This window comes from Cytobacillus oceanisediminis, from assembly GCF_007830235.1.
In the GTDB taxonomy this organism is placed as follows: Bacteria; Bacillota; Bacilli; order Bacillales; family Cytobacillaceae; genus Cytobacillus; species Cytobacillus oceanisediminis.
This window is the reverse complement of the sequence record NZ_VLKI01000009.1, coordinates 1-50,818: the sequence shown is the minus strand read 5'-3', so window position 1 is coordinate 50,818 and position 50,818 is coordinate 1. Positions and strand designations below refer to the sequence as shown.

Genomic DNA, 50,818 nt, shown 5'->3' with positions numbered 1-50,818 from the left:
ACGAATCCGGCTCTTTCGTTCCCTTTCTCTGCTCTTTTCTTAATCCAAGGGGACGAGCAAACCGGCTTCCGGCTCCCTGCACGCGTAATAGTTTGGCTGCACCCTCCAACCCTTACGCTCTCGGAACCCTAATCGTAAATTTAGTACCCTTTCCTTTTTCACTGCTCACTGTTATTTTTCCATCATGCAGCTGGACGAGCTGTTTAACAATGGAAAGCCCTATGCCGAATTCACCAAATGAATGATTGGTCCTGGACAAATCCGCTTTGTAAAACCGCAGCCAAATGGACTCGATTTCCTGCGGATCAATGCCTATGCCTGTATCTTCTATTTCAATGATTGTTTCATTGGGACTCTCGTTCCCCCTTAAAAATATGCGGCCATTCTCCGTAAATTGGATGCTGTTCTTGACGATGTTCATGAGAATTTGGATGAGGCGGTCATAATCCGCATAAACAGAAATATCTTCATCACCCTCTATATAAATCCTATTTCCTTTTTCCTCTGCCTGAATTTCAAGCTGCTCCTTTACAATTTCCAAGGCTTCCATCAGATTAATATCCATTTTATTTAACTGCAGCTGATTGGATCTGATTTTCTCATAATCAAGATTTTCATTTACAAGACGAATGAGCCTTTTTGCTTCCCGATCAATCAGTACCATCCCTTTTGCTTTTTCCTTCTCCGGGATCCATCCATCCTTAATCCCTTCAGCCAATCCGCTGATTGTAGTTAGGGGTGTCCGCAATTCATGCGACACGTCTGCAATAAATTTTCTCCTTCTATTTTCCAGCCGTTTAATTTCTTCATTTGATTCCTTTAGCTTGGCTGCCATTTCATTAAAATCCTTAGCCAGATCACCGATTTCATCCATATATGTATATGGGACATTCACATCATAATTCCCGGATGAGATCATGGAGGCAGCATTCCGGAGATCTGTAATCCTTTTGATCAGGTTTTTGGAAAGGACGAGGCTTAATAAAATAGTTGCTGTTAAGGAAATAATGATGGTATATAATAAAAATCTGTTTAGCTGGCTCACCACTTCCATGGCGCCGGTGATTGGCGATAGCAGCAGCACCCCGCCAATGAGCCTGCCTCCCTGCATATAGGGAAGGGCAACCAATGTTACTTCCTGATCAAAACGTTTTATATCATGCTTGACAGATACTCTATTCCCTTTTGAAATTTCCTCCCATTCAGCCTTTGTCAGCTGAATCATCGGATCTGACTTTAGCTCCGGGTACAAGACCCTGCCTTTATTGTCAAAGAGAATATATTTGATATTCCTTGCGTCCAGCAGCTGGCTGTATTCGGTTAAAAATTCCTCGTTTCCTTCTATCCGGACAGTTAAATCTGTTAAAATCCGTTCTCCATAGGAATTTAATTCATCCACTTTATTTTCGAAAATATAATTCTCAACAAACTGGGAGAAAAGCAGGCTTAATAATAGGAACGCCAAAATTAGAATGCTGACGTGGCTGATCAGCAGCTGATAAAAATATTTAATTTTCATTACCCGCTGCCGTTTCATCAAATTTATAGCCAACTCCCCAAACCGTATGGATAAAAGGCTGTTCTGCCGTGCCTATCTTTTTCCTGAGCCGTTTTATATGCACATCAACAGTCCGCTCATCTCCGTAAAACTGATATCCCCAGACACTATCAAGCAGCTGTTCCCGTGTAAAAACCTGCTTCGGATGTTTAACCAAATAAAAGAGTAAGTCAAACTCTTTAGGAGTCAGATTGTTAAGAACCTGACCATTAAAATAGGCCTCCCTTGATTCTTTGCTGATTTTAAAAAATTCGCTGGAAATATAATGGCTCTCTTCACCAGAAGCCGTTTCAGCCTGAAACCGTCTTGTGACAGCTTTAATTCTTGCCATTAGCGTAAGTGGGCTAAAGGGCTTTGTTACATAATCATCAGCTCCCATTTCCAGCCCTAACACCTGGTCGGATTCACTGTCCTTGGCCGTGAGCATAATAATTGGCACCTTGCTTAGTTCCCTTATTTTTCGGCAAAGAGTCACTCCATCCATGATGGGAAGCATCCAGTCAACAATTATGAGATCCCATTTTTCTTTATTGAACCGCTCGAAGCCTTCCTGGCCATCATGGACAAAAACTCCCTGATAACCTTCTTTCATAAAAAACATCTCAAGCATTGAACAGACACTTACGTTATCTTCCACAACAAGAATTCTCATTTTCCCACACCATCCCCGAACATCTTCTTTCCTTAAATTAAATCGAAATTATCGTTTTTTTTCAATGAATATCTCTGTACCTTATAGATTTCTTCATAAATTTTTTTATGGTTTCACTATATCTTGGGACATGCTATAAACGAAGCAATATTTAGAAAAGGAGTGTTTGACACCATGAAAAAAAGATTATTAACAGTATTGGCTTTTTGTTTCCTTTTAATAGGATCGGCCCTTTCAGTGAACGCAGAAGTTATGCCAAAAGCCAAAACACCAAATCAAGAGCAAAAACACGAATATCATCACCGCATTATTGATGAATCCCTTTTAAATAGCCTGCAGGAGAAAGGGTATACAAAAAAAGAAATTTTCATAGCAGCCCATATTGCCAAATTCTCAAAGCAAAAGGTTGAAGAGGTTTTGGCTTTTTATAAAAAGAATGATTCTTCCTGGGAGAAAACAGCCCAGCATTATGGAGTCGATTTAGATAAAATTAGGAATCACCATCATCACATGGATAAGTTCCTTGAAAAAAATAAAGTCATTGTCCTTAAAACCGTCTCAGAGTATTCGGGGAAAACAGACCAAGAATTGCAGGGATATCTTGATAAAGGAATACCTTTGCGTTTCCTCGTTTCCGGTTCAGCCATGGCTAAGGCGGCCAACAAGGATTTAGGCGATATTATTAAAATGAAGGAACAGGGAAAATCTTTTCATGAAATAAAAAAAGAACTCAATCTTGAAAAAGAACAAATCCATACTGAAATGAAAAAGCTTGTAGATAAAATCCATGAGGATATTAAAACAGGAGAGTAACTATTTTACAGCAAAAAACCGCAGAGGCCCTACTCTGCGGTTTCGTTTTTTTTTATTCAGGATTATAATTTAATTGGAGGTGTTTACCATGATGGATGAAAGCCCGCTGCCATCCCCTGACGACATGGATGAAGAAACCTTATTTATGGTTTCCCAAACTTTCAAAGCCTTATCTGATCCAACCAGGCTGCGTATTTTGCATTTATTGTTTCACGGGGAGTACTCGGTTAATGACATAGCTGAAAATCTTTCACTTTTGCAATCAACTGTATCCCACCAGCTCCGATTTTTGAAGAACCTCAGACTGGTCAAATTCCGGCGTGAAGGAACCACTCTTTTTTACAGCCATGACGATGAACATGTCATTAGTTTATTGAAGCAGGCTATCGAACACGCCCAGCATTCCTGATGAAGCTGTCCTCTGGTCACCCATAGCCTTAATTGCAGTTCTCACTATGGCCGGGACAGCCTTCTTTCTCCCCCTCCACCTGTATTGTACTATGCTCAATGCCGTATTCGTCATGCAGCACCGATTGTGCTTCATGAAGGACAGCATCATGGCCTCCAGCATGCTCAATAACGAGGTGGCAGCTCAGGGAAGGAAAACCGGATGTAATCGTCCAAATATGAAGATCATGTACATCCCTGACATGGTTAACTTTGAGAAGCTCCTTTTTTATATCTTCAGGATTCAAATGGGAAGGAGTCCCCTCCATTAAAATATGGAAAGATTCCTTTACGACTCTCCAGCCACTAATTAAAATCAGTATAGCCACAATCACACTGGCAATCGGATCTGCTATGCCCCAGCCAAAGAAGTAAATCAGAAGTGCAGCTGCAATAGCTCCAACAGAACCAAGCAAATCCCCTAATACATGCAAAAATGCGCTCCTGACATTCAAGTTATCGTCCTTATCTCCTCTCATTAAAATAAAGGCTGCAGCAATGTTCACAAGCAGGCCGATAGATGAGATAACGAGCATTCCCAAGCTTTGAACCGCTGGCGGCTCAAGAATACGATGATACGCTTCATAGAAAATATAGAAAGAAATCAGGAGAAGTGTAATTCCGTTTATTGATGCAGCAATGATTTCAAACCTTTTATACCCGAATGTTTTCGAATTTGTAGCCTTCTTTTCCCCCATTTTAATGGCCAGAAAGCTTAATCCTAGTGCGGCTGCGTCACTCAGCATATGCCCCGCATCCGATAGCAGTGCCAGACTGTTAGTGAGAATACCGCCTATTACCTCTACGACCATAAAGGAAGCGATCAGAAAAAATGCCCCCATTAAAGCTTTTTTATTGCCTGTATGATGGTGATCATGCGAATGTGAATGACCATGCCCGTGTCCGTGTCCCATGCTCTGCACCTCTTTTTATATGAATATATGCTCATATATATTATGTATGACATAGCTTTATTGTTCAATGTTTTTTTATGTCTCCCTTTATATTTAGACTAATTACAAAAAATAAAACACAAAAACTGCCTGAATGAACAGGCAGTCCTTTTGTTCGATAGTTAATAAAAAAAGAGCACATGTTAATTTTTTTGTATAAAGGGTAAACACTAAAAAAAGCAGCATGGGGAGGTGGATCACTTTGTACATTGTTTATGCAAGCCTGATTCTTATTGCCGCGTCCTTGATATTTCTTGGCATATACGCATTTAAAACTTACAAGGATGCCAAGCCGGCAATTGAAAAGCTGAACGCAATAAGCACTGTCATGCAGCTGAAGGCAGATCAGTTAAAAAGCGGAGTTGATGAGCTGACATCAACACAACAAGAGATCCAGAAGGATATAGATTATAAGAAACAAACGTTTAATAATACTATTTCAGCAGTAAAAGAAACACCGAAAAAAATAAAAAAATGGTGGAACATTAAAATACCATTCATCCACCAAATCAAATAAAAACGAGGGGCTAACCCCTCGTTTTTATTTGTGTTACTTAATTGAAAGAGTGCGATATGCATCTGCATCCGACTTCCCATCGCTATTGTCATTATCTTTATCCTTCATTTTATGGTCAGGCTTTTTCGTTTTATGCCTATGGTAAATCGCACTTATTTCACCGCCAATAACAAGAGCAAGCCCTGTCAAAAAGAACCATAGCATCATGACAATTACTCCGCCCAAGCTTCCATATGTAGCGGAATAATTTCCAAAATTGCTTACATAATAAGATAAACCCAGTGATATAAGCAGCCACATTACAGTTGCGGCCAGTGCACCAGGGATAACCTGTTTAAAAGGATAGTGCTTATTTGGGGCAACCTTATAAAGGATTGCCAAAACAGATACCATAATGGCAAATGCAATTACCCATCTTAAAACTGTAATAAGAACTTGCATGCCGTTTGGTATATGAATAAAGTTTTCTACAAAGTTCATAATCACTTTTCCGAAAACCGGCAAAACCATTGCGATGATAACTGCTACAATCAATCCTAGAGTCAAACCGATAGATATGAGCCTTGATTTAATAAACGGCCTTGATTCCTTAACGTCAAAAGCATCATTCATAGCTCTTATAAATGCCTGCATCCCGTTGGAAGCCGACCATAATGTACCGATAATACCAAAAGTCAGCAGTCCGCCATTTGGCTTCGTTATAATATTTACAACATTGTCCTCAATTACACTATATGAATCTGCCGGCATCACTGTCTGCAAATAAGTTAATGCTTTTTGGGGATCCAAAGAAAGGTATGGAACAATGGAAATAAGCAGGATTAACAAAGGAAAAATGGAGAGCATATAGTAATAGGCTTGCTCAGCTGCAAGCCCGGTTGCCCGATCATTTTTAAATTCCTTTCCGAGCTTCTTGCCAAATTTTATAACCTTATTCATTTTTACTTATCCTCCCTTGTCCATCTTAAGAAGCTTTGTAAGAATTCTTTTCCCCATGGATAGAGGTTATAATCATTTTTCATCAGAAAAAATATTTATCAATTTTTTTGATTTTTAAGTTGCGTTTTGGAAGTAATGGAATTATAATACAAGTATCAAAACATTTTGATTTAACAAAACATCGATAGAGTTTCATACTACTTCTATTTTTCACACTAAAAAAATCAATTTTTTTTGATTAATAAAACAAATTTTATTGATTAAGGAGTTGGATTTATGTTTCGCTTTGAAGAATTTATGGTCATAGAGCTTAAACAAAAAGAAATTGAAAAGGAAGCTCGGAATGCCTGGAAGTTCTCTCCTCCTCTAAAAAAAACACCTGCCCGCAAGACACCTGCCAGACAGGAATTTGCAGGCTGCAGGTGCATCCCATGTGAAACCTGTTAATTTCAGTTTTTACTGGAAAGGAGGTGAGATTATGTTGAATTTCTTTAAATCCTTATCCGTTACAAAAGATGGCAAGGAATGCTGCCAAATTGAAATCAAGGAGGCAGAAAATAAAGCAGATACTGATTGCTGCCAGCCATCCAAACCTTGCTGCTAGTCCCCTGAAAAAGAAAGGTGCCGCCAGACTAAACTGGGACACCTTTTCTATTTTTGATATAAATTATTAAACATTCTTTTCATAAAATAATCATCTTCACACTTTTCACGTTTAAAAGGTATTCTCTTCCCTCTTTTCACGACCTTTTCCTGTGCTTCCCAAGCATTTGGCTCCTTCTTCAAATGAAGCATATTATTCCGGTTTTTAAGGTCCTTGTAAAAGATATATGCCTCATCTGGATGGCCATGAAAAAAATAAAGCCTCTTTTCTCCTGTTGATTCGCCGCTCATATACTTTTTTAAACTCTCCAAATGGGGATCTTCTCCGGCAGAAAGAACTGTATATTTCATCAGATCAATCATATTCATATGCATGCTCTGATCAATAATTTCATCATATTTATGTCCAAAACTTGCAAAGACATCTCTTATTACCTGCTCGTTGAATTCCTTTGTCCGTATTTCCTGCTTCCTGACGCATTCAAGATCCTCTTTTTTAATATCCTTGGCAAAAACTGCGCCTGTAAAATTTAATGACAGCAGTATCATCATTAAAGTGAATAACCATCTTCGCATAGAATCACCTCGCAGGTATTTTTCCATTAAAAGAAAAAATTATCCTTTTAATTCGAATGGAGCTGTAGATGCTTAGATCAACAAATTATTTGGGAGGTACGTGGTGGTAACCATGTTAATCCAAGAAATGTTATAATCATTTTTATAAATGTACCTGCCAAAGTTCTTTTCAGGACATGGACTAATGTTTTAGAAAGGATAAAATGGCACAAGCTCTCATATTATTGTACAAAGCCTTAGGTGAATTGCCAGCAGAATAATCCTGGCTTTGCAGTCTTAACTCTCACCTATTCTAAACTTCTTTTGCCCATGCAATCATGTTTTTTATTTTTATAGCTCTTTTAATCCGCTCCAGGCACTCAGCGAACCGCGGGCGGTCCGACGCTCCTAGGCGTGAACGCCTGCGGGGTCTCCCTTTTACTCGCGTTTCCCGCTGGACATTGAATAAGATCCTTGAATTAACATCGGACAGGAAATGCGTAGGCATTTTCGAGGAGCTCTTGCCTTCCGCTCCAATCAAAAGGGTGCCAAAATCAACAATGAGCTAACATAGCCTATTTTATAAGTGCGGATTTAATCAGCTTTTTCTTAAAATAACTAAAATGGGGGTCATTTATGAATGTTCCGTTAGAATCCGCAGTTGAGCAAAACGTACATAAAGGGTTATCGAAAGCCAAACTTGCCAAGAGAATCTTCTTTATCATATTAGGAGCGGTTCTTATGGGAGTCGGGATTGAAGAATTTTTAGTCCCCAATAAGATACTGGATGGCGGAATTGTAGGCATCTCCATTATCCTTTCCCATCTATCTGGCTGGAAGCTCGGCTGGTTCATATTCGTTTTGAATATTCCATTCTTTTATATAGGCTACAAGCAAATAGGAAAAACCTTTGCGTTATCCACCATATTGGGCATCGCCGTATTATCCGCTACCACCCTCCTTTTGCATGACGTCCCTGTATTTACAGAAGACTTGCTATTGGCGACGGTATTTGGCGGAATTGTCCTTGGAATAGGGGTCGGCATGGTTATCCGGTACGGAGGATCATTGGATGGAACAGAAATTCTGGCCATTCTCGTAAACAAAAAACTCCCCTTCTCTGTAGGGGAAATCATCATGTTCTTCAATATCTTTATTTTTGGAACAGCTGGTTTTGTATTCGGATGGAATCGTGCCATGTATTCCATCCTTGCTTATTTCATTGCTTTTAAAACCATTGATGTTGTCATACGCGGACTTGATGAGTCCAAATCTGCTTGGATTATAAGTGAAAAGCACCAAGTGGTCGGCGAAGCAATCCTTGCACGGCTCGGAAGGGGAGTTACCTATTTAAATGGTGAAGGCGCCTATACTGGCGACGATAAAAAAGTAATATTCTGTGTAATTACCAGACTGGAAGAAGCAAAACTAAAAGCCATTGTCGAAGAAATCGACCCCAATGCGTTTTTAGCAGTTGCTGATATTGCTGAGGTAAGAGGAGGAAGATTTAAAAAGAAAGCCATCCACTAAGGATGGATTTTTTTATGGCTTTGAAGGGCTTTATAACTTGATTTATGACCCGGCTCGGGAATTATGCGTAGCCGGCACTTCTTATGCGCGGAGCTGGACCTTTACGAGCGGACACGTATCATTTACGCGAGGATTTTAATTGTTTACACGCGATTTTTAACCTTTTACGTGCTTATTCGGCTTTTATGCGCAGGATCCTCCTCTTTGCGCGCGGCTACACTCCATTTATTCGCGGACTTCCTTGATTTACGCGCGGGTTTGAACTGGTTATGCTCTCCAGTTCTTTTATGCGCGGAGTTGGACCTTTTACGAGCGGACACGTATCATTTACGCGCGGGTTTCAATTGTTTACGCGCGATTTTATACCTTTTACGCGCTTCTTTGGTTTTACGCCGGCTATTAAATCAAAATAACAAATAAATAGGTTAACAATAAAATAAATATCAAAAGGATGATGGTAGTTATTAAATAGATTAAAGACCGTGATGAAGTGTAGGTTTGCGTATTAATCCTTTTGCGAACCCGAAAATAATTCATGGTTGAATATAGCAGGATGGTAAGTCCGGTAACCAGCGAGAATAGACTTAATGCTACCGCAATCCTGTCAGCAAATTCATTTACCCTCTGTATGTTATTAAAATGCAGTGTAGATGCCAGAACTCCTATGCCGATTACAGCTATAGACGTACGAACCCATGCCAAAAAAGTACGTTCGTTGGCCAAGTGCTGCTGTATGTATTTTGACTCCTTTGTTTCTTCCATTTGAAACAACTCTCCCCGGATTAGAGTATAGCTTTATATTTTCCATTTAATCTCAAGTTAAACTCAAAAAAAGGGACAGCAAACGCTGACCCCATTTTTTTATTATAGAATATCCATCCAGATTTTAATGGATGTACCTAGGATAAGCACAGCCAAGATTACCTGCAGAACCTTGGTATTTACTTTCTTTCCGGCATTGGCACCTAGAGGAGAAGCTATTAAGCTGGCAACGACCATGATAGCTGCAGGAATATAGTCTACCTGGCCAGTCGCCACTTTTCCGACAGTTGATCCAATTGAAGAAATAAAGGTAATCGCCAGTGATGTTGCAATGGTCATCCTTGTAGGAATTTTTAACACAACGAGCATGATTGGAACAAGGAGGAATGCCCCTGCAGCACCAACGATACCAGCTCCTATTCCGACAACTAGAGCAAAGATGGCTGCAAGCCATTTATTGAACTTTACCTGATCCAATGGTATATCGTCCAACCCCTTTTTCGGTACGAACATCATGATTGCAGCGATTAAAGCCAATACTCCGTACACTAGGTTAATGCCGCCTTCAGACATGAAACGTGATCCGTAGCTTCCGATCAAACTACCGATTAATATAGCAGAACCCATATATATAATAAGTGTTTTATTTAAATAACCGCCTTTTCTGTACGCCCAGACGCCCCCAATTGTAGCAAAAAACACCTGTACAGCACTGATTCCCGATACTTCATGGGCGGAAAATGACGCTAAACCAAATAATGGTGGAATGTATAAAAGCATAGGATATTTAATAATTGAACCGCCGATTCCGACCATACCGGAAATATAAGAGCCGATGAAACCAATTAAAAAGATAACGATTAAAAAGGTAAAATCCATGTGGCTGTTCCCTCCTTTAAATCGACAAAAGGGAGTCAAAACTCCCTTTTATCATTTCATTATATTAGCCTTTTTTAACCCAGAACTTCAGAACTCCATTATCGTCCTCATGTTTTAAAAGTTCATGGCCAGTTGATTCTGTCCAGGCAGCTAAATCTTTAACTGCACCTTTGTCAGTTGTATGAATTTCAAGCACTTGGCCTGATTCGATTTCTCCGATTGCTTTCTTTGTTTTTACGATTGGCATTGGGCAAGCTAGACCTTTTGCATCTAATACTTTTGTTACGTTCATGATTTCATTCCCCCGATTTTTTATAGTTAATATTCAAGTTAAAGCAGAGTCTCATTCAAATAAGTTATCTTACCGCACAGCGGTTAGGCCCGATTTCCATTTCACGCTGTTTCTCTTCATCCGGGCTGATTTTACCCATATTTGTTTCACGGATTTCCTGATAAGCATTCGGCTGAGGAGGAAGGTTTTCAGAAACCAATTTTCTGAACTCACCATCGTCTTCAATGTTTAAGCCGTGGTTTTTAGCAAATAAGGTGCCAAGCTTTTCAGATACGCTGCCATCTTCATTTAACTCATCAATGATCATGAAGTGTGCAGGCATAACAATTAATTCGCTTGATAGCTCTTTGTAGCGCTTATAGAGTGTTTCTCTTAAATCTCCAGCCCAGTCACCGGCTTTACCCGCCAAGTCAGGACGTCCGATTGAATCGATGAATAGAATATCACCTGAAAGAAGGTATTGATCATCTACTACGAAAGATGTTGAACCAATTGTATGGCCTGGTGAATAAACAGCTTGAATGCTGATTTTAGTAGAACCAATCATTACTTCGTTTCCATCTTCAAGGCGGTTGTATTCAAATGTTAATTCTTCAGCATCCTTAGGAGGAAGCCAGTAAGAAGCACCCGTTTTTTCAGCAATCTTGCGTCCGCCTGAAATATGGTCGGCATGCAGGTGTGTATCAAAGACATGCTTGATTTCTGCATTCTTTTCAGCAGCAAAATCAGTAAATACATCAGTCATTCTTGTTGCATCAACGATTGCAGCTTCACCGTTTGAAATAACCATGTAAGATAGGCAGCCTTTACCGATGCGGACGAATTGGTACATTTCTCCGCCATCCTTCAAGTCACCTACTTTAACTGGTTCAAGTTGTTCACTCCACGCTTTCATTCCGCCTGTCAGGTAAGAAACTTCACGTCCTGCTTCTTCAAGCATTTCTGCAACCATGACGGAAGAACCTTCTTTTGCACATACTACTAAAAGTTCTTTATCGGCTGGGATCTTATCAAGAATAGGTTCAACCCCATCAAGAAGATCGAAGTAAGGAACATTCAAATATTCGAAGTTTTTGCCTTCGATTTTCCAATCGTTAAAGTCACTTTCATTGCGGACATCAAGAACGAAAAGTTCTTCGTTATTGAAAACTTTCTTCGTTACTTCCTTAGCAGTCATTGCTTTTGCCATCTTTATACCTCCTACTGTATCATTTCGTTTAAAATTTTTTAGTTCACTTTTGCTTCAGTTGGTCCATTCCACTGGGACATTCCAGGTACAACATTGATTACGTTTGAAAAGCCTTTTTCGGCCAATGTCTGTGATGCCATATCACTGCGGCTTCCCGTGCGGCATACCACATAGATTTTCTTATCCTTGTTCAATTCGCCGATGCGCTCTTCCAGTTCGCCGAAAGGAATTGAAACAGCGTTCGGAATATGGCCGAATGCAAATTCCGCAGGTTCCCTTACATCAATAACGACAATATCTGAATCTGAATCAAGCTCTTTTTGAAGCTCATCATTTGAAGCAACTGGCTCAAACTTTGTTGCTTCGCGCTCTTCATTTGCACTTGCTTTGCGGATATAGTGCTTAAGCACATCTCCCTCTTCAATCGTTCCAAGGTATTGATGTCCTGAACTTTTTGACCAAGCCTGGATATCTGCCTTTGAACCTTTATCCGTTGCAAGAACCTCAAGTACTTCACCAGGATTTAAATCATTGATCGCTTTTTTTGTTCTGACAATCGGCATTGGACAAGCAAGGCCTTTCGCGTCTACTGTAAAGTTTGTTTTTAATGCTTCCATTTAAAAATCCCCCTATCTTATTTACGAAATTTGATTATATGAATAAGTTGACATTGCCATCTTCAGCATCTGCTAAGTATGCAGCAACACCGGCAAATTCAACGCCATCAATAATTTCATCTTGTTTGAACCCAAGAAGGTCAACCGTCATTTGGCAGGCTACAAGCTTAACATCCTGTTCTTTTGCCATTTCAATAAGGTCGCTTACTGGCATTGTGTTGTGTTTTTTCATGATATCTTTAATCATTTTAGGACCCATTCCAGCCATATTCATTTTTGAAAGGCCCATTTTTTCAGGTCCTCTTGGCATCATTTTGCCAAACATTTTTTCTATAAACGATTTATTCACTTGAATTGGTTCATCTTTCCTTAAGGCATTTAACCCCCAGAATGTGTGAAAAATCGTTACCTCGTGATCGTAAGCAGCAGCACCATTCGCAATAATATAAGCCGCCATTACTTTGTCATAGTCCCCGCTGAAAAGAACAATCGTTGTTTTTTTCTTTTCCATTTGTTCTTCTTCCTCCCTTACCCTAATAGGTATATATTTAATCAAAAAAAATCTTTGTTTGTTTAAATTTGACTGTGATAATAGTGTTAATACCTCATATTGCATTAATACCTTACAGGGTATATAATATCTTGTATTTGATAATCTGTCAACAGGTTTTTTCTTTTTTAATTTATAAAGGGGAGAATCAATTTCTCCCCTTTTATTTAAAGTATCCTTGCTTCTTTTGAAACCAGTTTCAAGCATTTGCGTCTTTTAGTGCGTATGGTGAAGCGCACAGCGGTTAGGCCCAATCTCCAGTTCTTGTTGCTTTTCTGCTTCGGCCTTAATGACGCCGCGGTTAATCGCTACAATTTCCTCAAAGTTTGGAGGAGTTTCAGTATTTGCATTCGCAACAACCATATCTACGAATTCTTCCTTATTTTTATTCTGCATAAGTTCATTTCTTGAACGAATATTTCCTAACAGATCTCCAATAAAGCCTTCTTCGTTCATTTCATCATCCAAATCTGCATAATGTCCTGGAAGAACAATTACATCATCTGCAATTGAAGCAACTTTTTCATAGACTGTATTAAACAAGTCCTGTGCCCATTCTGCAACTTTTCCTCCCAGGTCTGGACGTCCAAGTCCCCCGACAAAGATTGTATCTCCAGAGAACAATAGTTTGTCGTTCACAAAGAAAGATACGCTGCCTGGTGTATGTCCAGGAGTTTTAACAGCAAGTACTTGCAGTTTTACCTCTTCAAATACGATTTCATCATGCTCTTCCAATGCGTTGAAGTCAAAAGTAGCGCCTTCACTTCTCATTAGGTAGTATTTACCCCCTGTACGCTCTGAAAGTTCTTTACCGCCTGAAATATGGTCAGCGTGTAAATGGGAATCTACAATATGAGTAATCTTAACCCCATCTTTCGCTGCTTCTTCTTCATAAATTCCAGTAAACCTGGAAGGATCAACTATTAAAGCTTCATTTTCGGAAACAACCATATAGGAAAGGCAACCTTTTCCGACACGGATGAATTGATATACCTTTACATTTTCATCGCGATATACTTCTGCTTTATATAAGTATTCGCTCCAGGATTTCATACCCCCTTGCAGATATGAAATATTGGCAACTCCAGCTTCCTCCAAAGACTCAGCTACAAATTTTGAAGATCCTTCTTTTGCACAAACAACAAGAATTTGTTTATCCTTTGGAAGTTTTTCAAGAGCTGGTCCTACCCCGTCAATTAAATCAAAGTATGGAATATTAACTGATTCAACTTTTTCTCCTTCAATTTTCCAGTCCCTATAATCACTTTCATTTCTTACATCCAGAATGAATAAGTCCTTTTTCTCAATTACAAACTCAGCAACTTGTTTTGCAGTCATCTCTTTCATGCGAATTACCCCCATCCGTATATTTTTATCTAAAAAAATATTGCAATATGATAGTCAATTACTGGGCCTGATTTATTCTGTTGGCCCTACCCAATTCATCATGCCGCCAAGCATATTAATTACGCTAAAACCCTTGCTTTCAAGAAAGCGAGCAGCTAATCCGCTTCTGTTGCCTGATCGGCAAACCATAACATATTCCTTATTTTTATCAAGCTTATGCATACGGAATTCAATTAATCCAAGCGGAATATGAATAGCTGAAGGTATCTTTCCTTCTTTTACCTCATCCACTTCACGTACGTCAATAATATTGAATTGCTCTCCGGCACCTAATTTTTGTTCTACTTCTTTAACAGTCATTGTTTTCATTTTTAAATCCTCCCCGTTATCTCCAGGCGCTTACTCCGCCTTTGATATTTGTAATGTTTTTAAAACCTGCATTTTTTAGCATTTTGCTTGCTTTGCTGCTTCTCATTCCGCTTTGGCAGATAACAACTACTTCTTTGTCCTTTGATAGCTGGCCCATTTTCTGGTGAAGCTGATGAAGTGGCATGTTAACAAACCCTGGAACATGGAAGCCTTTAAATTCTGCAAGAGTTCTTACATCAATGTATTGCTTGCTTTTGTCCTTTAATTCATTCTTCAGCTGAGCAGTTGTCATCTGCTTGATGCCCTTTACTGGGATCAGCTTCTGAGCTAGAAGAATAATAAGCAGGGCAATAATAATTCCATTTACAATAGTCATTTGTTTACCTCCGAATTTGTTTGATTTTAAGCATTAATATAGTGTTAATCGAGTATCCTATATACCTCATAGGGTATATTGTAACTTAATAAAAAAAGGAAGTCAACTACCTTTTATCTGCTTTTAACAAGTAAGTTGACGGCCTCTTCAATCATGCTGGAGTTCTCTATTCCTCTTTCAGCGCTTTCGAGAATACAATGTTCAAGATTTGAGCTGACGATAACAGCAATTGCTTTATCAATTGCAGACCGGGATGCTGTTAGTTGGGTAATGACAGATTTGCAATCTTTTTCTTCCTCCATCATTTTCAAAATGCCTCTAAGCTGCCCCTCAGCCCTTTTAATTCGATTTTGAGTTTTTGCATCGTATAACACAATCTTCACCCCATTTTATTTTACATAATGGCATTCAGGCATTGAAAAACCGACTATTTTAAAACCCTTTTTGCGGAGCATTCTTATTCCCACATTTTTTTCTAATGAATTGGATGCAACCAAATGGATCTGGTTATGAGGTATTTCTTTAATGTACCTTTTTATATATGGAATCGGAAGATTGATCGCCCCAGGTATTTCACAATGGCAGGAATCGTTATAATCCCTGACATCCAGCAGGACGGTATCTTCTTTCGGAATGCATTGCTCTAAACTATAACATGGTATGTTTTTCACAGGGTAATACCTTTTGAAAAACGGGATTATAAGTAACAACATAGTTAGTAAAATATACAGCATTATAATCTCCTCTGCATTTATGATTCACTTACAACATATATATTATACCCCTAAAGGTATGATGTCAATCTTTAAATCAAATTTTTTTTATAAACTAAACTTGCCTGTTGATTCCGCTCCACGGACTTACTTTCCGAAGGCGGTCCGGGAACCTCCTCCCGCTGGACTTTGAATAATAGCCTCGAATAAACACCGCTCGAAGGAAATGCGAATGTATTTTCTCGACCCTTCCATTCCAATCAACAGGGTGCCAAAATCAAAAATAAGCTTTACACAGCCAATAAAAAAAGACACCCCAAATGAGGTGTCTTTTGCTTACTGCTTAGCAGCAGTCACTTTCATTACCTAACAGGACAAGGCCTTCTCTTTGCTTATCATGCTCAAGAGTCATGCCTTCTGTGTAAGATTTGATCTCCGAATCAAAGGCAACCTGGATTTCATTGATTGTTTCTGTTATATCATCTGTTTCCGGCTCATCCAGAGCCAGTCCAATCTGTGGGCCTCCTCAGCCATAGCCTGCAAAATAAACTCTAATACCGCCCACATTTTTCTCCTGCAGCACTTGCTTCAGCAGGTCACGCGCTTCGTCTGTAATTTTCAAAACGTTCATCCTTTCTTCTCGTATATTTTCAGTAATTCGCTATAGCCAATTTGCTCGTCCTCTAACCATGGAATAACTGCAAGGTCCTTCGCCAGTTCATTCTTAACCTTAAGAATCCATTCTTTTTCATAAGCGGCCTTACCGCGCAAAATTGGGTCTTCGGTATCCAAAGCATAGAAACTTTGATTTATGACCCACCATTTAGGCGATATATCCGCCCTTTTCAAATCCTCCTGGAGCCTCACTGCTTCAAATACAGGGGTTGCTTCTGGAAGTGTAACAATTACAACCTCTGTTTCTTTATTGTTCCTCAATTTAGGCAGCAGCTCTTTTACACTTTCAGGAACTTCACCAGTGGATCTCTCCAACTCTTTATGATAAGAATGTGCTGCATCCAGCAGAAGCAGGGTATGTCCAGTTGGTGCCGTATCAATAACTACCACTTCTTCTTTAGCCCTTGCCACTACCTCTGCAAAAGCTCTGAACACGGCAATTTCTTCCGTGCATGGGGATTCAAGATCCTCTTTGATATATGCGATCGCTTCTTCATCAAGCTCTGCCGATACCCTGCTCAGTACCTCTTTACGGTATTTTTCCACTTCATACTTTGGATCGATGCTGCTAATTGTTAAATTGCCAAAGCTATGCTCATTGCCAAATATATGGGTTAAATGTGATGCTGGATCTGTTGTTGTCAAATGGACACGCTTGCCCTTCTCCGCAAGTCCGACAGCAATAGCCGAAGCTGCGGTTGTTTTTCCAACTCCGCCTTTCCCCATTGTAAAAATAACATTTTTATTGCTCTCGTGTAAATCATCCAGTACTGCCTGAAGAGAAGGAATTTCTATTCGATCCTTTTCCTGTGCGATTCCAGACTCAGACTGGTTTTTAGTAAAAAGTTTCCGCAATGATTGCGGACCGGTCAATGACCCGGCGATTAAAGGAACTGCGTATAGGGGTAGTTCTGCCAATTTAGCCGGTATGGCACAAAGTGCTTTTTGCTGCTTCCTATAAAACGCTTCGGAAATGGAATCGCCTTTTAATTCATTTTTAAGTACACCGTTAATTAACACAAGCTGCCTTTTGATTCCTGTATCGCACAACTCATTTGAGGCCCGATCTGCTTCAGCTAATGCGGACGCCTCCGGGCGCGATACGAGAATCAGAGTTGTCTTTTCCCTGTCTGATAACGCTCCCAGAGAATTTGCATAAAGATCTTTTTTTGCACTTAATCCAGAAAGCGGTCCCAGACAGCTTGCCCCATGTGTGCTCTCATTCAAAAAGTCCGTCCATGCTGCAGGAAGCTGAAGCAAACGAAGTGTGTGCCCTGTTGGAGCAGTGTCAAAAATAATATGATCATACTCTTCATGAATTTCGGGATTTGCCAATAAGTTTGTAAACTCATCGAAGGCAGCAATTTCAACTGTACAGGCACCCGAAAGCTGTTCCTCCATTGTTTGGACTACACTTTCAGGAAGCTTGCCCCGGTATGGTCCGATTGTCCTTTCTCTATAGGCTCTTGCTGCCTCTTCAGGATCAAGATTACAGGCAAATAGTCCATTAACATCTGGAATAGCGCTGATATTATTCGTCAATTCCGTTTTAAAAACATCCTGAAGATTGGAAGCAGGGTCAGTCGATACAATCAGCACCTTCTTGCCCTGATCAGCCAGTGTAATAGCCAGCGCACTTGCGGTGGATGTTTTGCCTACTCCTCCCTTCCCCGTAAAAAACATAAAAGGAGTCATTGTAATTTCTGCAGGATCGAATCGTTTTAACATTTTAAAACCTTCCCTCTTATAACAAGCTACTAGATGATTTTTTTGCCTCCAATATAGCTGCGTTAACGCCAAACCATGAAGCCAGCTCCTCATTTGTTGGATAAATGCCTTCCTTAATAGCTTTCCCGTTAAGAAGAATCAGCGGCAGCACATCCGGCCCCTTTTCATTTAAAAGCTTGCTGACAGTTGGATTATTAACATAGACGTCTGGCTCATTTCCCAGATTATATCTTTTTATAGAAAAGCCTTTGCCTTCAAGAAAAAATAATGCGGACGCCACTCTTGCCAGTTCCGGGTCCACACTTGGTCCACAAACGCCTGTCGCACAGCATAATGCCGGATCAAAGATTTCTAATTTTGCCATGTTATCCTCTCCTTTATGAAAATAGCCGGGAAAAGCCCCGGCTTGTATTAACTTTATTGCAGATTTACTCGCCTGTTTCTTTAAACTTCTGGATTCGTTCGCCAATTTCATCACGAACACGCTGGAAAAATGCCCATTTCTCTTCTTCAGTTCCTTCAGCTCTCGCAGGGTCATTGAATCCCCAGTGAACACGTTTAACATGCGGAGGCGTGACAGGGCAGTGATCTGCCGCATGTCCGCAAAGCGTAACAACCAAATCTGCATTATTTAAAATTTCAGGTTCAATTGTATCAGAAGTCTGATTTGAAATATCAATACCTGCTTCCTTCATAGCTTTTACAGCGTTTGGGTTAAGACCATGAGCTTCAAGACCTGCACTTTTTACTTCCCACTGGTCTCCCAAATGTTTTTTTGCCCATCCTTCCGCCATTTGGCTTCTGCATGAATTGCCTGTACATAAGAAATAGATAATTTTTTTGTTTTCCATCATAATCGCTCCTTGGACTCAATTTTAATTGTATTACTGTGGATTAATTAAATTTTGGCAGGTTAATCTCCCTCTTTTAATACCATTTATCAAGATAGAATTAACAGCCAGATATACAAGCCTGTTAAGGTAATGAATAAAGTAGGAATTGTTAAGATAATCCCCACTTTAAAATAATAACCCCAAGTAATTTTAACCCCCTTGGTATTAAGTACATGGAGCCATAAAAGAGTAGCAAGTGAACCAATTGGCGTAATTTTAGGACCCAGGTCAGACCCAATAACATTTGCATAAATTAGCGCTTCCCTTATAGTCCCGCTTGTATTTGTGTCAGCTATTGCTAAAGCATCAATCATAACAGTAGGCATATTGTTCATGAAGGATGATAAAATTGCTGCAATGAACCCCATGCCAATTGTTGCTGCAAATAAGCCCTGGTCAGCAACAGCCTGGATGACATCGGCAAGAACGGATGTTAAGCCAACATTACGGAGGCCATATACCACAACATACATGCCGATTGAGAAAAATACGATTGCCCATGGAGCCCCCTTTATAACGGCAGAGGTATGCACTGCAGGGCTTTTTCTTGCAATAAGTAAAAATAGTATCGAAATGGCACCGGCAATAAAGGAAACCGGTATTCCTAAAAACTCACTCGCAAAGTAGCCGATTAAAAGCACTGCCAGCACTAACCATGACAGTTTGAACATTCTAGCATCCTTAATAGCTTCAACAGGCTGTTTCAATTGGGCCATATCATACTTTTTGGGAATGCTTTTTCTGAAAAATAAATACAGTACAAGAATACTGGCACCTAAGCTGAAGAAGTTCGGCACAATCATTCTTGATGCATACTCGGCAAAGCCGATATTAAAATAGTCAGCGGAAACAATGTTCACAAGGTTGCTGACTACCAGTGGCAGGGAAGTTGTATCTGCAATAAATCCACTCGCCATAATAAATGGAAGAATCATTGCATCTTTAAACTTCAAAGCTCTGACCATCGCAAGGACAATCGGCGTTAAAATAAGAGCGGCACCATCATTCGCAAAGAATGCGGCCACAATTGCACCCAGCAGGGTAACAAGCAGGAACATGCGAAGTCCATTGCCACCTGCATAACGGGCCATATGTAAAGCCGACCACTCGAAAAATCCGATTTCGTCTAAGATAAGTGAAATAATTATTAATGCTACAAATGTTAATGTGGCGTTCCATACAATTCCTGTTACATCGATTACATCCTGAAAGGACACGACTCCGGCTATCAGGGCTACAATCGCTCCGCCGACAGCCGACCAGCCGATTCCAAGTCCTTTTGGCTGCCATATGACTAATGTCAAAGTAGCAAGGAATATAACGGATGCCAATATGACTGATGTCAAACTTTATCCTCCTCTATTCACAAGAAATTCGTTTTCCCTGTCTTTCTAACTCTTTAAGTTTCTCTTCCTGGCTTGGTAAAGTATTAAGGAGCATTTTCACAAATGGATAATACTCATGGCTCTCGTTCAGCGCATAAATGATCCACTGCCCTCTCCTGCTCTCTTTTACCAGGCCAACATCCCTGAGCTTTCTTAAATGCTGGCTAATAGCAGGCTGGCTCATCTGGAAAATTTCAGTGAACTCGCATACACAGCAATCATGCTCTGAAAGAATTCTCATCATCGACAAACGAGTCTTATCGCCAAGCAGCTTTAAAATGCCTGCAGCACGTTCAATGTCCAAAGTTTGATCAGCAATCAAAATAAAATCACCTCTTCTTTATTTTCTTCAATTTAATCATCAGTATTAAAAACATTAATCTCTCATCATTATATAAGTATATTCTTATATACGCAATTAAAAATTAGTAAATGTTTTTTAACTCCTCCTTTTATAAAAATAAATCAATTTTTTTTGATTTAACTAGTTGCACATTGTTACTATTGGAAGTATAATACAATGTATCAAAGGAATTTGATTTAAGGAGGATTCACCATGGACAATATAATTCCTTTAAAAGATACTTCACTGGATGAAACTTTTTCTAAATATGAAGCGAAATTTAAAGCACTTGCTGATCAAAAGCGCCTCCATATTTTGAATCTACTGTGCAAGCAGGAATCCACCTGTGTTTGCGATTTAAGTGAGCTTATCGAAATGCCACAGTCCAAACTGAGCTATCACTTAAAGATTCTTCTTGATGCAGGATTAATTCTAAAAGAGACAAAAGGAACATGGAGCTATTATCGAATCAATCAAGAGGAAATTAATCACCTGCTTTCTCCAGAGTTATGTTGCTTATTTAGACCTAGCTGCTGTTAGGTTCTAAATTTTAATCACTATATCAATTTTTTTTGATTTATAAATCAATATTTATTGATTAAAAAAGGAGAGGAAATTATGTTTATTCAAGAACACTTAGTAAATGCTCAGTTGAAACAAAAGGAAATTGAGAAAAAATCACATCATTTATGGAAATTTTCTAAGAAGCCGGTTGAAGGTTTAAGTTCTAACCTATTAAAAGAAAGGAAATGCTGCACAGTTATTTGTGAAGCATAATAAGGTGACTAAAACATGCTGGAATTTCTAAAAAGCTTTTTATGGATCGCATTGGAGCTTACTATATTATTTGTTGCTATTTCATTTGTCATTAGCCTGCTGCAAGGATATATCCCCTATGAAAAAATTGAGAAGAAGCTAACCGGCAGGAACAAGTTTCTGGCCAGTGCAGCCGCAATTGCTTTCGCATTTATAACACCTTTCTGTTCATGCTCTACTATTCCTGTCGTGGTCAATATGCTTAAGAACAAGATTCCCTTTTCAATTGTCATGATTTTTCTTTTTGCTTCACCTGTTTTGGATCCGACAATATTAACGATTATGGGAGTTGTCATGGGCTGGAAGGTTGCTATAATATACACTTTGGTTACTGCCGTAATTTCCATCGTTATTGGATTCTCTTTGGAAAGGCTTGGATATCAGCAGTATGTAAAAAATGTGATCATGTCAGGATTTCAGGAAAAAAAGCATAAATTTAACTGGTCTTTCGCATGGCAGGAAACTTTAGGACTTATGAAAAGTGTTTACCCATACCTCATCATTGGTGCCGCCATAGGAGCAGGTATACACGGGCTTGTACCGGATGATTTAATAGCAAAATGGTTTGGCCATGATACTTGGTGGCTTATACCTATTGCCGCAATTGCCGGAATTCCTTTATACATCCGTTTATCAAGCATGATTCCGATTTCCCAGATACTTATCTTAAAAGGAATGGCCCTTGGCCCGGTTATGGCGATGATGATCAGCTCTGCCGGTGCAAGCCTGCCAGAAGTCATTCTTTTAAAATCTATTTTCCATAAACAGCTGGTGATCGCCTTTATTGCTTCTGTGATTACCATGTCGACCATATCAGGGTTTATATTTTATCTAATCTAAACCAACTTTGTTAAATTACTTATCGATTCTTCTATCAACCATAATTCAAATTGAATATATATACAGTAACGACTTAAACATACTGGAGTGGATGAGAATGCTGAAAGACACCACCTCTAAAGAAAAAACTGGATATCAATATATTGAGCTGGAAGAGATGAAATCCACCCTTAAAGAACAGGCCGCAGTCGCTGTGTGGATGCAAACAATCGGTATTATTGCAGAAGCAATTATTATCTCCAGGCTTCTTGTAATAAGTGAGGAATCAGAAGGAGAAAATAAAATTGTAACGGGTATTTGGATTCAGGCTATTGGACAATTTCTTGAGGCAATTGGAGTAACCAGACAATTAACTTCAGAGGATCAGAAATTGCTTTTAATGGCCCAAAGAACAACTGTTAATGGTGATTGGCTTCAATCAATTGGTGCTGCAGTGGAAGCTCTTGGAGGAGAACAGGTAATTGCAGTAGAGATGGAGGAAAATGGAGTATCCCTTATTCCCTGATTTCTCCTGTAAACTTATGTATAAGATAACCAAAAAACTGTTCATTCCACCTGAACAGTTTTTTTCTGGCCACATTAATGTGATAAATGGTCAATAGCCTGTTTTAAGTTTGTGTAGATTGGTATTTCATCAAGCCTTACTCCACTTTCAACAAATGATTTGCTTAGCTCTGTCCTGATTCCCGTTACAAGCGGAGATACACCGAGCAATTTGAGGCTCTTTACCAACTTTTGAAGCGTTTCAATCACCAATGGAGTTGCCATGTATACACCTGAAACATCTAAAATGAGGTGTTCATACCTTTGCCTTACACTGACAGATAAGGCCACTTCAATTAAAATGCCCGACCGAACTTCATCAATTTCGCCAATAAGCGGCAAAATTGCAATATCATTGGAAATCGGGACAATCGGGACAGATATTTTCAGGTATTGGCTTTGTGATTCTTTTATTAGTTCTTCCGCATGTTTTATAAATGCGTTTGTAAACCCGTAAGTAGTGATTGTAATAATTCTATCCACTCTGGATACTACCTCAATCAATGAAGTGGCTGGCAGTTTCACTTCTTCTGCCATTGTTAAGATAAAGGTTGTTATCACATCTTTATAAAGCGTGGTACTTTTAATTGTACCGCCAAGATCTCCGCCTGTTTGAACGGATATATATCCAACTTCTTCTCCCCAGGTCTCTGCCTTGTCCCATACATTATCATCAATCAAGCCTTTGCCGACAATTGTCACTAAGTGGGAAAATGTCTGTAATGCATTTTCTCTGGCTTCCTCTTTAGAAAGCTCATTTTCAAATTGTACCATTAAGGAATCCAGCATCTCCTGTGCCAGCTCAGATGTATTTTGCAAAATAGAACTGCTGAATAACTCTAGTATTTTTCCCTGCTCCATGTTTTCATCTCCGTCCAGAATGAGGATTCTCTCTATATGATGTATACCTTATTATAATTTACCCCAACTTGGACAGAATGAAAATAAAATTATACTGTTGAGAGTATTTCTTCCAAACTTGTCTCCTTTTTTAATAGAAAGCTCTGTTAAACTTGTCTGTTGATTTCCGCTCCAATCAACATAGTGCCAAAATAAACAAGAGCCTAATAGAAAAAACGAATCACAAGAAGTGTGATTCGCCCTCTGATTCTTATAAATACTTCCTGTGAATACTTTTCCCATCATAGGTGAAAAGCATGTTTTTGCCTTCGACGATGGTTTCCATATGGACACTGCGGCCCCATAGCTGCTGGACGTAGGGGAGAACCTTTTCAAGATATTTCAGGTCAAGCTCAACACCCTCAAACCAATGCTTTAAGTATAGTTCTCCATTTTTCATATAATCCCCGTCATTGACTGTCAGATATGGGAAGCCTCCGTTTACGCGCATGCTGACAAGCTGATCGCGGACATGCTCCCATTGCTTGTCAACAACTTTATAATCCTTGCCCTGCTTTTGGAAAAGATACATATCTTCCCTCATAACAAGATCCTTTGTTAAGTAATTCCGCAAAAAGGAAATATCCGACTCAATTTCACGGACCTCGAACATCTTCTCACGGCCCGATCCCGGCTCTACACCGCGTCTTTTCATTTCTTCTGTTGGGTTGTCGTATCTTTCTTCAATATCCTCGAAAATTTTAAGGCCAAGATAATATGGATTAATTCCAGTTCTTGAAGGCTGTACAACCCCTGCGTTCAGTTTAGCAAATTCAAGCGCTTCTGCAGATGTCAAATCCATTTCTCGCAAAATCCGCTGATGCCAATACGAAGCCCAGCCTTCGTTCATGATTTTTGTTTCGAGCTGCGGCCAAAAATAGAGCATTTCCTCCCGCATCATAGTTAGGATGTCCCGCTGCCAATCGGTAAGCTCCCTGCTGTAGCTTTCAATGAACAAAAGCAAATCCTTTTCCGGTTTTGGCGGGAACTTTTTTTTCTTCTTTTTAGGCTCACGTTTATTATTTCGTTCATCGAGACCCCATAAATCATCATATGGACTTGGTGCTGCAGTATCGCCGCTGCTTTCATATTCATCTTCCATATTCCAGGCCAGCTTTGGCCTCATTAACGATGGGTCGATATGCTCTTCAATAGCAAGCACTGCATCCAGGAAGGTTTCAACCTCTTTCTTTCCAAACTCAATTTCATATTGCCTGATTCTCTCCGCAGTCGCTGCCATGCTTTCCACCATGTCACGCTTTGTATTTTGAAAGCGGACATTATTCTTAAAGAAATCACAATGAGCTAAAACATGGGCGACAATTAATTTGTTCTGGATGAGCGAGTTGGAATCAAGCAAAAAGGCGTAACAAGGGTTGGAATTGATCACCAGCTCGTAGATTTTTGAAAGTCCCAAATCATAATGCAGCTTCATTTTATGGAACTGTTTTCCAAAACTCCAATGTGAAAATCTTGTCGGCATTCCATAAGCGCCAAAAGTATAAATAATTTCTGCAGGGCATATCTCATATCGCATTGGGTAATAATCCAAGCCAAAACCATTAGCAATTTCAGTAATTTCCTGAATGGCATATTCCAGTGATTTATTATCGTCTTCCCTCATTGCCACTCCCCCTTTTAGTCCTTAACATAATCTATGAACAAAACGAGGGATTAATGATTTTGTGATAACCTTTTATAAAGTAAACCTGTTCCTCATTTCTATTAAATGTAAAAAAACCGCTGCAAAAAGCTGCAGCGGATAATAAACGTAAAGGTCAGGTTTAAAGTATTTTCACAATCTTAGACGAAGATATATACTTTTTTTCGAAAGGCAATACCTAAAGGTGCTAATCTTTATAATTGAGCTTACTGCTGTAATTTTCTCTCTGCTGTTAAGCTGACCAGTTTATTACTTTCCAGGCTATGGGTCACTTTTACCAACACGGTTACCGGCTTGCCATCTTCTTTTACTGTGAAAGTAAAGGTATCTGTTACATCTGTTTCAGATACTTTCTGCCTTCCGCCATACTGGTAATCCACCACTTCTTCCCCTGGGTAATCTTCCTTTACAACCGTGATGGCAATTCGTCCATATTTTTCATAATCAGGCTTTTGGACTGCTCCTGCCAATGAGCCTCCTCCTGCCAATAAGCATAGCATCATAAGGATGGATAAGATCTTTTTCATGTTAGCCTCCATTCTTTTTGTCATTAGGTTTATTTTTCACCTTACCATTATTTTTATGTATTTTTTAATTGCGATACAACGCAAATCATTATACAGGTAAAAGATGAAAACCCTTTAAAATCAACAAGTCCAAGATTTACTGCGAAATAAATTTCATCTTCATCGCAAACTAAAATCAACTCCTGAAAGAGGAGGCAAGGACAAATGAATAAAGTGGATTATGATCGTGCGTTATACTATACGCACCGGTCTGAATGGGATAACTTGTTAATACTGATGGTCAGAACAGAAGATCAGTTCCTTTCGAAGAAAATTGAACATTTTCTTCATGCCTACAATTTTGAAAAAGACTATTCCGTCATTGAGAAACATTTATATTCTTTACTAAGATACATCGACCATGCCAACGAATTATCGGAAGAACAGCTGCCAGACACTTCTCTTTACGAATTAACTTAAAACCTAAACCAAATGAATTCCACCAATATAAAAACACGGATCGCTATGATCCGTGTTTGTTTTCATTCGTTTATTTCCTGCTTTATTTGTTTATAAGCTTTCATATATACCTGAAGCTCCTGTATTAGACCTTCGACCAGATTAGCCGGCTCTTCATATAGGCCGTCATTTTCATAATCAAAACAGTGGGGATCAAGAACTAGCTGCTTTGGAATGACATTGGCATAAACGCCCCTGCCGGCAATCCTCATATTATTAAGTGCATTAATTCCGCCTTTTCCTCCACCTGCTACAACCAGCAACCCTACTGGCTTATGGGCAAATTGCTCGCTCCCCAGAAAATCAAGTGCATTTTTTAACGCACCGCTCATAGCGCTATGATATTCAGGGGAAGCTAAAATGACTCCGTCAGAGTCTGCAATCTGCTTGCGCAGCTTTTTAACCGCAGGAAGCTGATATTGTTCCTCGGTCCCGTTATATAAAGGAATTTCTCCCATGCTTAAATCAATAAGCTCTGCATTATATTTTCTTGCTATATATCGTGAGGCAATCCCCGTTCTGCCCTTTTGTCTTGGGCTGCCGTTTATAATAGTAAGCTTCATGATAAACTCTCCTTTAATTTTCTATCTACTATTAGTATATAGAGACATGGCGTTTTTAACATCATCAGTATGGATGAGTTTTTCGAGCTTGCATTAGGACTAATCCAGTAAGTGCTTTGTAAGACTTTAGGATGAGACTTGGTCATTTATTTCCATCTGCAAGGCCGTTCCGAACTGCGTACAGCGCGGCTTGCGTTCTGTCTGCCAGCTCCAGTTTGGATAGAAGATTGGAGACATGGGTTTTAACTGTTTTTTCAGTTATATAAAGAGATGAAGCAATTTCTTTATTGCTTTTTCCTTTAGCAATTTCCCCCAAAACCTCGAGCTCCCTTTTGGTCAGCTCTTCAATCGGTTTTCTTTCTGTACTGTTTTTGTTCGTTAAATGTGTTAGCAAATGGGACGTTGCTTTTGGATGCAGCTGATTCTCCCCTTTCATAAGCTGCATAATAGCCTCAACAAGGCCATCAGGCTCAATGTCTTTAAGCTGATATCCCGAAGCTCCTGCTTCAATAGCCGGGATGACATGATCTTGATCAGAAAAGCTTGTCAGGATCATGATTTTCACATCGGGATACTTCTTTTTAATCTCCCGTGTCGCTTCTATCCCATTCATCTCAGGCATATCCAAATCCATTAATACGACATCAGGCTTATTTGTTTTAATCAATTCCACAGCTTCACGGCCGTTTTTTGCCTCGCCGGCAATTTCTATTTCCGGCTGTGTTTTCAGAAAAAAAACTAGCCCTCTCCTTACTACATGATGATCGTCCGCAATTAAGACCCGAATGGCCATCTATTTCCCTCCCTTTTTAAATGGAATCATAATTTCGATCTTCGTTCCGTTATCAGGTCCTGTGTCTAACATAAAAGTTCCATTTAATGCTTCAGCGCGGTTTTTCATGCTTTTCAGGCCAAGAGAGGGAATTTCGTTGTTCCAGCTGTAATGAAAACCCCTGCCACAATCGGAAATCACCATCATTACTTTTTCGTCTTCCACTGTCAGCGTTACCTCTGCTGTTGACTGGCCTGAATGTTTCTTGCAATTAGCCAATGCTTCCTGGCCAATTCGCCAAAGTGTTTCTTCTACTTTTCCAGGCAGGGAAATGACACCGTTAACTTTTGATGTAAGCTTGATGCCCAGCATTTGGCTGTAACCCTGCATGGCACAGATAATGCCATTTTCAAGCCCCCTCGGTTTCAGCTGCCATATTAGCGCCCTCATCTCGCTCAAAGCTTCCTGGGCAAGGTCCTGCATATAGGAGAAGGTCTCCTTTACTTCAGGATCCCTAGCCATCTCGGCTCCTCCCCTTGCTGTTAAGCTTAAGGAAAATAGGAGCTGATTGACTGAATCATGAAGATCTCGAGCCAGCCTGTTCCTTTCTCCCGCAAGGGCTGTTTCCTGCTCAAGCTGTGTGAGCTTAATTCTTTTTAGAGCTGTTCCTATTTGAAAAGCAATGGATTCCAACAAAGCTAGCTCCTCGGGCTCAAAATGCATTTTATCGGGTGAGCCAATATTAAGGATTCCAAACTTCTCATCACCCGCTCTAAGCGGAACGGAAGCATGATGGGTAAGCCCGTTTGTATCATTTCTTTGCTCGGCAATTGCATCTTCTATCCTTTTGCATTCAATAATGTTGGAAGCCTTTTTTAATCTGCCGTCATTATACCGGTCGATACACCAGCAGTCGCCTTTGCACATTGGTTTGAAGCTATCCCTCGAAAGAGCCGGGGGCAATTTTTCCTCCGCAGCCAGACGGAATTCACCTTGATCATCAATAAGAAACACCCAGCCGGTTTCAAGGCCGGTAATATGAAGCAACTTTTGAAGTACCTCTTTTAGCAGGGCATCAATTTCGGTTCCTTCATTTAAAAGTTCTGCGATTTCTTTTAAGATTCTGATTTCAGATTGCCTCTTTTCCCCTACCACCCTTATCCCCCTTTTGACAGATTGAATATGTTCTTATATTATATAACTTTTTTTCCTCCCCTTCCTTGGCAATTGGAAGGAAGTATTCTACGACTAAAGTTGTACCTTCACCAATAAATAAAGGCTATGTTAAAGCAGATTGTTAATTTTGGCTCCTTTTGATTGGAACGGAATGCGCTGGATCCTCGAAAATGCATTCGCATTTTCTTCGTGCGTTGTTTATTCGAGGATGCTGATTCAATGTCCTGCGGAAAGCGAGTCAAAGGGTGACCCCCACAGGCGACATGCACCTATGAGCGTCGGACCACCCGCGGAAAACGAGCTTCTTGAGCGGAAATCAACAGGCAATTTTAACAGGGCCAAAATAAAACACCGAAGAGGAAGCCTCTGCGGTGCAGTATGTTATGCGATTGGATAGTCCTGGACAAATGGATGAAGAACGATTTCATCAATCATCATATGCTTAGGCGCAGAAGCCATATAAATTACGGCATTTGCAATATCCTCAACCTTCAGCCAATCCTTTTTCTCTTCAAGCCCCTGCTCGGATTCCGCAAAATACGTATCTACCATGCCAGGGTTTATGGTCCCGACACGGATACCGTATTCCCTTACCTCCTGAGCCAAAGAACCCGAAAAGCCTTGAACAGCATATTTTGTTGCAGTATAGGCTGATCCATTTGGGATCGTATATCGGGCCACATCTGAAGAAATGGTAATAATCGTTCCGGATTTCCGTTCTTTCATATGAGGCAGAACCGATTTACTGCCAAGGAATACTCCCTGGACATTGACTTCGAAGACTTTTTTCCATTCTTCAAGTGTGGTTTTATCAACCTGTTTAAAGAAGCCTACACCTGCATTGTTTACAAGCAGATCAATTTGTTTGTATTCCTGAAGTGTTCTTTCGACAGCTTCCTTTACTTGGGCTTCATTTGATATATCCGCCTGTATCGGCAGCACATCGGCAAACCCTTTTCCTTTTATATCAACAGCAGATTTATGGATATCCTCTGAGCTTCCGATTACAGCGAGCTTCATTCCCTGCTCGGCCAGCTTGATGGCAATCTCTTTTCCGATTCCTCTTGATGCACCTGTTACGATTGCTACTTGTCCTTTTAACATCATATCTTCCTTTCGGCATTATGCATTTCTGAATGTTTTTGTTAACTAATTACTTTGTAAGTGATGAATTGCCCATTCTTTCTTCTACGATTTCCATAAACGCTTTTTCAACGGATTGCAGCTTTTGTTTGCTTTCATCCAAAGAAGAAGCGTTAATGCCAAAATAAAATTTAATCTTCGGCTCTGTTCCTGACGGCCTTAGGCAGACCCATGTACCATCTTCGAAGAAATACTTAATGACATTTGATTTTGGCAGATCAATATTTTTTTCAACACCGCCGGTTTCCATCCTGATTCCTGTTAAATAATCTTCTACAGACTGAACCTTCTTGCTTCCTAGCTCTTTAACCGGGTTGGCACGGAAGGAAGCAAGAGTCTGCTGAATCTGTTCTGCTCCTTCAATCCCTTTTAAGGTGAGTGAGCGCAGTCCTTCAAGGAAATATCCATACTCTTCAAAAAGATTGAGAAGTGCATCATAAAGCGACATGCCTTTCTTTTTATAAAAAGCCGCCATCTCGGTTGCGAGCAGTGCTGCCTGAACCGCATCCTTATCTCTGGCAAAGTCACCGATTAGATAGCCGTAGCTTTCTTCATATCCAAACAGGAAAGTATAGTCACCTGACTCTTCATATTCCTTGATTTTCTCGGCAATAAATTTAAAACCAGTCAGAACATCAATGGTTTCAACTCCAAAAGATGAGGCAACTCTGCGGCCAAATTCAGAAGTAACTATGGTTTTAAGCATGATGCCATTGGCAGGAAGAGTACTCTTTTCCTTTTTCTGCGATAAAATATAGTGCAGCAGCAGAGCACCTGTCTGATTCCCTGTCAAAAGAACATATTCTCCATCTTTGTTTTTGGCAGCAATGCCAAGGCGGTCTGCATCAGGGTCTGTTGCAATTAAAATATCCGCATCGGTTTCTTTCCCATCCCTCATAGCGAGTTCAAATGCTGACTTTTCCTCAGGATTAGGGCTTTTAACTGTTGAAAATTCCGGATCCGGAAGCTCCTGTTCTTTCACAACTTGGACATTTTTATAATTTAATGCTGTTAAAGCCTCTCTTACAGGCTTGTTGGCAGTTCCGTGAAGCGGCGTAAAGACTATTTTTAAATCCGTTTCAACACCAATCGAAGGGTTCTCAGATATTGTGAGGAGCTGCTGCTGATAAGCTCGGTCAACCGTTTTGCCAATCATGGTGATTAGCCCTTTTTCCTTCAGCGCTTCCTCATCCATTACTTCGATCATTAGTTCATTTTCAATTTCATTTACTTTGCTGATGACGACATCCGCTTCTGCAGGCGGAAGCTGTGCACCGTCGGATCCATATACCTTATACCCATTATATTCAGGTGGATTATGGCTCGCTGTAATGACAATACCCGCGTAGGCATGCAAATATCGAACTGCAAATGATAGTTCCGGAGTAGGGCGCAATTCTTCAAACACATATGTCTGAATGCCCCTTGAAGCAAGGGTTTTCGCTGCCTCCATGGCGAACTCTGGAGACATATGGCGGGAATCATATGCGATCGCTACTCCCCTGTTCTTTGCTTCCAAACCATTTTCTTCTATGTACGCGGCCAGTCCCGCAGATGCTTTCCGGACCGTATATAAATTCATGCGGTTTGTTCCCGGCCCAATTTCGCCGCGCATACCGCCTGTACCGAATTCCAGCCCTTTATAAAATGCCTCTTCTAGGAGTTTTTCATCTCCCTGCAGGCTTTGCAGCTGTTTTAGTAATTCGATGTCCAAATTTTCATGATTAATCCATCTTTCTGCAGCTGTTTTCCATTCCATCGTTTGACCTCCCATTTCTGCCTTCTATAACCCTTTTCGATTTAAAAATTGATTTTCCTCTCAAAAACATCCGTGTTATTTTGACAAATTTCACGCTTTACAGTATGTATGTATTGATTTTAGGATAGTTCTTTAAGAGATAAGAAAAGCAGCTAAAGTCCCGTGCTTTTGCTGCTTCTCTTCTATGTTACTTTTTATATTTAATGCTGTAAATATCATGGCGGCGGTCCTTTAATTGGCGGACAGTGCCATCCTGCCTTTGGCGCCTTAGAATTTCGAGATCAACATCCCCAATCAGCACCATTTCAATATTGGGATTGGTTTCACCTACTACACCATCTCTTGCAAATTCAAAGTCTGATGGAGCAAAAATCCCTGACTGGGCATACTGAATATCCATGTTTTCCGTTTGCGGCAAATTGCCGACAGTCCCGGATATAACCGTGTAAATCTGATTTTCAACTGCTCGTGCCTGGGCACAGTATCGGACCCGTAAGTAGCCTTGGCGGTCTTCTGTACAGAAAGGCGTAAAAATGATTTTTGCTCCTTTATCTGTCGCAATTCTAGCAAGCTCTGGAAATTCAATATCATAACAAATTTGAATGGCTATTTTTCCGCAATCGGTGTCGAATACCTTCACTTCGTCACCGCGGCTTATCCCCCACCATTTGCGCTCGTTTGGAGTAATATGGAGCTTGTATTGCTTTTCGATTGTTCCATCGCGGCGGAAAAGATAAGCAATGTTATAAATCTCGTCATCGTCCTCTTTTACGAAGTGCGAGCCTCCGATAATATTAATATTATACCTGACAGCCAAATCCGTAAATAACTCGATATATTCCTCTGTATACTCAGTCAGCTTACGGACTGCCAGGCTCGGCGAACGCTCATCCAAAAAGGACATGAGCTGGGTAGTGAAAATCTCCGGAAATACCGCAAAATCCGATCCGGCATCTGAAGCAACATCAGTGAAATATTCTACCTGGTGGGCAAATTCATCAAAGGAATTAATCTGCCTCATCAAGTACTGCACCACACAAATACGGACAGGATAGCTCGTTTTATAAAAACGTTTCGACATTGGCCGGTAGTCAACATTATTCCATTCCATCAAAGTAGCATATTTATTTGATTGCACATCATCAGGCAAATAGTTTGGATTAATTCTCATCAAGGTGAATCCATTTAGCAGCTGAAAGGATAAAACAGGATCATAAATTTTATGGAGAGATACTTCGTTTACATATTCCCTTGGACTCATTTCATTGGCATATTTATGATAGTTCGGTATACGCCCGCCGATTATAATGCTTTTTAAATTCAGTGCCCTTACAAGTTCTTTCCTTTCCTCGTAAAGGCGATGGCCGATTTTCATTCTTCTGTAATCCGGATGCACCATTACCTCTATTCCATATAGGTTATAGCCTTCCGGGTTATGGTTGGTTATGTACCCTTTATCTGTCACATCATCCCAGGAATGGCGATCATCATATTCATCAAAGTTAATAATCAGGCTCGAACAGGAGCCAATGATTTCTCCATCATATTCTGCCACAAACTGGCCCTCCGGAAAAATCTCAAGATGGCTTTCCAAATGCTCTCGTTTCCATGGGTCCATTCCAGGAAAGCAAACCTCCTGAAGGGCAATGATATGATCAATATCTGTATGCCGGGTATTCCGGATAATCATTTTTTTCTCAAATTTCGTCAAATCTAGCTTTGTCAATGATGGTGCACTCCTTTTGGTAAGTAATAAATAAATTATCCCGGACGCTGATCCCAAGGTTCAACATCTCCAGTGATATACAGTTCCTTTCCCTTTTTTACAGCATTCATAACGCCCTCTGAAATTTCTTTGTCCGTAAGCCATCTGGATCGCCCCTTTTCCATCCTAATGCCAAGGATGACACGATTCCATTTCAGGTTATTGATTGGTTCTGATTTGAATCCTTCTCTTGAAGCATGGCTTCCTTTTACCTCGTAAAGCTGAACAGGATTATCCGATTTGGCAAGCCAGGATTTCAGCCATTCAAAGCTTTCCTCTGCATCACTTCGCATCCAGCAGATGCAAAGATTAACTGAGCCCCGTTCCCTTATGGCTTCTTGAATTCGGCCAGAAAATGCAACAGTATTGAAGTAATCTGTTTGTATAAAAGCAATATTCCGTTCAGCTTCCTGCTTGGAACCGAAAGCTGCTGTGAACTTTTCAAACGTTCTTCCTGCAACACTGACTTTATAACCTTCCCCGGATAACCATTCAGCCACATGTGTTAGCATCCCAGTCCCGCCAATAATTAAAGCATGCTTTGCCACTTGCTCACCTCTTATCTTACGTATTTTCCTTCATATATATTTCTACACAGGCGATTGATATCTTCTTAAATTCTATTTTTTTCGATGAAATCCATTGAATTATCCTATGTGAATGATTTTAGCAATTTCTAAATAAGGTCTGCGCAAGTTGATTTACAAGACATGGCAAATAGCTTTATAATTTTTAGAGTACATATAACTTAAGGAGATCAATATGGAGAAAAAACAAAAAGACAGGCGGGAGAATTTGCTGTTTACTGCTTGGGCAGTATCTATACTGGCAATGTTCGGCAGCCTATATTTTTCGGAAATTAGGGAGTATGAGCCTTGCGAGCTTTGCTGGTATCAAAGAATTATGATGTATCCTTTAGCTGTTATACTTGGATTGGCTGTAATAAAGAAGGATTATCGGATCAGCCTTTATACGATGGTTTTATCGGCAGTTGGAGCAGGTACTTCCATCTACCATTATTCCATTCAAAAAATATCCTTTATGGCAGAACATGCTGCAACATGCGGGAGAGTTCCATGTACAGGCCAATACATTAACTGGTTTGGATTTATTTCGATTCCATTTTTGGCTTTAATCGCTTTCATTATTATTTTTATTTGCAGTTATCTTGTCTGGAAGAACTCAAAGGAGGAGGCATAAAATGAAAAAAGTCATTATTTTTCTCGCTGTGATCATTGCATTATTCGCAGCTGTAGGAATTCTAACCAAAATGCAAAATGAAGAAAAGGTTTCAGAGGATAACCCATATGCCAAAGATACCCTTCATCCTGAAACGATCGCACAGCTTGATGACCCTAACTACCAAAATATTATACTCCCAGGGGAGCTTGAGGAAAAATTGAATAACAAGGAAGATGTGACAGTCTATTTCCATAGCCCTACATGCCCGCACTGCCAGAGGACAACCCCTGTAGTGGCTCCGCTTGCAGAAGATATGGATATCGATCTTGTCCAATTCAATCTGCTTGAGTTTGAAGACGGCTGGGACGATTATGGAATTACGGAAACTCCGACAATCGTACAATACAAACACGGCAAAGAAGTAAAGAGGATTACAGGCTATCAGGAAAAAGCGGTATTTGAACAGTGGTTTAATGAAAATACAAAGTAAAACCGGAAGTACTGACCAGCATTTCCGTTAGATAAGAAAAACGCCTGCGGCTGCAGGCGTTTTTTTTAAACCAATATTTCATTTGCGGCTTTGGCGTAGACACTGAATAAATCATTCCTCGGCAATCTCTCACCGCAAAAATGACTGTAGTCAAATGGAAAAGATAGGCCGAATTCTTTAAGAATTTGCACATTTTTTACGAAAATAGCTTCATATTTATCTTCCTGCTGGGGAGATTCCAAAATAGCCATTAGCGTTTGCAGTCCTACAATAACCTGGTAAGCCTCCTTTAATGTCCCAAAGTATTCAAAGTGCCTTGTAGAAGTATGTAAGATCTTCTGCTGCTCAAATTCTCTAATGTCATCATCTGTGAAATAAAGAGGAAACACATTTGAATAGAATTTTTCAATTAGCTCCATTATTTTTTGTTCCTGATCAGGAGTTGATGCAAATACAACCTTCACTGATAACCCACCTTTGTAATCCTTGTAATCAGTTCGTAATATATACTTAAGAATATCATATTCTGAAAGCCCTTTAGGGTGGTAATTATACCCATGGATAAGGTATTTGTTGACAAATTTTCCTCCTGCGGAAATAGTTGGCATACAATCATTTCTGCGGAAATAGTTCTAAAGTTCTATATTACTCTCATTTATAGCAAAACGGAAGTAGGTTTTTGATTATTACAATAATATTTTTCTGTTCTTTATCCTTTTAACAGTAAGCTTAAAGGGCTAATATATTATTGTAATTAATTTATATGATAAAAAAGCATGATTATTCAATAAGGGTAAGGAGTAATTTATGGTAAAAATACAAAGGTTTGGTGAATGGTGTGAAATGTTGGTTCCTCCCGATTGGGAAGGTTACACAGTGGACTTTATTTTTCGCACCCTCTGGTCAGCACCTAAGAAGCAAACACATACTATGAGAATGGAAAAGCGGGTTTTGATCAACGATGAACCAGCAACCTGGACAAAGCTTTTACATACCGGCGATAAATTAAGATTGCATATTTTTCAGGAAGAAGATTTTGGAGTCATTCCTTCTTACATGGATGTTGATGTTTTATATGAGGATGACCATTTGCTGGTCTTGAATAAGCCTGCGGGCATGGACACACATCCTAATTCCCCTGGGCAAAACAATACACTTGCCAATGCGGCAGCCTTTCATCTGCAAATGCAGGGAGAAAATAGAAGCATTAAACATGTCCATCGCTTGGACCGGGATACGACTGGAGCTGTTCTATTTGCAAAACACTCCTTGGCGGGTGCTATCATGGATAAAAAGCTTGAAGAAAGAGCAATTAAGCGTACATACTTGGCATTGGCACAAGGCAAGCTTCAGCAGAAAAAAGGAACGATCCGTGAATCAATTGGCCGTGACAGGCACCATCCTACCAGAAGAAGAATTTCTCCTAAAGGGCAGCCTGCAGTGACTCACTTTGAATTAATAGATACGTATTTGAGACAAAATCTTTCCCTTATTAAGTGCCGGCTGGATACTGGAAGAACACATCAAATCCGTGTCCATTTAAGCCATCTGGGCTACCCGCTTGCAGGGGATTTATTATATGGAGGGAAACCCGTCTTTCCCCGTCAGGCGCTTCATGCCGTTAAGCTTGAAATTCCCCATCCTTTTTCCGGCGAAACAATTGTGTGCCGTGCGCCTTTTCTTGATCATCCCGAGATTTTTAAAGGGGTTGATCCTTACGCTTTTTGATGGATGGTTTATACAGAAAGTGGATGAGACGTCCTTCAAAAAGGTATTAAAGGATAAATTTCAGTTTGTTGATTAACGAGATGTCCTTCACAAGGATGTTGAAGGACAAATTTCAGTTATGGAATCAGGGAAATATCCTTCATAAGGGTACTTCAATGACAAATTCCTCAAAAGAACTGACTTTGAATGTAGCCAAGTCGCAATCGAGTCAGTTTTTTTGTGGAATTTCTAATCCGATTTCCCAAAGCCTAAAACTTTTCCTTTTCCTTGAAAATCATTTTAGAAAAAAAAAGAAGCCCCCATACAGGGGACTTTTTTCATTTAGTTACTATTAGTCATGAGATTTGCGCATAGCTCTCATTACAAAGCTTACGATGAACACAAGCAGGATAGCACCAATTAAAGCAGGAATAATAGCGAAGTCCGCTACGACAGGACCCCAATCACCAAGAATTAATGAACCTAACCAAGCACCAATGAAACCTGCGATAATGTTACCGATAATTCCGCCTGGAATATCTCTCCCAACGATCATACCTGCTAACCAACCAATGATACCACCTATAATTAATGCCCATAAAAAGCTCAACATTTAAAATCACTCCTTGTTAGTTTTTAAAATTAGTTTCTGTTCAGATTAAGATTTTCATTCAGTAGCTGCGCAGCTTTTGGTGATCTTATCTGCTTGTACAATTAAATTACCCATCATTCTATTTCTAAAACCATTTTTTTAAAATCTATTTACCGCATTGCCGCCTAATAAAAAAAAAGCACCCCTAAGGATGCTTAGCTGACGGTGATTGCGCAGATCAAAAGGTATCCGGATCCGGCCCATATCTTTCGTTTACATTTAATTGATTCAATTGATTCATCTCATCCGAGTTTAACTCAAAATCGAAAATATCAGCGTTTTCCTTCAGCCTTTCCTCATGAACTGATTTTGGAATAATGATAATGCTGTTCTGGAGATGCCATCTTAGGATGATCTGGGCGGCGGACTTGCCGTGTGTGTGCGCAATTTCCTGAATCACAGAATCGTCCAAGACTCTTCCTCTGGCAATCGGAGACCATGCTTCTACTTTAATATTGTGTTCATCACAAAAAGCCCTCAGTTCCTCCTGCGATAACCGCGGATGAAGCTCAACTTGATTGACTACAGGCTTTTCAGATGAGTTTTCCATAATATCCTTTAAATGATGGATTTGAAAATTGCTTACGCCAATCGCTTTTACTTTTCCGGTCTTGTATAGCTCTTCTAGGGCTCTCCATGTATCAAGGTATTTTCCTTTAACAGGCCAATGGATCAAGTATAAATCTATGTATTCCAAATTCAGCTTCTTTATGCTTTTTTCAAACGCAGCAAGTGTCTGTTCATAACCCTGCTCCGTATTCCACACCTTTGTCGTAATAAAAAGCTCTTCCCTCGGCACACCGCTTTCCTTTATTGCTTTTCCTACCCCTTCTTCATTTTCGTAAAAAGCGGCAGTATCAATCAGCCTGTATCCTAGATTAATTGCCTTCTTTACGGTCTCTTCAACCTGCTGACCTTCCTCCACTTTATAAACACCCAGGCCAAATTGGGGCAGCTCCACTCCGTTATGCAAAGTTAAAGTACTGTAGATATCCTTCATAATCGTGATCAACTCCTTTACTGCTTTATCCCTTTATTTTAGCATTTGCTTAAACAGGCGACCTAATATTAAGACTTATGGAAAATAATAAAGCGATTGCCTGAGGGAAGCAATCGCCTATCTATATAAACGGCAGATGCCGGGATTATTTATTCGCAGCATTTCTAATCCTCGTTTTCCTTCTGCATCTTATTGCCATTTCTTATTCTGTATGGATGTTCTTCCCGATGAAAAAATGTCCTAAACAAAGGACAGCGAACTTTTTTTATATTTTTTAAATTCTTTTTTCAACCAAAAAAAACAGCGGCTCCTCTAATGGGGCAGCCGCTATTTTAGATAATTAGCCTAATATGAAATTGTCCTCTTCCATCCCATAAAAATACAATCGGTGAAGCGGCCGTGTCATAGCAACATAAAGAAGTTTTATATCCAGCTCAGATTCTCTCGAGAATTTCTCTTCAATCGACAGAACCATGACCGCATCAAATTCCAGCCCTTTGGCCAAATAAGAGGGCACGATAACGATTTCATCCTTCGGAATGCTTTCCTGCTCCTGCAGCAGCTTAAAAGGCAGCTCTCCATGTTTCTCAAAAAGGGAGTGAAGGAGCTTGCAATCCTTCATCGTTTTTCCGATCACCGCAAATGTTTTATAATCTTCTTCTTTTAAGGAAGTTACCTGGTTTTCAAGCTGCTTTACAAGATCTTGACCATCTTTTCTTTTTATAAACTCAGGGCTTTTCCCATGGCGGACAACTGGTTCGACTTCCGGAAATGAATAGGGAAGCAACTTTAACAATTCATTTGCTTTTTCCATAATTTCAACTGTCGTACGATAGCTTTTCTGGAGTTCGGTATAGGTTGCGCGGGGAAAAATATAATCAAGTACTTGCTCCCAGCTTGTTAGTCCCCTGTATGAGTGAATTCCCTGTGCCAGATCCCCGACAAGTGTAAACATATCAGTATCCAGCGCTTTTTTTAGAGAAAGAAGCTCCATAAAGCTATAGTCCTGCGCTTCATCGATAACTATATTTTTTGCCCGGAGATCTTTAGGGATGCCAAAAAGGTTTTCCTGTAAATATAGCATTAAAGCAAGGTCTTCTCTCTCATAAACCTTTTTCTTGAATAATTTCTGATTGTACTCACAAAGCAAGCCTGCATCTTCTTCCGATAACTTCCCTCCAGACATTTTTGATAGGCGGTCCGCATCCGCAAATAGCTCCTTATAATATCGGAACAGGCTTTTTTTCGTAAATTGCTTCATATATGTTGGCACAGCCGTTCTTATGCTCTTCTTTATTTCTTCGAGCCTGTCTGCTTTTTTATCAAGGGCCACTGAAACATATTGCCTTCTTTTTTCCGGATCTTTCCCACTGTAGAGAGCCCGTTCAATCCGTTCATCATAATAGGCTTCAATTTTTTTTATGATGTTCTTCTTTTTCTTTGCCAGGTCATTTTGAATTACTGCTTTTAGCTTATCCAGCCTTCTATAAAGGGGGAGATACTGATAATCATCCTTAAAAAGCTGGATGAATTTTTTATGGCTGAACAGTCGGAACTTATCAACGGTAAAATCCTCTTTAGGGTAAAAACTCTTATAAATTTCCTTTAAGTAATTGCTGAGTACGACTTGAAAGACAGGCGATCCTTTAATAGACGAGGCCCAGGCAGCAAGCTGTGTTTCTTGGGTGTCATTACTTTCAAGAAGCCTCACTAATTTGTTATCCTCAGCCATCGTGAGTTTCTCCCCCAGGCAAGCCTGTACATATTCCTGATAGGTTGTCTGGCGGACTCTTTCTACACCAAGTTCCGGGAGTGCTTCTGAAATATAATCGATAAAGAGCCTGCTGGGTGCGAGAATCATAAGCTGCTCGGGGGCAAAATTTTCTTTGTACTGATAAATGAAGTAGCTTATCCTGTGCAGAGCAATCGTCGTTTTTCCGCTTCCCGCTGCTCCCTGCACAATGATCGGCTTATTTAAATCAGCGCGGATAATTTTGTTCTGCTCTTCCTGAATCGTCGAGATAATTTCTGTGAGGCGGTTGCTTGAGCTTTTTGACAGTGATTCCTGAAGCAATTCATCTGTTGTGGTTAAATCAATATCACGGATTTCATCAAGAACCCCGTCTTCAATCATAAATTGGCGCTTTAATGAAAGGTGACCATGAAAGCTTTCTTCATACGAATCATACTGAACCTCTCCAAGCCTGCCTTCATAGTATAGATTGGCAATCGGAGACCGCCAGTCAACAATAATCTGCTCTTGATTTTCACGGGAATATAAAGAGGTTTTTCCTATGTATAAGATTTCTTTTTCATTAAGGTCTTCCCGGAGAAAATCAATCCTTGCAAAATAAGGCTTTTTTCTGGCATTTTTCAATTGCATTAATTCATCCCTGGACATTTCAAAAAAGCGGGCATTCGTTAATAATGAAGAATAACTCAAACTGGATTCAAGCCAATCAATGTCTTCGAAAGCTTCTTTCATGTTCTCCTGAAACTTGTCTTTGCTGGATTCTGATGTCTTAATCACCACATCAATATAACGTTTCGTGAATTCCAGCCGCTGAATCTCCTGTTGAAAATCGGGGTGCTCATGTTCAAATGGCATATGTTTCTCCTTCCCAAATTTTTTCAGCCGCAATGGAGAAATACATATGAGCGTACGCGTGGGCAGAAAAATATATTATCAGAAAAGTCTGCATTGAGCAAGCAGGATAATTATTGGTACCTGGTACCACCCGAATTTTGTCGAATTTCAACTGTGATATACATTGGTATAAAGTTTATTTTATAATGTAGGAAAATCTGCTTTTTAGGAGGTGATGGAGATGGCAATTGTGATTGCATTGCCTGATACTGTAGCGTCTCATGCAAAGCCTGATATTACTGGCGATACTTTGCATGAGGTGGTAATTTTTTAAACAATATCGCCCATCAAGCTATCATTTCTGATATCGGCTTTGCACCTTATTGATTTTTAGATACAAAAATAATAAGGAGCTGGCAGAAATGAGTTATGTAAAGGCAAATGCCGTTTTACCTGAAAACCTGATCGCGGAAATCCAAAAATATGTCCAGGGTGAGGCTATCTATATTCCAAAGCCCGAAAAGGCCCACCGTAAATGGGGTTCCCTCTCCGGGGCGAGAAAAGCTTTGGATGAGAGAAACCTGTCCATTAAACACGCTTTCAAGAACGGCAAAACAATCAGCCAATTAGCAGAGGAATATTACCTTTCCAGTGAAACGATCAAGAAGATTGTTTATAAAAATTAGGCTTTGTCAAAGTCATTGTTGATATTAGCACCGTGTTGATTGGAGCGGAAGGTGCGAGATCCTCGAAAAATGCATTCGTATTTCCTTCGTGCGGTGCTTATTCGAGGATGCTCATTCAAAGTCCTGCTCGAGGAGCATGTCAAAGGGAGACCCCGCAGGCGCTTGCACCGAGGAGGCTCCTGGACCGCCACGGGAAAGCGCGCTTCTTGAACGGAAATCAACAGGCAAGATTAACAGAGCCAAAAAATAAAGCTATGAAAGCACTGACCGATGTTGTTCAGTGCTTTTTACATGTGCCGAGTTCATTTCCTAATTGTTTAATACATTTACAATATCAGGCAAATCTTTTAAAGTGAAATAGATATGTTGGGTGCTGTATGTATAGGAGTGATGATATTGGAACCTTTCATAAGAAATGATCAATACAATTTTATTAAGTCACAGGTACGGGTTTTAATTAACGGCCATGCGTCTGTAAATGATACAGTGGTGCTGAATGCACTGAAATCTCTTTCTGCAGAAAAGGTTTTTAGCCTTTTTGAAGAACTAACCGAAGACCAAAAACGGCTTCTTGACCCCATCATTGAGATAAAAGAAAGAGAGCAGGCCGAGGCATTCCTAGCCGAAATAAAAGGATATGTAATTCCTTTTAAAAATTTAACGGACCAATCCATCAAAAAGCTGTTCCCTAAGACGAAAAAATTAAAAATGCCCGCACTCGAAGATATCAATTTCCGGGAAATCAGCTATTTGGGCTGGAATGATAAAGGCACCAACAGAAAGTATATAATCAGCCTGCAAAATGATAAATTGTCAGGTCTGCATGGAACTTTTAAGCCTATCAGCAAAAAAGGAATCTGTGCTATCTGCAATAAATTTGAAGAGATTGGCATGTTTCTGTCCGAAACGAAAGGATCTCAATTGGGCACATATACAAAAAGAGGCAATTACATCTGCCAGGACAGCCAAAAATGCAATGAAAATCTGACCTCACTGGATCAGCTTAACGATTTTGTCGGGCGGCTGAAAGGCTAAAGACACAAAAAGGAGCCGCGCTAAACAGCAGGCTCCATTCTTTTATCCCAGATATTTTCTTTGAAAATCAGCAATGCTTTTATATTCATTTTCAAACAGACGGGATAATCGGATATAAATCGGCATTAGCTCCCGATAAACTTTCGCACTCTCTTCTTTTGGCTGATGGCTGTAAGTTGCACCAACCATGTCCGAGACGATATTCAGGTCTTCAATTTCACCTAACGCATATAAACCAAGTATAGCCGCCCCAAGGCAGGAACTTTCATAGCTTTCCGGAACTACAACTTCCTGGTTGAAAATATCAGCCATCATCTGGCGCCATAGCTCTGACCTCGCAAAACCGCCAGTTGCCTGGATTCTCTTTGGTTCGCCTGTAAGCTCCTCCAAAGCAAGCAAAACGGTATATAAATTATAAATAACCCCTTCAAGCACGGAGCGGATCATATGCTCTTTTTTATGGTGAAGGCTTAGACCGAAGAAAGATCCTCTTGCATTGGCATTCCATAAAGGTGCACGCTCACCTGTCATATACGGATGGAAAATTAGGCCGTCAGAGCCAGGTGCAACGCCTGAAGCAATTTTAGTAAGGACATCATAAGGATCGATTCCGAGCCGCTTGGCTGTTTCAACTTCCGAAGCAGCAAATTCATCGCGCACCCAGCGGAAAAGCATACCTCCATTATTTACCGGCCCGCCAATTACCCAGTGCTTTTCTGTAAGGGCATAACAGAAAATCCTGCCTTTCGGATCGGTTACCGGCTTATCAGTCACAGCACGGATCGCACCGCTTGTTCCAATAGTGACTGCAACAACCCCAGGGTCTATCGCATTAACTCCCAGGTTGGAAAGAACGCCGTCACTGGCACCTGCAATAAATGGAGTATCCTTATCCAACCCCAAGAGCCTGCTGTATTCTTCCTTCATTCCTTTTACAGAAAAGGTAGTGGGAACAGGCTTTGAAAGTTTTTCAGCTGATATCCCCGCAACTTTTAAAGCTCCTTCATCCCAATCGAGCTTTTCCAAATTGAACATTCCTGTTGCCGATGCAATTGAATAATCAACAATATACTCACCAAACAACTTGTAAAAAACATACTCTTTAATGGAAATAAATTTATAAGCACGCTGGAAAAGATCCTGCTGTTCATTTTTCAGCCAAACAAGCTTAGAAAGAGGCGACATTGGATGGATCGGGGTCCCGGTCCTTAAGTAAATTTCGTGGCCATTCATTTCCTGTTTAATCTTGTCTGCCCATTTTGCACTGCGGTTATCAGCCCAAGTGATGCTGTTAGTCAAAGGCTGGCCTTCTGAGTCAACAGCAATAACGCTGTGCATTGCTGAACTGAAGGACACGCAAGCAACTTCCTCCGGGCTGACATTAGCCTGCTTCATACACCCTTTAATGGTTCCAAGGACAGCCTGAAAGATCTCATCCGGTTCCTGTTCGGCCGTAGAAGGATTGGGTGTATGTAAAGGATACCCGATTGTAAATTTTCCAAGGACCTGCCCTTTATGATCAAATAAAACCGACTTTGTGCTTGTTGTACCGATATCCGTACCTATAACATATTTAGTCGCAGCCATGATCAATAATCTCCTTTCATATAGAAAAGCTAGACAACTGTAAGTTTTAGTAACAATCTTCATTTACAATAGAAGAAGGAAGCGGCTCTATAAAGTCGCCCCTTCCTTCTCAACATTATATTTTAGGCAATAAAGAAGCCAAGTATAAATACTGTCGCAAATCCAACTAAAGCAATTAATGTTTCCATTACCGTCCATGATTTTAGCGTATCTTTTACATCAAGGCCAAAGTAACGGTTAACAAGCCAGAAACCTGAGTCATTTACGTGTGAGAAGATCGTTGCACCGGCAGCAATTGAGATAACAATTAGGCCAAGTACTGGTCCTTCGAGTCCCATCATTTCAATGAGCGGTGCAATCAGGCCTGCAGCTGTAACCATCGCTACTGTCGCTGAACCTTGTGCAACACGAACGAAAGTTGCAATTAAAAATGCCAGTAAAATTGGAGGCAGTGCAGAAGCAGCCATCATATCTCCCAATACCTGTCCAACACCTGAATCAATAAGTACCTGCTTGAACACACCGCCGGCACCTGTCACAAGAATAATGATACCAGCTGGCTCTAAAGACTTTGTTGCAATATCTTGTACTTCCTGGCGGGAGTAGCCGCGTTTAGTTCCAAGGCTATAGAACGCCAATAATGTAGCAATCGTCAAAGCAACAAAAGGATGTCCCATAAATGTAAAGAATGATCTAAGCGCATTGCCTTCTTCCAATAGAACGCCAGATACTGTGTTTACTAGAATAAGAACAAGCGGAATAAAGATAATGCTCGCAATAAGTCCAAAGCTTGGAAGCTCTTTATCATACTCTTTTTCTTCAATTTGCATGTATTCAGGAACAGTTACATGAATTTTCTTCGCGATATATCTTCCAAATAAAGGACCTGCAATAATCATAGAAGGAATACCGGCAATAACACCAAATAAGATAACCCAGCCAAGATCCGCACCAATTAAATCTGCAACTGCAATCGGTCCTGGAGTCGGCGGGATGAAGCTGTGTGTAACAGCCAAACCAGCCAATAGTGGAATACCATAGTAAAGCAATGATTTCCCTGTTTTCTTAGCCAACCCATAAACGATTGGTACCAGTATAATGAAACCAACATCAAAGAATACTGGAATTGCTACGATAAAACCCGTAATACCAAGCGCCCATTGCGCTTTATCTTCACCGAATTTTTTAATCATTGTCTGTGCAAGCCGTTCAGCACCGCCTGATACCTCAAGCATACGCCCAAACATAGCACCAAGACCAACGACAACCGCTACGAACCCTAGAGTTCCACCCATCCCGTTCTGGACTGACTGAATAACATCACCCAGTGGCATTCCTGCGGCAATACCAACTAGCAAACTGACAAGCAGCAAAGCTACAAAAGCATGAAGCTTTGTTTTCATAACTAGGAATAATAGTGTAAAGATACCAGCCATAGCCACTAAAATCAACATTGAGCCTGACATTTCATTTCCCCCTTATATCGTTGAAGCGTTTTCATTTTGTATAAAAAATAGAGAGTAAAATCTTTATTTAGCAGAACCCTGGAAAACCAGCCTCTTTTTAGACAGGTCTTCCAGTTCCCTTGAAATTTATTTCTTTTCTACTGCATGCCCGCCAAATTCATTTCTTAGAGCAGCGACTACTTTACCTGAGAATGTATCCTCTTCCAATGAACGGTAACGCATCATTAGGGACATCGCGATCACCGGAGCGGCAGTTTGAAGATCCAGCGCCGTTTCAACTGTCCATTTGCCTTCGCCTGATGAGTGCATCACACCTTTAAGACCATCAAGCTTTGCATCCTTGGAAAAAGCATTCTCGGTCAATTCCATCAGCCAAGAACGAATGACAGAACCGTTATTCCAAACTTTGGCGACTTTTTTATAATCATATTCAAACGGACTTTTTTCAAGGATTTCAAAACCTTCAGCAATGGCCTGCATCATGCCATACTCGATTCCGTTATGTACCATTTTTAGAAAATGGCCGCTTCCTGCTCTGCCGGCATACAAGTAGCCGCTTTCAACTGTTATATCCTTAAAGATCGGCTCAATCGTTTTGAATACTTCTGCATCTCCGCCAATCATGGTGCATGCACCGTTGCGGGCGCCTTCCATGCCGCCGCTGGTTCCGCAGTCAAAGAAATAAATTCCTTTTGCCTGCAGCATTTCCGCCCTGCGCAATGTTTCCTTATAATTGGAGTTTCCTCCGTCAATCAGGATATCCCCTTCTTCAAGCAGAGCAGATGTCTCCTCAATAACTGCCTCTGTAATATCGCCTGCTGGTATCATCAGCCATAACACACGCGGCTTTGAAAGACTGCTGACCAATTCTTTAACTGATGAAACTCCCTGAATTCCTTCAGCGGATATTTTTTCGCTTAAACTGCTGTCTTTATCAAAAGCTACTACTTCATGTCCATGATCTTTCAGATTCAGAGATAAGTTGTATCCCATCTTTCCAAGACCAATCATTCCTACTTGCATAAAAGCCTCCTGGATGAAGAAAATTTTTTTCATTTGTGATTTAATTATACAAAATTTTTTTCTGTTTGCAATCGTTTTCAAAAAAATATTTTTCTTTTATAATAGAATTAGAATTTAGAAAGCGTTTTACCTAAAGAACTCCAACCGTCGCCTTAATGACTTTTTACAAATAGCGAAAATTATTTCATTATAAAATTTATTCTAGGGAGCTGCCTATATGGTTCATGACAACCTTTATTGTTTTGCCCGAATTAAAACCCATTATGCAAAATTTAGTGATAAAGAAAAGAAAATTGCGGATTATATTCTCGAACACCCTGAGAAAATAGTCCACAGTTCGATTAACCAGCTTGCAGATGATCTTGGCATTGCTGACTCAACAGTGTTTCGTTTTTGCAAGCGAATTGGCTTTAAAGGCTATCAAGCTCTTAAAATAGCATTGGCATCTGAAATCGTAACTCCCATTAAGGACATCCATGAAACCATTAATGAAGACGATGAAGTGCTGACTGTCTCTGAAAAGGTATTCCGCTCCAACATCAAAACTCTGGAGGACACCCTGCAGATACTGGGTGGGGGAGCCTTTGAGGAGGCTGTGGATATGATTTTAAATGCCAATAAAGTTGAATTTTTCGGGAGTGGCGGATCAAGCATCATCGCTATGGATGCTTACCACAAATTTATCAGGACCGGAATTACCGTGTTGGCGAACAGCGATTCTCATATGCAATTAATGTCCGCCTCGCAGCTAAATGAGGATGATGTTGCTGTCTTTATTTCACACTCTGGAACAACAAAAGATGTCATCCAGGTGCTAAATGTCGCAAAGGAAAATAAAGTGAAGACTATCGCCATAACGAACTTTGCCAAATCACCGCTCAGCCAAAAGGTGGATATCTCGCTTTATACAGTGGCTGAGGAAACAGATTACCGCTCGGAAGCTCTTTCTTCCCGGATTGCCCAGCTAAGCATTATTGACGCCCTTTATGTAAACGTCATGATGGCAAGGAAAGAAGAAGGCAAAAAAGCACTCCACAAAATGCGGAATGCCATTTCTGTAAAAAGGATATAGGGAAGATGACCTGCTCGGATGAGTTCAAATCAAGCACCTACCCTCAGACTGCTTTTGATAGCGCTTGTCATTCATGGTGCAATGCACGACGGGAGCAGAGTGCCAGAGCAGGGCTTTGAGCACCGCAAGAGGCTGTTGACAAAGACAGCGATCCTTTGTCAACAGGTTGAAGGCAGCAGAAACCCTGCCTTCTTTTTTATTTCACCAGCTCCTCAAAAGGGATCTCGGAGAAGGCTTTATATCGCAATACTTTCTCATGAAAAGTAAGGAAGTCTGTAACATCATTTGGCACAGCTGCACAGTGCATTCCCGCCATTATTGCGGCGATCGATCCATTGGCCGAGTCTTCAATAGCGATAGCTTCTTCAGGCTTTACACCCATTTCCTCGAGTGCCTTTATGTACAGTGCAGGATCCGGTTTTACCTTTTCAACATCTTCTTTTGTTTTGATGATCTGAAAATGACTTTCAATCCCAAACTCCTTTAGATAATGAAGAACCCACTCTCTGCCTGAACTAGACGCTACTCCCAGCTTAAGGCCTTGTTCAGCAAACTTCTCTATAAGCTCCTGAACCCCTTCTCTTAAAGTCAATATATCTCTTTGACTATGAAAAACTTGTTCTGTTTTCTCCTTTACCGCATTGCGGTTGATGGAAATTCCATGCGTGCAGTCAATATAATCAAAAAGGATATCATCCGTGGTGCCAATGCATTTCGCGAACTCCTCCAGCTTGAGCTCAAACCCGTAGTCTTTAGAAAGAACATCTTTAAACACCTCAAACCATAAAGACTCTGTATCAACGATCGTGCCGTCAAAATCAAATATAACTGCTTTAATCATCCTATCACCCCGTCTATAGTTTTAGTTTCCTTTAATTAGACGCTTCTTTCCTTTTAAAGTTTCCTTTATTTGCAAAAGAGCCGAGAAACAATATGTCTGCTTCTCAGCTCTTTTTAAATTTGCCTGTTGATTTCGCTACGCCTCTGGAGGCTCCCATTCCTCCCCGCGGAAAGTAAGTGTCCGGAGCGTAAATCAACGGACAATATGTAAGCTGAAAAACAACAATCTATGCGAATAGAGCCATTATTTAAGAATGATACCAGCGTTATATAAGTATAATAAAAATAAGCACTTGAAATATAATATAAAAACGAATAATATATAAGTTGTGTTTTTTAAATGTTCGTGTTTTCCACTTGCATGCCAAAGAAGCAATACTTTATGGGGGACTTTATATGTTCAAATTACAAGAAAATCAAACGAATGTGAAAACCGAGGTTCTTGCGGGAATTACAACCTTCTTAACAATGGTTTATATCGTGGTTGTAAATCCTGTCATATTATCTGATGCCGGCGTTCCATTTGAACAGGTTTTTTCAGCGACCATTATTGCAACAGTTGTGGGTACTCTTTGGATGGCTTTATTCGCCAATTATCCGATTGCCATCGCACCAGGAATGGGCCTGAACGCTTACTTTGCCTACTCAGTAGTAGGCACGCATGGAAATATTGATTATATGACAGCGTTCTCCGCCGTCTTTATTGCAGGTATTATCTTCATTATCTTGTCTCTTACTCCTTTCCGGGAGAAATTAATAATCGCGATTCCAGATAATTTAAAGCACGGAATTACAGCCGGGATCGGATTATTTATAGCATTTATCGGCTTGCGTTTAACCGGGCTGATTACAAGCCACCCAACTAATCTTGTGGCGCTTGGCGACCTGCATTCTCCTCAAGCAATCCTTGCGCTCGTCGGACTTGCAGCTACCTTGATATTGATGACGCTTGGCATTAATGGGGCTCTATTTTTCGGAATGATCATTACTGGCGTGGTTGCCTATTTTACCGGGCATCTTTCTTTTGACCAGGGCTTTGTATCACTCCCAACTCTTCCGGATGGAATCATTATTTTAAATCCGTTTGAAGCTATTGGGGATGTGATCCAGCATAGTTTGTATGCAGTTGTTTTCTCATTTCTGCTTGTTACTATTTTTGATACAACTGGAACGATGATTGGAGTTGCCCAGCAGGCAGGATTAATGAAAGGCAAAACGATGCCTAGAGCTCGTGAAGCGTTATTATCTGATTCTATTGCTACTTCTGTCGGCGCCATGTTTGGTACGAGCCCGACTTCAGCTTATATTGAATCTTCCACTGGGGTCTCTGCCGGCGGAAGAACCGGATTAACTACTTTAACTGTTGCAGGCTTATTCCTTCTTTCTGCGTTCTTCGGCCCTTTGGTCGGTGCTGTATCAGGACTTGCAGCCATCACGGCACCTGCCCTGATTATCGTCGGAAGCCTAATGATGGGAAGCATCTCCCACATTCGATGGAATGAGCTGGACGAAGCATTCCCTGCATTCCTAATCATTTTAAGCATGCCGCTGACATCAAGCATCGCTACAGGAATTGCACTTGGATTTATCGCTTATCCATTAATGAAAGTAGTAAAAGGAAAATGGCGTGAAGTTCATCCGCTCGTTTATTTATTTGCAGTGCTATTCTTTTATCAGCTTGCGTTCCTGCCTCATTAATTCACGGGCAGGAAAACACTGGAACGTATTAAAAAAGCTTGTCCTCCTTGTAGACTAACCTAGATAAATGAGACACTATAAAACACCTTCGAAATGGTACACTTAATTAAAGTGTTAATTCGGAGGTGTTTTTGCGTGGGCAA

Annotated in this window: 57 protein-coding genes; 18 read left to right on the top strand and 39 right to left on the bottom strand. The window is 40.3% G+C overall.

The window, feature by feature from the left end; genetic code table 11:
• Positions 1–112 precede the first annotated feature (112 nt).
• Positions 113–1,519 (bottom strand): sensor histidine kinase, encoded by a 1,407-nt coding sequence (locus IQ19_RS15625; RefSeq protein ID WP_144543433.1) that lies wholly within the window; start codon positions 1,517–1,519, stop codon positions 113–115.
• Positions 1,509–2,210 (bottom strand): response regulator transcription factor, encoded by a 702-nt coding sequence (locus tag IQ19_RS15620; protein ID WP_144543310.1) that lies wholly within the window; start codon positions 2,208–2,210, stop codon positions 1,509–1,511. The genes IQ19_RS15625 and IQ19_RS15620 overlap by 11 nt, the downstream gene beginning before the upstream one ends.
• A gap of 174 nt (positions 2,211–2,384) precedes the next feature.
• Here IQ19_RS15620 and IQ19_RS15615 point away from each other — a divergent pair, with 174 nt between their 5' ends.
• Positions 2,385–3,023, top strand: coding sequence for a hypothetical protein (locus tag IQ19_RS15615; RefSeq protein ID WP_144543309.1), 639 nt, complete (start codon positions 2,385–2,387; stop codon positions 3,021–3,023).
• 88 nt (positions 3,024–3,111) lie between these two features.
• A complete protein-coding gene (locus IQ19_RS15610; RefSeq protein ID WP_394136599.1) occupies positions 3,112–3,432 on the top strand; it encodes an ArsR/SmtB family transcription factor in 321 nt (106 codons plus the stop codon).
• Between the two features lie 28 nt (positions 3,433–3,460).
• Here IQ19_RS15610 and IQ19_RS15605 read toward each other — a convergent pair whose 3' ends face one another.
• A complete protein-coding gene (locus IQ19_RS15605) occupies positions 3,461–4,384 on the bottom strand; it encodes a cation diffusion facilitator family transporter (RefSeq protein WP_144543308.1) in 924 nt (307 codons plus the stop codon).
• Positions 4,385–4,625: 241 nt separating this feature from the next.
• Between IQ19_RS15605 and IQ19_RS15600 the strand changes: the two genes are divergently transcribed.
• The gene (locus tag IQ19_RS15600; RefSeq protein ID WP_144543307.1) at positions 4,626–4,940 is read left to right on the top strand and encodes a DUF948 domain-containing protein; all 315 of its coding nucleotides are present in this window, start codon (positions 4,626–4,628) and stop codon (positions 4,938–4,940) included.
• A gap of 33 nt (positions 4,941–4,973) precedes the next feature.
• On the opposite strand, the gene IQ19_RS15595 is transcribed toward IQ19_RS15600, so the two are convergent.
• Positions 4,974–5,879 carry a YihY/virulence factor BrkB family protein gene (locus IQ19_RS15595; RefSeq protein ID WP_144543306.1) on the bottom strand — a complete coding sequence of 302 codons (906 nt, stop codon included), beginning with the start codon at positions 5,877–5,879 and terminating at the stop codon, positions 4,974–4,976.
• A 276-nt stretch (positions 5,880–6,155) separates the two neighbouring features.
• On the opposite strand from IQ19_RS15595, the gene IQ19_RS27795 reads away from it, so the two are divergent.
• A complete protein-coding gene (locus tag IQ19_RS27795) occupies positions 6,156–6,326 on the top strand; it encodes a hypothetical protein (protein ID WP_158638835.1) in 171 nt (56 codons plus the stop codon).
• Positions 6,327–6,357: 31 nt separating this feature from the next.
• The gene (locus IQ19_RS29020) at positions 6,358–6,483 is read left to right on the top strand and encodes a hypothetical protein (protein ID WP_277875349.1); all 126 of its coding nucleotides are present in this window, start codon (positions 6,358–6,360) and stop codon (positions 6,481–6,483) included.
• 47 nt (positions 6,484–6,530) lie between these two features.
• Here the strand turns inward: IQ19_RS29020 and IQ19_RS15590 are convergent, their stop codons facing one another.
• Complete coding sequence (locus IQ19_RS15590; protein ID WP_144543305.1) at positions 6,531–7,058, bottom strand: hypothetical protein; 528 nt, start codon at positions 7,056–7,058, stop codon at positions 6,531–6,533.
• A 615-nt stretch (positions 7,059–7,673) separates the two neighbouring features.
• Here IQ19_RS15590 and IQ19_RS15585 point away from each other — a divergent pair.
• Positions 7,674–8,567: a YitT family protein gene (locus IQ19_RS15585; RefSeq protein ID WP_144543304.1), complete on the top strand. Its 894-nt coding sequence runs from the start codon at positions 7,674–7,676 to the stop codon at positions 8,565–8,567.
• 399 nt (positions 8,568–8,966) lie between these two features.
• Here the strand turns inward: IQ19_RS15585 and IQ19_RS15580 are convergent, their stop codons facing one another.
• From IQ19_RS15580 to IQ19_RS15505, 16 genes are all read right to left on the bottom strand, one after another.
• Complete coding sequence (locus tag IQ19_RS15580; RefSeq protein ID WP_144543303.1) at positions 8,967–9,329, bottom strand: YidH family protein; 363 nt, start codon at positions 9,327–9,329, stop codon at positions 8,967–8,969.
• Between the two features lie 102 nt (positions 9,330–9,431).
• A complete protein-coding gene (locus IQ19_RS15575; protein ID WP_144543302.1) occupies positions 9,432–10,208 on the bottom strand; it encodes a sulfite exporter TauE/SafE family protein in 777 nt (258 codons plus the stop codon).
• A 64-nt stretch (positions 10,209–10,272) separates the two neighbouring features.
• On the bottom strand, positions 10,273–10,500 hold the full coding sequence (locus IQ19_RS15570; protein ID WP_144543301.1) for a sulfurtransferase TusA family protein: 228 nt from the start codon (positions 10,498–10,500) through the stop codon (positions 10,273–10,275).
• 64 nt (positions 10,501–10,564) lie between these two features.
• Positions 10,565–11,689, bottom strand: a complete 1,125-nt coding sequence (locus IQ19_RS15565) for an MBL fold metallo-hydrolase (protein WP_144543300.1) — start codon at positions 11,687–11,689, stop codon at positions 10,565–10,567.
• Positions 11,690–11,727: 38 nt separating this feature from the next.
• Positions 11,728–12,306 (bottom strand): sulfurtransferase TusA family protein, encoded by a 579-nt coding sequence (locus IQ19_RS15560; protein ID WP_144543299.1) that lies wholly within the window; start codon positions 12,304–12,306, stop codon positions 11,728–11,730.
• Positions 12,307–12,340: 34 nt separating this feature from the next.
• Positions 12,341–12,817 carry a DsrE/DsrF/DrsH-like family protein gene (locus IQ19_RS15555; RefSeq protein ID WP_144543298.1) on the bottom strand — a complete coding sequence of 159 codons (477 nt, stop codon included), beginning with the start codon at positions 12,815–12,817 and terminating at the stop codon, positions 12,341–12,343.
• Positions 12,818–13,072: 255 nt separating this feature from the next.
• The gene (locus tag IQ19_RS15550; RefSeq protein ID WP_199749486.1) at positions 13,073–14,203 is read right to left on the bottom strand and encodes an MBL fold metallo-hydrolase; all 1,131 of its coding nucleotides are present in this window, start codon (positions 14,201–14,203) and stop codon (positions 13,073–13,075) included.
• A 72-nt stretch (positions 14,204–14,275) separates the two neighbouring features.
• The gene (locus tag IQ19_RS15545) at positions 14,276–14,572 is read right to left on the bottom strand and encodes a rhodanese-like domain-containing protein (RefSeq protein ID WP_144543297.1); all 297 of its coding nucleotides are present in this window, start codon (positions 14,570–14,572) and stop codon (positions 14,276–14,278) included.
• A gap of 16 nt (positions 14,573–14,588) precedes the next feature.
• Positions 14,589–14,948 (bottom strand): rhodanese-like domain-containing protein, encoded by a 360-nt coding sequence (locus IQ19_RS15540; protein WP_144543296.1) that lies wholly within the window; start codon positions 14,946–14,948, stop codon positions 14,589–14,591.
• Positions 14,949–15,061: 113 nt separating this feature from the next.
• Positions 15,062–15,322, bottom strand: coding sequence for a metal-sensitive transcriptional regulator (locus IQ19_RS15535; RefSeq protein WP_144543295.1), 261 nt, complete (start codon positions 15,320–15,322; stop codon positions 15,062–15,064).
• A 15-nt stretch (positions 15,323–15,337) separates the two neighbouring features.
• Entirely contained in the window at positions 15,338–15,619 is a 282-nt protein-coding gene (locus IQ19_RS15530) for a rhodanese-like domain-containing protein (RefSeq protein ID WP_144543294.1), read from the bottom strand.
• 669 nt (positions 15,620–16,288) lie between these two features.
• Complete coding sequence (gene arsA, locus IQ19_RS15525) at positions 16,289–18,064, bottom strand: arsenical pump-driving ATPase (protein ID WP_144543293.1); 1,776 nt, start codon at positions 18,062–18,064, stop codon at positions 16,289–16,291.
• A gap of 16 nt (positions 18,065–18,080) precedes the next feature.
• Positions 18,081–18,428, bottom strand: a complete 348-nt coding sequence (gene arsD / locus IQ19_RS15520) for an arsenite efflux transporter metallochaperone ArsD (RefSeq protein ID WP_144543292.1) — start codon at positions 18,426–18,428, stop codon at positions 18,081–18,083.
• A 64-nt stretch (positions 18,429–18,492) separates the two neighbouring features.
• Complete coding sequence (gene arsC / locus IQ19_RS15515; RefSeq protein WP_144543430.1) at positions 18,493–18,915, bottom strand: arsenate reductase (thioredoxin); 423 nt, start codon at positions 18,913–18,915, stop codon at positions 18,493–18,495.
• 89 nt (positions 18,916–19,004) lie between these two features.
• On the bottom strand, positions 19,005–20,303 hold the full coding sequence (locus IQ19_RS15510) for an arsenic transporter (protein ID WP_144543291.1): 1,299 nt from the start codon (positions 20,301–20,303) through the stop codon (positions 19,005–19,007).
• A 13-nt stretch (positions 20,304–20,316) separates the two neighbouring features.
• Positions 20,317–20,661, bottom strand: coding sequence for an ArsR/SmtB family transcription factor (locus IQ19_RS15505; protein WP_144543429.1), 345 nt, complete (start codon positions 20,659–20,661; stop codon positions 20,317–20,319).
• 237 nt (positions 20,662–20,898) lie between these two features.
• Here IQ19_RS15505 and IQ19_RS15500 point away from each other — a divergent pair, with 237 nt between their 5' ends.
• The 4 genes from IQ19_RS15500 (at position 20,899) to IQ19_RS15490 (ending at position 22,846) form a co-directional block, all read left to right on the top strand.
• Positions 20,899–21,225 (top strand): ArsR/SmtB family transcription factor, encoded by a 327-nt coding sequence (locus IQ19_RS15500; RefSeq protein WP_144543290.1) that lies wholly within the window; start codon positions 20,899–20,901, stop codon positions 21,223–21,225.
• A gap of 78 nt (positions 21,226–21,303) precedes the next feature.
• Positions 21,304–21,462 carry a hypothetical protein gene (locus IQ19_RS27790; RefSeq protein WP_158638833.1) on the top strand — a complete coding sequence of 53 codons (159 nt, stop codon included), beginning with the start codon at positions 21,304–21,306 and terminating at the stop codon, positions 21,460–21,462.
• Positions 21,463–21,477: 15 nt separating this feature from the next.
• The gene (locus IQ19_RS15495) at positions 21,478–22,341 is read left to right on the top strand and encodes a permease (RefSeq protein WP_144543289.1); all 864 of its coding nucleotides are present in this window, start codon (positions 21,478–21,480) and stop codon (positions 22,339–22,341) included.
• Positions 22,342–22,438: 97 nt separating this feature from the next.
• On the top strand, positions 22,439–22,846 hold the full coding sequence (locus IQ19_RS15490) for a DUF6944 family repetitive protein (RefSeq protein WP_144543288.1): 408 nt from the start codon (positions 22,439–22,441) through the stop codon (positions 22,844–22,846).
• Positions 22,847–22,920: 74 nt separating this feature from the next.
• Here IQ19_RS15490 and IQ19_RS15485 read toward each other — a convergent pair whose 3' ends face one another.
• The 3 genes from IQ19_RS15485 to IQ19_RS15475 form a co-directional block, all read right to left on the bottom strand.
• A complete protein-coding gene (locus IQ19_RS15485) occupies positions 22,921–23,745 on the bottom strand; it encodes an STAS domain-containing protein (RefSeq protein WP_144543287.1) in 825 nt (274 codons plus the stop codon).
• 250 nt (positions 23,746–23,995) lie between these two features.
• Positions 23,996–25,408 carry a SpoVR family protein gene (locus IQ19_RS15480; protein WP_144543286.1) on the bottom strand — a complete coding sequence of 471 codons (1,413 nt, stop codon included), beginning with the start codon at positions 25,406–25,408 and terminating at the stop codon, positions 23,996–23,998.
• A gap of 245 nt (positions 25,409–25,653) precedes the next feature.
• Complete coding sequence (locus IQ19_RS15475; RefSeq protein WP_144543285.1) at positions 25,654–25,974, bottom strand: DUF3889 domain-containing protein; 321 nt, start codon at positions 25,972–25,974, stop codon at positions 25,654–25,656.
• Between the two features lie 204 nt (positions 25,975–26,178).
• Here IQ19_RS15475 and IQ19_RS15470 point away from each other — a divergent pair, with 204 nt between their 5' ends.
• Positions 26,179–26,433 carry a YhdB family protein gene (locus IQ19_RS15470; protein ID WP_144543284.1) on the top strand — a complete coding sequence of 85 codons (255 nt, stop codon included), beginning with the start codon at positions 26,179–26,181 and terminating at the stop codon, positions 26,431–26,433.
• A 62-nt stretch (positions 26,434–26,495) separates the two neighbouring features.
• On the opposite strand, the gene IQ19_RS15465 is transcribed toward IQ19_RS15470, so the two are convergent.
• From IQ19_RS15465 to IQ19_RS15435, 7 genes are all read right to left on the bottom strand, one after another.
• Positions 26,496–27,035, bottom strand: coding sequence for an NADPH-dependent FMN reductase (locus IQ19_RS15465; protein WP_144543283.1), 540 nt, complete (start codon positions 27,033–27,035; stop codon positions 26,496–26,498).
• 142 nt (positions 27,036–27,177) lie between these two features.
• Positions 27,178–27,828: a response regulator gene (locus IQ19_RS15460; RefSeq protein WP_144543282.1), complete on the bottom strand. Its 651-nt coding sequence runs from the start codon at positions 27,826–27,828 to the stop codon at positions 27,178–27,180.
• On the bottom strand, positions 27,829–28,962 hold the full coding sequence (locus IQ19_RS15455) for a GAF domain-containing sensor histidine kinase (protein ID WP_144543281.1): 1,134 nt from the start codon (positions 28,960–28,962) through the stop codon (positions 27,829–27,831).
• Between the two features lie 402 nt (positions 28,963–29,364).
• Positions 29,365–30,087 carry an SDR family oxidoreductase gene (locus IQ19_RS15450; protein ID WP_144543280.1) on the bottom strand — a complete coding sequence of 241 codons (723 nt, stop codon included), beginning with the start codon at positions 30,085–30,087 and terminating at the stop codon, positions 29,365–29,367.
• 49 nt (positions 30,088–30,136) lie between these two features.
• Entirely contained in the window at positions 30,137–31,885 is a 1,749-nt protein-coding gene (locus IQ19_RS15445; RefSeq protein ID WP_144543279.1) for a phospho-sugar mutase, read from the bottom strand.
• A 187-nt stretch (positions 31,886–32,072) separates the two neighbouring features.
• Positions 32,073–33,575 (bottom strand): bifunctional GNAT family N-acetyltransferase/carbon-nitrogen hydrolase family protein, encoded by a 1,503-nt coding sequence (locus IQ19_RS15440; RefSeq protein ID WP_110065590.1) that lies wholly within the window; start codon positions 33,573–33,575, stop codon positions 32,073–32,075.
• Between the two features lie 71 nt (positions 33,576–33,646).
• Complete coding sequence (locus tag IQ19_RS15435) at positions 33,647–34,198, bottom strand: Rossmann-fold NAD(P)-binding domain-containing protein (RefSeq protein WP_144543278.1); 552 nt, start codon at positions 34,196–34,198, stop codon at positions 33,647–33,649.
• Positions 34,199–34,412: 214 nt separating this feature from the next.
• On the opposite strand from IQ19_RS15435, the gene IQ19_RS15430 reads away from it, so the two are divergent.
• On the top strand, positions 34,413–34,850 hold the full coding sequence (locus IQ19_RS15430) for a disulfide oxidoreductase (RefSeq protein ID WP_144543277.1): 438 nt from the start codon (positions 34,413–34,415) through the stop codon (positions 34,848–34,850).
• Position 34,851: 1 nt separating this feature from the next.
• Complete coding sequence (locus tag IQ19_RS15425) at positions 34,852–35,322, top strand: thioredoxin family protein (RefSeq protein WP_144543276.1); 471 nt, start codon at positions 34,852–34,854, stop codon at positions 35,320–35,322.
• A 65-nt stretch (positions 35,323–35,387) separates the two neighbouring features.
• Here IQ19_RS15425 and IQ19_RS15420 read toward each other — a convergent pair whose 3' ends face one another.
• A complete protein-coding gene (locus IQ19_RS15420) occupies positions 35,388–35,786 on the bottom strand; it encodes a YhcU family protein (RefSeq protein WP_144543275.1) in 399 nt (132 codons plus the stop codon).
• A 343-nt stretch (positions 35,787–36,129) separates the two neighbouring features.
• On the opposite strand from IQ19_RS15420, the gene IQ19_RS15415 reads away from it, so the two are divergent.
• A complete protein-coding gene (locus IQ19_RS15415) occupies positions 36,130–37,050 on the top strand; it encodes an RluA family pseudouridine synthase (protein ID WP_144543274.1) in 921 nt (306 codons plus the stop codon).
• A gap of 331 nt (positions 37,051–37,381) precedes the next feature.
• Here IQ19_RS15415 and IQ19_RS15410 read toward each other — a convergent pair whose 3' ends face one another.
• The 3 genes from IQ19_RS15410 to helD form a co-directional block, all read right to left on the bottom strand.
• Positions 37,382–37,642, bottom strand: a complete 261-nt coding sequence (locus IQ19_RS15410; RefSeq protein ID WP_144543273.1) for a GlsB/YeaQ/YmgE family stress response membrane protein — start codon at positions 37,640–37,642, stop codon at positions 37,382–37,384.
• A gap of 217 nt (positions 37,643–37,859) precedes the next feature.
• Positions 37,860–38,681 (bottom strand): aldo/keto reductase, encoded by an 822-nt coding sequence (locus IQ19_RS15405; RefSeq protein WP_144543272.1) that lies wholly within the window; start codon positions 38,679–38,681, stop codon positions 37,860–37,862.
• Between the two features lie 340 nt (positions 38,682–39,021).
• Positions 39,022–41,289 carry an RNA polymerase recycling motor HelD gene (gene helD, locus IQ19_RS15400; RefSeq protein WP_144543271.1) on the bottom strand — a complete coding sequence of 756 codons (2,268 nt, stop codon included), beginning with the start codon at positions 41,287–41,289 and terminating at the stop codon, positions 39,022–39,024.
• Positions 41,290–41,690: 401 nt separating this feature from the next.
• Here helD and IQ19_RS15395 point away from each other — a divergent pair, with 401 nt between their 5' ends.
• Both IQ19_RS15395 and IQ19_RS15390 read left to right on the top strand, forming a co-directional pair.
• Positions 41,691–41,954, top strand: a complete 264-nt coding sequence (locus tag IQ19_RS15395) for a CD3324 family protein (RefSeq protein WP_144543270.1) — start codon at positions 41,691–41,693, stop codon at positions 41,952–41,954.
• A 396-nt stretch (positions 41,955–42,350) separates the two neighbouring features.
• The gene (locus IQ19_RS15390) at positions 42,351–42,989 is read left to right on the top strand and encodes a FusB/FusC family EF-G-binding protein (RefSeq protein ID WP_144543269.1); all 639 of its coding nucleotides are present in this window, start codon (positions 42,351–42,353) and stop codon (positions 42,987–42,989) included.
• Between the two features lie 42 nt (positions 42,990–43,031).
• Here the strand turns inward: IQ19_RS15390 and gntK are convergent, their stop codons facing one another.
• The 3 genes from gntK to gnd all read right to left on the bottom strand — a co-directional run bounded on the left by gntK (position 43,032) and on the right by gnd (position 47,065).
• Positions 43,032–44,576, bottom strand: a complete 1,545-nt coding sequence (gene gntK, locus IQ19_RS15385) for a gluconokinase (protein WP_144543268.1) — start codon at positions 44,574–44,576, stop codon at positions 43,032–43,034.
• Positions 44,577–44,698: 122 nt separating this feature from the next.
• Positions 44,699–46,042, bottom strand: a complete 1,344-nt coding sequence (locus IQ19_RS15380) for a GntP family permease (protein WP_144543267.1) — start codon at positions 46,040–46,042, stop codon at positions 44,699–44,701.
• Between the two features lie 126 nt (positions 46,043–46,168).
• Positions 46,169–47,065 carry a phosphogluconate dehydrogenase (NAD(+)-dependent, decarboxylating) gene (gnd, locus tag IQ19_RS15375; protein WP_144543266.1) on the bottom strand — a complete coding sequence of 299 codons (897 nt, stop codon included), beginning with the start codon at positions 47,063–47,065 and terminating at the stop codon, positions 46,169–46,171.
• Positions 47,066–47,282: 217 nt separating this feature from the next.
• On the opposite strand from gnd, the gene IQ19_RS15370 reads away from it, so the two are divergent.
• Entirely contained in the window at positions 47,283–48,137 is an 855-nt protein-coding gene (locus IQ19_RS15370) for a MurR/RpiR family transcriptional regulator (RefSeq protein ID WP_144543265.1), read from the top strand.
• A 196-nt stretch (positions 48,138–48,333) separates the two neighbouring features.
• On the opposite strand, the gene IQ19_RS15365 is transcribed toward IQ19_RS15370, so the two are convergent.
• Complete coding sequence (locus IQ19_RS15365; RefSeq protein ID WP_144543264.1) at positions 48,334–48,978, bottom strand: HAD family hydrolase; 645 nt, start codon at positions 48,976–48,978, stop codon at positions 48,334–48,336.
• Between the two features lie 395 nt (positions 48,979–49,373).
• On the opposite strand from IQ19_RS15365, the gene IQ19_RS15360 reads away from it, so the two are divergent.
• Complete coding sequence (locus IQ19_RS15360) at positions 49,374–50,675, top strand: NCS2 family permease (RefSeq protein ID WP_144543263.1); 1,302 nt, start codon at positions 49,374–49,376, stop codon at positions 50,673–50,675.
• Positions 50,676–50,818: the final 143 nt, after the last annotated feature.

Coding starts and splice junctions, on each gene's coding strand:
- IQ19_RS15625 (WP_144543433.1), bottom strand. CDS start 1,519: ATGAAAATTAAATATTTTTATCAGCTGCTGATCAGCCACGTCAGCATT.
- IQ19_RS15620 (WP_144543310.1), bottom strand. CDS start 2,210: ATGAGAATTCTTGTTGTGGAAGATAACGTAAGTGTCTGTTCAATGCTT.
- IQ19_RS15615 (WP_144543309.1), top strand. CDS start 2,385: ATGAAAAAAAGATTATTAACAGTATTGGCTTTTTGTTTCCTTTTAATA.
- IQ19_RS15610 (WP_394136599.1), top strand. CDS start 3,112: ATGATGGATGAAAGCCCGCTGCCATCCCCTGACGACATGGATGAAGAA.
- IQ19_RS15605 (WP_144543308.1), bottom strand. CDS start 4,384: ATGGGACACGGACACGGGCATGGTCATTCACATTCGCATGATCACCAT.
- IQ19_RS15595 (WP_144543306.1), bottom strand. CDS start 5,879: ATGAATAAGGTTATAAAATTTGGCAAGAAGCTCGGAAAGGAATTTAAA.
- IQ19_RS27795 (WP_158638835.1), top strand. CDS start 6,156: ATGTTTCGCTTTGAAGAATTTATGGTCATAGAGCTTAAACAAAAAGAA.
- IQ19_RS29020 (WP_277875349.1), top strand. CDS start 6,358: ATGTTGAATTTCTTTAAATCCTTATCCGTTACAAAAGATGGCAAGGAA.
- IQ19_RS15590 (WP_144543305.1), bottom strand. CDS start 7,058: ATGCGAAGATGGTTATTCACTTTAATGATGATACTGCTGTCATTAAAT.
- IQ19_RS15585 (WP_144543304.1), top strand. CDS start 7,674: ATGAATGTTCCGTTAGAATCCGCAGTTGAGCAAAACGTACATAAAGGG.
- IQ19_RS15580 (WP_144543303.1), bottom strand. CDS start 9,329: ATGGAAGAAACAAAGGAGTCAAAATACATACAGCAGCACTTGGCCAAC.
- IQ19_RS15575 (WP_144543302.1), bottom strand. CDS start 10,208: ATGGATTTTACCTTTTTAATCGTTATCTTTTTAATTGGTTTCATCGGC.
- IQ19_RS15570 (WP_144543301.1), bottom strand. CDS start 10,500: ATGAACGTAACAAAAGTATTAGATGCAAAAGGTCTAGCTTGCCCAATG.
- IQ19_RS15565 (WP_144543300.1), bottom strand. CDS start 11,689: ATGGCAAAAGCAATGACTGCTAAGGAAGTAACGAAGAAAGTTTTCAAT.
- IQ19_RS15560 (WP_144543299.1), bottom strand. CDS start 12,306: ATGGAAGCATTAAAAACAAACTTTACAGTAGACGCGAAAGGCCTTGCT.
- IQ19_RS15555 (WP_144543298.1), bottom strand. CDS start 12,817: ATGGAAAAGAAAAAAACAACGATTGTTCTTTTCAGCGGGGACTATGAC.
- IQ19_RS15550 (WP_199749486.1), bottom strand. CDS start 14,203: ATGAAAGAGATGACTGCAAAACAAGTTGCTGAGTTTGTAATTGAGAAA.
- IQ19_RS15545 (WP_144543297.1), bottom strand. CDS start 14,572: ATGAAAACAATGACTGTTAAAGAAGTAGAACAAAAATTAGGTGCCGGA.
- IQ19_RS15540 (WP_144543296.1), bottom strand. CDS start 14,948: ATGACTATTGTAAATGGAATTATTATTGCCCTGCTTATTATTCTTCTA.
- arsA (WP_144543293.1), bottom strand. CDS start 18,064: ATGTTAAAACGATTCGATCCTGCAGAAATTACAATGACTCCTTTTATG.
- arsD (WP_144543292.1), bottom strand. CDS start 18,428: ATGGCAAAATTAGAAATCTTTGATCCGGCATTATGCTGTGCGACAGGC.
- arsC (WP_144543430.1), bottom strand. CDS start 18,915: ATGGAAAACAAAAAAATTATCTATTTCTTATGTACAGGCAATTCATGC.
- IQ19_RS15500 (WP_144543290.1), top strand. CDS start 20,899: ATGGACAATATAATTCCTTTAAAAGATACTTCACTGGATGAAACTTTT.
- IQ19_RS27790 (WP_158638833.1), top strand. CDS start 21,304: ATGTTTATTCAAGAACACTTAGTAAATGCTCAGTTGAAACAAAAGGAA.
- IQ19_RS15495 (WP_144543289.1), top strand. CDS start 21,478: ATGCTGGAATTTCTAAAAAGCTTTTTATGGATCGCATTGGAGCTTACT.
- IQ19_RS15490 (WP_144543288.1), top strand. CDS start 22,439: ATGCTGAAAGACACCACCTCTAAAGAAAAAACTGGATATCAATATATT.
- IQ19_RS15485 (WP_144543287.1), bottom strand. CDS start 23,745: ATGGAGCAGGGAAAAATACTAGAGTTATTCAGCAGTTCTATTTTGCAA.
- IQ19_RS15480 (WP_144543286.1), bottom strand. CDS start 25,408: ATGAGGGAAGACGATAATAAATCACTGGAATATGCCATTCAGGAAATT.
- IQ19_RS15475 (WP_144543285.1), bottom strand. CDS start 25,974: ATGAAAAAGATCTTATCCATCCTTATGATGCTATGCTTATTGGCAGGA.
- IQ19_RS15470 (WP_144543284.1), top strand. CDS start 26,179: ATGAATAAAGTGGATTATGATCGTGCGTTATACTATACGCACCGGTCT.
- IQ19_RS15465 (WP_144543283.1), bottom strand. CDS start 27,035: ATGAAGCTTACTATTATAAACGGCAGCCCAAGACAAAAGGGCAGAACG.
- IQ19_RS15460 (WP_144543282.1), bottom strand. CDS start 27,828: ATGGCCATTCGGGTCTTAATTGCGGACGATCATCATGTAGTAAGGAGA.
- IQ19_RS15450 (WP_144543280.1), bottom strand. CDS start 30,087: ATGTTAAAAGGACAAGTAGCAATCGTAACAGGTGCATCAAGAGGAATC.
- IQ19_RS15445 (WP_144543279.1), bottom strand. CDS start 31,885: ATGGAATGGAAAACAGCTGCAGAAAGATGGATTAATCATGAAAATTTG.
- IQ19_RS15440 (WP_110065590.1), bottom strand. CDS start 33,575: ATGATTATCCGGAATACCCGGCATACAGATATTGATCATATCATTGCC.
- IQ19_RS15430 (WP_144543277.1), top strand. CDS start 34,413: ATGGAGAAAAAACAAAAAGACAGGCGGGAGAATTTGCTGTTTACTGCT.
- IQ19_RS15425 (WP_144543276.1), top strand. CDS start 34,852: ATGAAAAAAGTCATTATTTTTCTCGCTGTGATCATTGCATTATTCGCA.
- IQ19_RS15415 (WP_144543274.1), top strand. CDS start 36,130: ATGGTAAAAATACAAAGGTTTGGTGAATGGTGTGAAATGTTGGTTCCT.
- IQ19_RS15410 (WP_144543273.1), bottom strand. CDS start 37,642: ATGTTGAGCTTTTTATGGGCATTAATTATAGGTGGTATCATTGGTTGG.
- IQ19_RS15405 (WP_144543272.1), bottom strand. CDS start 38,681: ATGAAGGATATCTACAGTACTTTAACTTTGCATAACGGAGTGGAGCTG.
- helD (WP_144543271.1), bottom strand. CDS start 41,289: ATGCCATTTGAACATGAGCACCCCGATTTTCAACAGGAGATTCAGCGG.
- IQ19_RS15395 (WP_144543270.1), top strand. CDS start 41,691: ATGAGTTATGTAAAGGCAAATGCCGTTTTACCTGAAAACCTGATCGCG.
- gntK (WP_144543268.1), bottom strand. CDS start 44,576: ATGGCTGCGACTAAATATGTTATAGGTACGGATATCGGTACAACAAGC.
- IQ19_RS15380 (WP_144543267.1), bottom strand. CDS start 46,042: ATGTCAGGCTCAATGTTGATTTTAGTGGCTATGGCTGGTATCTTTACA.
- gnd (WP_144543266.1), bottom strand. CDS start 47,065: ATGCAAGTAGGAATGATTGGTCTTGGAAAGATGGGATACAACTTATCT.
- IQ19_RS15370 (WP_144543265.1), top strand. CDS start 47,283: ATGGTTCATGACAACCTTTATTGTTTTGCCCGAATTAAAACCCATTAT.
- IQ19_RS15365 (WP_144543264.1), bottom strand. CDS start 48,978: ATGATTAAAGCAGTTATATTTGATTTTGACGGCACGATCGTTGATACA.
- IQ19_RS15360 (WP_144543263.1), top strand. CDS start 49,374: ATGTTCAAATTACAAGAAAATCAAACGAATGTGAAAACCGAGGTTCTT.